Source organism: Nocardioides sp. dk884 (genome assembly GCF_009557055.1).
GTDB lineage: Bacteria > Actinomycetota > Actinomycetes > Propionibacteriales > Nocardioidaceae > Nocardioides.
Map to the genome: position 1 here is coordinate 3,973,920 of NZ_CP045649.1, position 53,992 is coordinate 4,027,911.

General features: G+C 73.5%; 59 protein-coding genes and 1 pseudogene (2 of these 60 only partly in view). 19 read left to right on the forward strand and 41 right to left on the reverse strand.

Annotation, left to right across the window (positions count from 1 at the left end; translation table 11 throughout):
- Both hutI and GFH29_RS18945 read right to left on the reverse strand, forming a co-directional pair.
- Positions 1 to 445: the start of an imidazolonepropionase gene (gene hutI / locus GFH29_RS18940; RefSeq protein WP_153325288.1), read on the reverse strand. It extends 719 nt beyond the left edge of the window; the window shows 445 of its 1,164 coding nt (coding positions 1–445); its start codon is at positions 443 to 445; its stop codon lies off the left edge, out of view.
- Entirely contained in the window at positions 442 to 1,776 is a 1,335-nt protein-coding gene (locus GFH29_RS18945; RefSeq protein ID WP_323368669.1) for a formimidoylglutamate deiminase, read from the reverse strand. The genes hutI and GFH29_RS18945 overlap by 4 nt, the downstream gene beginning before the upstream one ends.
- A 14-nt stretch (positions 1,777 to 1,790) precedes the next feature.
- Between GFH29_RS18945 and GFH29_RS18950 the strand changes: the two genes are divergently transcribed.
- The 7 genes from GFH29_RS18950 to GFH29_RS18980 all read left to right on the forward strand — a co-directional run bounded on the left by GFH29_RS18950 (position 1,791) and on the right by GFH29_RS18980 (position 8,290).
- A complete protein-coding gene (locus tag GFH29_RS18950; protein WP_153325290.1) occupies positions 1,791 to 2,405 on the forward strand; it encodes a nitroreductase family protein in 615 nt (204 codons plus the stop codon).
- Positions 2,406 to 2,574: 169 nt separating this feature from the next.
- Positions 2,575 to 2,832: a DUF6458 family protein gene (locus GFH29_RS18955; protein ID WP_153325291.1), complete on the forward strand. Its 258-nt coding sequence runs from the start codon at positions 2,575 to 2,577 to the stop codon at positions 2,830 to 2,832.
- A gap of 45 nt (positions 2,833 to 2,877) precedes the next feature.
- A complete protein-coding gene (locus tag GFH29_RS18960; protein WP_153325292.1) occupies positions 2,878 to 4,218 on the forward strand; it encodes a M20/M25/M40 family metallo-hydrolase in 1,341 nt (446 codons plus the stop codon).
- An 88-nt stretch (positions 4,219 to 4,306) separates the two neighbouring features.
- Positions 4,307 to 5,692 (forward strand): MFS transporter, encoded by a 1,386-nt coding sequence (locus tag GFH29_RS18965; protein WP_228387621.1) that lies wholly within the window; start codon positions 4,307 to 4,309, stop codon positions 5,690 to 5,692.
- Between the two features lie 22 nt (positions 5,693 to 5,714).
- Positions 5,715 to 6,278: a DUF1992 domain-containing protein gene (locus tag GFH29_RS18970; protein ID WP_153325293.1), complete on the forward strand. Its 564-nt coding sequence runs from the start codon at positions 5,715 to 5,717 to the stop codon at positions 6,276 to 6,278.
- A 49-nt stretch (positions 6,279 to 6,327) separates the two neighbouring features.
- Positions 6,328 to 7,416: an HpcH/HpaI aldolase/citrate lyase family protein gene (locus GFH29_RS18975; RefSeq protein ID WP_153325294.1), complete on the forward strand. Its 1,089-nt coding sequence runs from the start codon at positions 6,328 to 6,330 to the stop codon at positions 7,414 to 7,416.
- A 1-nt stretch (position 7,417) separates the two neighbouring features.
- Positions 7,418 to 8,290 (forward strand): HpcH/HpaI aldolase/citrate lyase family protein, encoded by an 873-nt coding sequence (locus GFH29_RS18980; RefSeq protein ID WP_153325295.1) that lies wholly within the window; start codon positions 7,418 to 7,420, stop codon positions 8,288 to 8,290.
- Positions 8,291 to 8,593: 303 nt separating this feature from the next.
- On the opposite strand, the gene GFH29_RS18985 is transcribed toward GFH29_RS18980, so the two are convergent.
- Positions 8,594 to 9,439, reverse strand: a complete 846-nt coding sequence (locus GFH29_RS18985; RefSeq protein ID WP_153325296.1) for a hypothetical protein — start codon at positions 9,437 to 9,439, stop codon at positions 8,594 to 8,596.
- 118 nt (positions 9,440 to 9,557) lie between these two features.
- A complete protein-coding gene (locus GFH29_RS18990; protein WP_153325297.1) occupies positions 9,558 to 10,139 on the reverse strand; it encodes a dihydrofolate reductase family protein in 582 nt (193 codons plus the stop codon).
- Positions 10,140 to 10,293: 154 nt separating this feature from the next.
- Here GFH29_RS18990 and GFH29_RS18995 point away from each other — a divergent pair, with 154 nt between their 5' ends.
- Together GFH29_RS18995 and GFH29_RS19000 are read left to right on the forward strand one after the other, a co-directional pair.
- Positions 10,294 to 10,503, forward strand: a complete 210-nt coding sequence (locus GFH29_RS18995) for a hypothetical protein (RefSeq protein WP_153325298.1) — start codon at positions 10,294 to 10,296, stop codon at positions 10,501 to 10,503.
- Between the two features lie 55 nt (positions 10,504 to 10,558).
- Positions 10,559 to 11,266, forward strand: a complete 708-nt coding sequence (locus tag GFH29_RS19000) for an alpha/beta fold hydrolase (protein WP_153325299.1) — start codon at positions 10,559 to 10,561, stop codon at positions 11,264 to 11,266.
- On the opposite strand, the gene GFH29_RS19005 is transcribed toward GFH29_RS19000, so the two are convergent.
- Positions 11,254 to 12,258 carry an NAD-dependent epimerase/dehydratase family protein gene (locus GFH29_RS19005; protein WP_153325300.1) on the reverse strand — a complete coding sequence of 335 codons (1,005 nt, stop codon included), beginning with the start codon at positions 12,256 to 12,258 and terminating at the stop codon, positions 11,254 to 11,256. The genes GFH29_RS19000 and GFH29_RS19005 overlap by 13 nt on opposite strands.
- Positions 12,259 to 12,362: 104 nt before the next feature.
- On the opposite strand from GFH29_RS19005, the gene GFH29_RS19010 reads away from it, so the two are divergent.
- Complete coding sequence (locus tag GFH29_RS19010) at positions 12,363 to 12,947, forward strand: TIGR03086 family metal-binding protein (RefSeq protein WP_153325301.1); 585 nt, start codon at positions 12,363 to 12,365, stop codon at positions 12,945 to 12,947.
- Between the two features lie 29 nt (positions 12,948 to 12,976).
- On the opposite strand, the gene GFH29_RS19015 is transcribed toward GFH29_RS19010, so the two are convergent.
- Positions 12,977 to 13,627 (reverse strand): maleylpyruvate isomerase family mycothiol-dependent enzyme, encoded by a 651-nt coding sequence (locus tag GFH29_RS19015; RefSeq protein WP_153325302.1) that lies wholly within the window; start codon positions 13,625 to 13,627, stop codon positions 12,977 to 12,979.
- Positions 13,628 to 13,698: 71 nt separating this feature from the next.
- On the opposite strand from GFH29_RS19015, the gene GFH29_RS19020 reads away from it, so the two are divergent.
- Positions 13,699 to 14,148 carry a MarR family winged helix-turn-helix transcriptional regulator gene (locus GFH29_RS19020; protein WP_153325303.1) on the forward strand — a complete coding sequence of 150 codons (450 nt, stop codon included), beginning with the start codon at positions 13,699 to 13,701 and terminating at the stop codon, positions 14,146 to 14,148.
- 10 nt (positions 14,149 to 14,158) lie between these two features.
- Here the strand turns inward: GFH29_RS19020 and GFH29_RS19025 are convergent, their stop codons facing one another.
- The 3 genes from GFH29_RS19025 to GFH29_RS19035 are packed head-to-tail and all read right to left on the reverse strand — an operon-like array spanning position 14,159 to position 15,644.
- A complete protein-coding gene (locus GFH29_RS19025) occupies positions 14,159 to 14,500 on the reverse strand; it encodes a DUF1801 domain-containing protein (RefSeq protein WP_153325304.1) in 342 nt (113 codons plus the stop codon).
- 32 nt (positions 14,501 to 14,532) lie between these two features.
- Positions 14,533 to 14,931: a rhodanese-like domain-containing protein gene (locus GFH29_RS19030; RefSeq protein WP_153325305.1), complete on the reverse strand. Its 399-nt coding sequence runs from the start codon at positions 14,929 to 14,931 to the stop codon at positions 14,533 to 14,535.
- Between the two features lie 41 nt (positions 14,932 to 14,972).
- Positions 14,973 to 15,644, reverse strand: coding sequence for a class I SAM-dependent methyltransferase (locus GFH29_RS19035; RefSeq protein WP_228387622.1), 672 nt, complete (start codon positions 15,642 to 15,644; stop codon positions 14,973 to 14,975).
- 183 nt (positions 15,645 to 15,827) lie between these two features.
- Between GFH29_RS19035 and GFH29_RS19040 the strand changes: the two genes are divergently transcribed.
- Entirely contained in the window at positions 15,828 to 16,484 is a 657-nt protein-coding gene (locus tag GFH29_RS19040; RefSeq protein WP_153325306.1) for a class I SAM-dependent methyltransferase, read from the forward strand.
- A gap of 23 nt (positions 16,485 to 16,507) precedes the next feature.
- Here GFH29_RS19040 and GFH29_RS19045 read toward each other — a convergent pair whose 3' ends face one another.
- The 3 genes from GFH29_RS19045 to GFH29_RS19055 form a co-directional block, all read right to left on the reverse strand.
- Positions 16,508 to 16,819, reverse strand: a complete 312-nt coding sequence (locus GFH29_RS19045) for a hypothetical protein (protein WP_153325307.1) — start codon at positions 16,817 to 16,819, stop codon at positions 16,508 to 16,510.
- Positions 16,820 to 16,838: 19 nt separating this feature from the next.
- A complete protein-coding gene (locus GFH29_RS19050; protein WP_153325308.1) occupies positions 16,839 to 17,027 on the reverse strand; it encodes a DUF1918 domain-containing protein in 189 nt (62 codons plus the stop codon).
- A gap of 100 nt (positions 17,028 to 17,127) precedes the next feature.
- Complete coding sequence (locus tag GFH29_RS19055; protein WP_153325309.1) at positions 17,128 to 17,940, reverse strand: SMP-30/gluconolactonase/LRE family protein; 813 nt, start codon at positions 17,938 to 17,940, stop codon at positions 17,128 to 17,130.
- Positions 17,941 to 18,054: 114 nt separating this feature from the next.
- Between GFH29_RS19055 and GFH29_RS19060 the strand changes: the two genes are divergently transcribed.
- On the forward strand, positions 18,055 to 18,588 hold the full coding sequence (locus GFH29_RS19060; RefSeq protein ID WP_153325310.1) for a cupin domain-containing protein: 534 nt from the start codon (positions 18,055 to 18,057) through the stop codon (positions 18,586 to 18,588).
- A 3-nt stretch (positions 18,589 to 18,591) separates the two neighbouring features.
- On the opposite strand, the gene GFH29_RS19065 is transcribed toward GFH29_RS19060, so the two are convergent.
- Positions 18,592 to 19,164: a helix-turn-helix domain-containing protein gene (locus tag GFH29_RS19065; RefSeq protein ID WP_228387623.1), complete on the reverse strand. Its 573-nt coding sequence runs from the start codon at positions 19,162 to 19,164 to the stop codon at positions 18,592 to 18,594.
- 65 nt (positions 19,165 to 19,229) lie between these two features.
- Here GFH29_RS19065 and GFH29_RS19070 point away from each other — a divergent pair, with 65 nt between their 5' ends.
- The gene (locus GFH29_RS19070; protein WP_228387624.1) at positions 19,230 to 20,219 is read left to right on the forward strand and encodes an NAD(P)/FAD-dependent oxidoreductase; all 990 of its coding nucleotides are present in this window, start codon (positions 19,230 to 19,232) and stop codon (positions 20,217 to 20,219) included.
- A 62-nt stretch (positions 20,220 to 20,281) separates the two neighbouring features.
- Positions 20,282 to 21,820 (forward strand): hypothetical protein, encoded by a 1,539-nt coding sequence (locus tag GFH29_RS19075; RefSeq protein WP_153325311.1) that lies wholly within the window; start codon positions 20,282 to 20,284, stop codon positions 21,818 to 21,820.
- Between the two features lie 57 nt (positions 21,821 to 21,877).
- On the opposite strand, the gene GFH29_RS19080 is transcribed toward GFH29_RS19075, so the two are convergent.
- The 10 genes from GFH29_RS19080 to GFH29_RS19125 form a co-directional block, all read right to left on the reverse strand.
- Positions 21,878 to 22,174, reverse strand: a complete 297-nt coding sequence (locus GFH29_RS19080; RefSeq protein WP_153325312.1) for a hypothetical protein — start codon at positions 22,172 to 22,174, stop codon at positions 21,878 to 21,880.
- A 40-nt stretch (positions 22,175 to 22,214) separates the two neighbouring features.
- Positions 22,215 to 22,502 carry a DUF1330 domain-containing protein gene (locus GFH29_RS19085; RefSeq protein ID WP_153325313.1) on the reverse strand — a complete coding sequence of 96 codons (288 nt, stop codon included), beginning with the start codon at positions 22,500 to 22,502 and terminating at the stop codon, positions 22,215 to 22,217.
- Between the two features lie 43 nt (positions 22,503 to 22,545).
- On the reverse strand, positions 22,546 to 23,319 hold the full coding sequence (locus tag GFH29_RS19090) for an IclR family transcriptional regulator (protein ID WP_153325314.1): 774 nt from the start codon (positions 23,317 to 23,319) through the stop codon (positions 22,546 to 22,548).
- Positions 23,320 to 23,459: 140 nt separating this feature from the next.
- Positions 23,460 to 24,332, reverse strand: a complete 873-nt coding sequence (locus tag GFH29_RS19095; protein WP_153325315.1) for a VOC family protein — start codon at positions 24,330 to 24,332, stop codon at positions 23,460 to 23,462.
- An 89-nt stretch (positions 24,333 to 24,421) separates the two neighbouring features.
- Complete coding sequence (locus GFH29_RS19100; RefSeq protein WP_153325316.1) at positions 24,422 to 25,648, reverse strand: flavin reductase; 1,227 nt, start codon at positions 25,646 to 25,648, stop codon at positions 24,422 to 24,424.
- Between the two features lie 28 nt (positions 25,649 to 25,676).
- The gene (locus GFH29_RS20530; protein WP_194289065.1) at positions 25,677 to 26,102 is read right to left on the reverse strand and encodes a GlcG/HbpS family heme-binding protein; all 426 of its coding nucleotides are present in this window, start codon (positions 26,100 to 26,102) and stop codon (positions 25,677 to 25,679) included.
- Positions 26,103 to 26,104: 2 nt separating this feature from the next.
- Positions 26,105 to 26,941, reverse strand: coding sequence for an ABC transporter ATP-binding protein (locus GFH29_RS19110; RefSeq protein WP_153325318.1), 837 nt, complete (start codon positions 26,939 to 26,941; stop codon positions 26,105 to 26,107).
- The gene (locus GFH29_RS19115; RefSeq protein WP_153325319.1) at positions 26,941 to 27,717 is read right to left on the reverse strand and encodes an ABC transporter permease; all 777 of its coding nucleotides are present in this window, start codon (positions 27,715 to 27,717) and stop codon (positions 26,941 to 26,943) included. Before GFH29_RS19115 ends, GFH29_RS19110 begins: the two co-directional genes overlap by 1 nt.
- Complete coding sequence (locus GFH29_RS19120; protein WP_228387625.1) at positions 27,714 to 28,577, reverse strand: ABC transporter permease; 864 nt, start codon at positions 28,575 to 28,577, stop codon at positions 27,714 to 27,716. Before GFH29_RS19120 ends, GFH29_RS19115 begins: the two co-directional genes overlap by 4 nt.
- A 13-nt stretch (positions 28,578 to 28,590) precedes the next feature.
- Positions 28,591 to 29,577, reverse strand: coding sequence for an ABC transporter substrate-binding protein (locus GFH29_RS19125; protein WP_194289066.1), 987 nt, complete (start codon positions 29,575 to 29,577; stop codon positions 28,591 to 28,593).
- A gap of 248 nt (positions 29,578 to 29,825) precedes the next feature.
- Here GFH29_RS19125 and GFH29_RS19130 point away from each other — a divergent pair, with 248 nt between their 5' ends.
- Positions 29,826 to 30,659 (forward strand): IclR family transcriptional regulator, encoded by an 834-nt coding sequence (locus tag GFH29_RS19130; protein WP_194289067.1) that lies wholly within the window; start codon positions 29,826 to 29,828, stop codon positions 30,657 to 30,659.
- A 96-nt stretch (positions 30,660 to 30,755) separates the two neighbouring features.
- Here GFH29_RS19130 and GFH29_RS19135 read toward each other — a convergent pair whose 3' ends face one another.
- The 12 genes and pseudogenes from GFH29_RS19135 to GFH29_RS20885 form a co-directional block, all read right to left on the reverse strand.
- Positions 30,756 to 31,928, reverse strand: coding sequence for a hydroxylase (locus tag GFH29_RS19135; RefSeq protein WP_153325322.1), 1,173 nt, complete (start codon positions 31,926 to 31,928; stop codon positions 30,756 to 30,758).
- A 14-nt stretch (positions 31,929 to 31,942) separates the two neighbouring features.
- On the reverse strand, positions 31,943 to 32,797 hold the full coding sequence (locus GFH29_RS19140) for an alpha/beta fold hydrolase (RefSeq protein WP_153325323.1): 855 nt from the start codon (positions 32,795 to 32,797) through the stop codon (positions 31,943 to 31,945).
- 256 nt (positions 32,798 to 33,053) lie between these two features.
- Positions 33,054 to 33,773, reverse strand: a complete 720-nt coding sequence (locus GFH29_RS19145) for an IclR family transcriptional regulator (protein ID WP_153325324.1) — start codon at positions 33,771 to 33,773, stop codon at positions 33,054 to 33,056.
- 61 nt (positions 33,774 to 33,834) lie between these two features.
- Positions 33,835 to 34,602, reverse strand: coding sequence for an IclR family transcriptional regulator (locus tag GFH29_RS19150; protein ID WP_153325325.1), 768 nt, complete (start codon positions 34,600 to 34,602; stop codon positions 33,835 to 33,837).
- A gap of 277 nt (positions 34,603 to 34,879) precedes the next feature.
- Entirely contained in the window at positions 34,880 to 35,659 is a 780-nt protein-coding gene (locus tag GFH29_RS19155) for an enoyl-CoA hydratase/isomerase family protein (protein WP_153325326.1), read from the reverse strand.
- Between the two features lie 52 nt (positions 35,660 to 35,711).
- Positions 35,712 to 37,172 carry an aldehyde dehydrogenase family protein gene (locus tag GFH29_RS19160; protein WP_153325327.1) on the reverse strand — a complete coding sequence of 487 codons (1,461 nt, stop codon included), beginning with the start codon at positions 37,170 to 37,172 and terminating at the stop codon, positions 35,712 to 35,714.
- Complete coding sequence (locus tag GFH29_RS19165; protein ID WP_153325328.1) at positions 37,169 to 38,398, reverse strand: CaiB/BaiF CoA transferase family protein; 1,230 nt, start codon at positions 38,396 to 38,398, stop codon at positions 37,169 to 37,171. The genes GFH29_RS19160 and GFH29_RS19165 overlap by 4 nt, the downstream gene beginning before the upstream one ends.
- An 85-nt stretch (positions 38,399 to 38,483) precedes the next feature.
- Positions 38,484 to 39,632, reverse strand: coding sequence for a citramalate synthase (locus GFH29_RS19170; RefSeq protein WP_228387626.1), 1,149 nt, complete (start codon positions 39,630 to 39,632; stop codon positions 38,484 to 38,486).
- A complete protein-coding gene (locus GFH29_RS19175; protein WP_153325329.1) occupies positions 39,629 to 41,104 on the reverse strand; it encodes an MmgE/PrpD family protein in 1,476 nt (491 codons plus the stop codon). The genes GFH29_RS19170 and GFH29_RS19175 overlap by 4 nt, the downstream gene beginning before the upstream one ends.
- A gap of 3 nt (positions 41,105 to 41,107) precedes the next feature.
- Positions 41,108 to 42,286, reverse strand: a complete 1,179-nt coding sequence (locus GFH29_RS19180) for an acyl-CoA dehydrogenase family protein (protein WP_153325330.1) — start codon at positions 42,284 to 42,286, stop codon at positions 41,108 to 41,110.
- Between the two features lie 81 nt (positions 42,287 to 42,367).
- Positions 42,368 to 43,393: a thiamine pyrophosphate-dependent enzyme gene (locus tag GFH29_RS20760; protein ID WP_228387627.1), complete on the reverse strand. Its 1,026-nt coding sequence runs from the start codon at positions 43,391 to 43,393 to the stop codon at positions 42,368 to 42,370.
- Positions 43,394 to 43,698: 305 nt separating this feature from the next.
- Positions 43,699 to 43,953: pseudogene (locus GFH29_RS20885) on the reverse strand (thiamine pyrophosphate-binding protein); the annotation flags it as partial.
- A gap of 240 nt (positions 43,954 to 44,193) precedes the next feature.
- Between GFH29_RS20885 and GFH29_RS19190 the strand changes: the two are divergent.
- Genes GFH29_RS19190 through GFH29_RS19200 form a run of 3 tightly spaced genes read left to right on the forward strand, consistent with a single transcriptional unit; the run spans position 44,194 to position 47,280 of the window.
- Complete coding sequence (locus GFH29_RS19190) at positions 44,194 to 45,084, forward strand: fumarylacetoacetate hydrolase family protein (RefSeq protein WP_153325331.1); 891 nt, start codon at positions 44,194 to 44,196, stop codon at positions 45,082 to 45,084.
- An 11-nt stretch (positions 45,085 to 45,095) separates the two neighbouring features.
- Positions 45,096 to 46,070 (forward strand): cupin domain-containing protein, encoded by a 975-nt coding sequence (locus tag GFH29_RS19195; RefSeq protein WP_153325332.1) that lies wholly within the window; start codon positions 45,096 to 45,098, stop codon positions 46,068 to 46,070.
- A 22-nt stretch (positions 46,071 to 46,092) separates the two neighbouring features.
- On the forward strand, positions 46,093 to 47,280 hold the full coding sequence (locus GFH29_RS19200) for an FAD-dependent monooxygenase (protein ID WP_153325333.1): 1,188 nt from the start codon (positions 46,093 to 46,095) through the stop codon (positions 47,278 to 47,280).
- 311 nt (positions 47,281 to 47,591) lie between these two features.
- Here the strand turns inward: GFH29_RS19200 and GFH29_RS19205 are convergent, their stop codons facing one another.
- The 6 genes from GFH29_RS19205 to GFH29_RS19230 form a co-directional block, all read right to left on the reverse strand.
- A complete protein-coding gene (locus GFH29_RS19205) occupies positions 47,592 to 48,842 on the reverse strand; it encodes a multidrug effflux MFS transporter (RefSeq protein ID WP_153325334.1) in 1,251 nt (416 codons plus the stop codon).
- Entirely contained in the window at positions 48,839 to 50,260 is a 1,422-nt protein-coding gene (locus GFH29_RS19210) for an MmgE/PrpD family protein (protein ID WP_153325335.1), read from the reverse strand. The genes GFH29_RS19205 and GFH29_RS19210 overlap by 4 nt, the downstream gene beginning before the upstream one ends.
- A 69-nt stretch (positions 50,261 to 50,329) precedes the next feature.
- Positions 50,330 to 51,166: a cyclase family protein gene (locus tag GFH29_RS19215; protein ID WP_153325336.1), complete on the reverse strand. Its 837-nt coding sequence runs from the start codon at positions 51,164 to 51,166 to the stop codon at positions 50,330 to 50,332.
- Entirely contained in the window at positions 51,163 to 52,044 is an 882-nt protein-coding gene (locus GFH29_RS19220; RefSeq protein ID WP_153325337.1) for an HpcH/HpaI aldolase/citrate lyase family protein, read from the reverse strand. Before GFH29_RS19220 ends, GFH29_RS19215 begins: the two co-directional genes overlap by 4 nt.
- Positions 52,045 to 53,244, reverse strand: coding sequence for a CaiB/BaiF CoA transferase family protein (locus GFH29_RS19225; RefSeq protein WP_153325338.1), 1,200 nt, complete (start codon positions 53,242 to 53,244; stop codon positions 52,045 to 52,047). It abuts the gene before it with no gap.
- 136 nt (positions 53,245 to 53,380) lie between these two features.
- Positions 53,381 to 53,992: the 3' portion of a cupin domain-containing protein gene (locus tag GFH29_RS19230; protein WP_153325339.1), read on the reverse strand. Its footprint extends 366 nt past the window's final position; only the last 612 of its 978 coding nucleotides appear in the window; its start codon lies off the right edge, out of view; it ends in the stop codon at positions 53,381 to 53,383.

Here is a 53,992-nt window from a genome sequence, read left to right on the forward strand (position 1 = left end):
CGAGGCTGCGGGCCTCGTCGCGGACGGTGAGGCCGTAGCCGCTCTTGATCTCCACGGTGGTCGTGCCCTGCGCCCGCATCTCCGCCACGTGCCGCGCGACCTGCGCGGTGAGCCGCTCGTCGCTCGCCGCCCGGGTCGCCGCCACGGTGGTGCGGATCCCGCCGGCGGCGTACGGCGTGCCGGTCATCCGGGCGCTGAACTCCGCCGCGCGGTCCCCGGCGAAGACCAGGTGGCTGTGGCTGTCGACGAACCCGGGCAGCACCGCCCGCCCGCCCACGTCGTACGCCGTGTCCGCGGCAGGAGCCTCGGCGACCGGCCCGACCCAGGCGACCGTGCTCCCCTCGACGACCAGCGCCGCACGCTCGATGACGCCGAGCACCCCGTGGCCGAGCGCGGGGTCGCCGGTGACGAGCTCGGCGATCCCGGTGAGCAGGGTGCTGGTCATCGCGCGGCCTCCTCGACCAGGCCCCACACGGCGCCGACGGCGTCGGCGAGCTCGCGGCCGACGTCCTCGCGATCGGCGGCGGTGTGGACGACCCGGCCGTCGGCGACCACGTGGGTGACGTCGGCGGCGGTGGCCGCCCAGACGGCGGTCTGCACGCCCGCGCCGGTGCCGGCGGTGCGAGGGCCGGCGGTGTCGAGGGTGACCAGGTCGGCCCGGGCGCCCACCTCGATCCGGCCCGCGTCGGACACCCCGAGACTGTCGTGACGCAGCCCGGCCGCCAGCAGCTCGGCGGCCGGCCAGTGCCCGCGCCGCTCGGTGGCCAGGCGCTCGTGCAGCTCGAGGCCGCGTATCTCCTCGAAGAGGTCGACCACCGCGTGGCTGTCGCTGCCCACGCTGAGCCGCGCCCCGGCCTCGTGCAGCGCCCGGCCCGGGCCGATGCCGTCACCGAGGTCGCGCTCGGTGGTCGGGCACAGGCAGGCCGTCACCCCGGCGACCCCGAGGGCCCCGACGTCGCCGTCGGTCAGATGGGTGGCGTGCACGACGGTGGTGCCGGCGTGCAGCTGCCCGGCGCCGGCCAGCACCTGCGTCGGGGTGGCGCCGAGGCGGGCCAGGCACTCCTCGTTCTCCACGCGCTGCTCGGAGAGGTGCACGTGGACCAGCGGCCCCGCCCACCGCGCCAGCTGCTCGGGCGGCACCGCGCGCACCGAGTGCAGCGCCGCCCCGACCCGACCGTGCGCGGGCGCGGGCAGCGCCGCGACCCGGGCCGCCCAGGCGTCGATGTCACCGTCGCTGAAGCGCCGCTGCACCCCCTCCGGAGGCGCCCCGAACCCGCTGGAGAGGTAGCAGGCGTCCAGCAGCGTCACCCGCACCCCGGCATCCCGGCCGGCCTCGAGCAGCGCGAGCCCCATCACGTTCGGCTCGTCGTACGCCGTCCCGTCGAGCTGGTGGTGCAGGTAGTGGAACTCCCCCACGCCGGTGATCCCGGCCGCCGCCATCTCCCGGTACGCCGCCCGCGCGAGGCGCCGCAGCGAGTCGGGGTCGAGCACCGCCGCCACGGCGTACATCCGCTCGCGCCAGCTCCAGAAGCTCCCGCCGCCGCGCTGCTCGGGGACCTGGGTGCGCCCGCGCAGCGCCCGGTGGAAGGCGTGGCTGTGGGTGTTCGCCAGGCCGGGCAGGGTCAGCCCGGGCAGCCGCACCGCACCCCCGGTGCGCGCGGCCGGCGCCTGCGGCAGCACCGCGGCGAACCGCCCGTCGGCGACCTCGACCAGCACGTCGTCGCGCGTCGCGCCGTCCACCCAGGCCCGCTCCAGGAGGTACGCCGTGGCGCTCACGCACAATTCCTCTCATGGAGTTCGAGGACGTCGTACGACGCCGCCGCATGGTCCGCCGCTACGACCCGACGCCCGTCGACCCCGCGGTCGTCGACCGCGCGCTGGCCCACGCGACCCGGGCCCCCAGCGCGGGCTTCACCCAGGGCTGGGGCTTCCTGGTGCTGGACACCCCCGCCGACGTGGGCCGGTTCTGGGCCGCCACCGCCGAGGACACCGGCTCCCCGGACACCTGGCTGGCCGGCATGATGACGGCGCCGGTGGTGATCGTGCCGTGCAGCAGCAAGGCGGCCTACCTCGGCCGCTACGCCGAGCCGGACAAGGGCTGGACCGACCGCGAGGAGGCCCGCTGGCCGGTGCCCTACTGGCACATGGACACCGCCATGGCCAGCCTGCTGGTTCTGCTGACCGCTGTCGACGAAGGCCTCGGCGGCTGCTTCTTCGGCATCCCGCCGCACCGGCTGGACCGGCTGCGCGCGGAGTTCGCCATCCCCGACGACCACGACCCGATCGGCGTGGTCACGCTCGGGCACCCCGCGGCCGAGCCCGGCACCGCGGGCTCCCCCGCCCGGCGCCGGCGCCGGCCGCTCGCAGAGGTGGTCCACCGCGGCAGCTGGGGCGCGTCGGGCTGAGGTCACCGCGTCAGTCCAGCGTCCCGGGGGCGTCGAGGTCAACGGCACCGCCCCGTCCCGACAGCGTCCAGCCGCCGTGGCCTGCTCGTTTGCCTGCGCACCCCTTCGGGCACCGAGGGCGCCAGTCGCTCCCGGGAACGCCGGGGAGCCGCGATCGAGAGGCACCACCATGGGTTACGGACTCGGCGTCTTCCTGCTGGCGATCGGGCTGATCCTCGCCTTCGCCGTCACCGACGCCATCAACAACATCGACCTCACGATGGTCGGCTACATCCTCGCCGGCGCCGGCGCGCTGATCATCGTGCTGACCGCGATCCAGCTCAACGCCCGCCGCAGCGCGACCTCCGTGTCGCGCACCACCCACCCCGACGGCCGCCAGAGCGTCAGCGAGCAGCGCCGCGACGTCGACCCGCCGGCCACCATCTGAGCCGGAAGCCGCCACGCAGGCGACCGTGCCCCCTAGCCTGCGGGCATGGTCGCCCCCGAGGACGGCTCGCGCGAGCGCGCGGTCGCCAAGCTGCAGGCACTCGTCCGGATCCCGACGGTCAGCCACCCGGATCCTGCCGACATCGACACCGCGTCCTTCGACGCGTTCCTCGCCGAGCTGGCCGGGCAGTTCCCGCTGGTTCACGATCACCTCGAGCTGACCCGGATCCACACCCACGGGCTGCTCTTCCGCTGGCCGGGGGTCAGCGACGACCGGCCCCTCGTGCTGATGGCCCACCTCGACGTGGTGCCGGTCGAGGGCGAGTGGACCCACCCGCCGTTCTCCGGCGCCGTGGTCGACGGCCAGATCTGGGGCCGCGGCACCCTCGACGACAAGGGCTCGCTGGTCGCGATCTGCGAGGCCGTCGAGACCCTGCTCGAGCGCGGCCACGTCCCGGCGCAGGACGTCTGGCTCAGCTTCGGGTGCGACGAGGAGGTCTTCGGCGTCGCCGCCCCGCTGGCCGTCGAGGAGCTGCGCCGCCGCGGCGTACGCCCCTGGATGGTGCTCGACGAGGGCGGCGCGGTCGCCAGCGAGGCCTTTCCCGGCGTCGGCGCGCCGGTGGGCGTCGTCGGGGTCGCGGAGAAGGGGGTGACCTCCTTCGCGCTGCGCGTCGAGGGCCCCGGCGGCCACGCGTCCACCCCCTCCCGGCTCGGGCCGACCGCCCGGCTGGCCCGCGCCATCACCCGCCTCGAGCGCTCGCCGATGCCGGCCCGGGTCCCGGAGCCGACCATCGAGCTGTTCCGCCGTCTCGCCGCCCACGCGCCCGGCCCGCTGCGGCCGGTGATGGCCAACGCGGCCAAGGTGCGCCCGGTGCTCGCCCGGGTGCTGCTCGCCGCTGGGCCCGAGCCCGCCGCCCTCGCGCGCACCACGTTCGCGGTGACCACGCTGTCGGCCAGCCCGGCGATCAACGTGCTGGCCGCGACCGCGAAGGCCGGGGTCAACGTCCGGATCGCGATCGGCGACTCGGTCGCCGGCGTGCTCGAGCACGTGCGCCGCGCGGTGCGCGACGACCAGGTCCACCTCGACCTGCTCGAGGCCGGCGAGCCGACCCCGGTCTCCCCCACCGACGACCCGGCGTTCGCGCTGCTCGAGCAGACGATCACCGCGGTGTTCCCCGACGCCGTCCCCGCGCCGTACGTGCTCATGGCGGCCACCGACTCACGCCACTTCGCCGCGATCTGCGAGCGCGTCTACCGCTTCGCGCCGTTCCGGATGACCAAGGCGCAGCGCCAGTCGATCCACACGGTCGATGAGCACCTCGGCGTCGAGGCGTTCCTCGACGGCGTCGACTGGTACCGACTGCTGATCGAGAGGCTCCCCGCGTGAGCACCCCCGCACCGTCGCGCCCGCTCACCCCGGTGCACGGCCTCGCGGCTGTGGTCGGCTTCCTCGTCTGCGTGGAGGTGGCAGCGGGGTGCTGCAGGGCTTCTACACGCCGATCTATCCGCAGATCGCCGAGCACCTCTCGATCACCGAGGGCGACATCAACTGGTTCGAGGCCGCGCAGCTGATCGTCTCCGCGCTCTGCATGCCGCTGCTCGCGCGCCTCGGCGACCTGGTCGGGCACAAGAAGGTGCTGCTGCTCTCGACAGTCGTCACCGCGCTGGGGTCGTGGGGCCTCGCGCTGGCCCCCGGCTTCTCCACGTTCCTCATCGCCTGGGCGCTGCAGGGCGCGTACGTCGTGTGGCTGCCGATCGAGGTCGCGATCATCTACCGGCGTACGGCGGGGACCGGGCGCCAGGCACTGCTGACCCGCCGCGCCGCCGCGATCCTGGTGGGCGCCCTGGAGGTGTCGGTGATCGTGGCCGCGCTGAGCTCGGGCCTGCTGGTCGAGAGGCTCTCGATGACCACCCTGCTGATGCTGCCCGCGATCGCGGTCACCGGCTGCCTGGCGCTGATCTGGTGGGGCGTCGAGGACACCCCGGGGCTGGCGTCGGGCGGCATCGACTGGCACGGCCTGGGCCTGATCACCCTGGCGATCGGCCTGATGATGGGCGGGCTGGTGCTGGTGCGCCTCGACGGCGTCGGCAGCGTCCCCGCCTGGCTGCTGGTGCTCGCCGGCCTGGCGATGCTGGTGCCGTTCGCGCGCCTGGAGAACCGCCTGGCCGAGCCGCTGGTCGACGTACGCCTGCTGGCCTCGCCCGGCCAGTGGCCCGTGCAGCTCACCGCGTTCCTCTTCGGCATGTCGGTGCTCGGCGCCCAGATCCCGCTGTCCACCTTCGCCCAGAGCGACCCCGACGTCGCCGGCTACGGGCTCGGCGCGTCCTCGGCGTTCGTCTCCACGCTGATCGGGGTCTACGTGCTGTGCATGGCGGCCGGCGCGCTCGGGCTGCCGCTGACCGTCCGGCTGTGCGGACCCCGTGGTGCGCTGGTGCTCTCGGCGCTGCTGGTCGCGCTCGGCTACGCGATGTGGCTGGTCCTGCACGACACCACCGCCCAGGGCCTGACGAACATGGCGATCATCGGCATCGGCTCGGGCGGTCTGGTGGCCGCCCTGCCCGCGACGGCCGCCGCGGCGGCCCCGCCGGAACGCACCGGCTTCGCGACCGGGATGACCAACGCGACCAAGACCATGGGCGGCGCGATCGCCTCGGCGGTCTTCGCGATCGCGCTCACCGCGACCGGCTCCCTGGAGGGCCCCGACGAGGGCAAGGCGCCGTTCTCGGGCTACCTGACCGTCTGGGCGGTCTGCGCCGGCGCCGCCCTGGTCGCCGCGGTGGTGCTGCTCGCGCTGCCGCGCCAGGTCGCGGCCGACGCGGGTGAGTCCCGCGTGCTGCCCGAGACCCCCGCCGGGGTCTGACCCGCGACCTAGGATCGGTGCCATGACCGGGACCGACCCCGAGCATGACGACGCCACCCCCGACCGCCCCGCCCCGGAGCAGCGGCCGCTGTCACGCGCGGAGGAGCAGGCGGCCGCGCGCGCCCGCGCCACCCAGCAGCAGACCTGGGTGGACCTGCAGGTACGCCGCGCGATGGACCGCGGCGACTTCGACGACCTCCCCGGCGCCGGGCGCCCGATCGAGGGGCTCGGCGCCGAGCACGACCCGGACTGGTGGATCAAGGGACTCATCGAGCGCGAGCGGGTGGTCGTGCTGCCGCCCAGCGTCGAGCTGCGCAAGGAGGACGCCGGGCTCGACGACCACCTCGACACGCTCACCACCGAGGGCCAGGTCCGCGAGCACCTCGAGGACTTCAACTCCCGGGTGATCGCCGCGCGCTACCGGCTCCCGGAGGGCCCGCCGCTGATCACGATGCCGCGCGACGTGGAGGCTGAGATCGTGGCCTGGCACGAGCGGCGGGCGGTGCGACGCCTCGACCAGCGCGCGAGGCTCGACCGACGCGACGACCAGCCGGCACGCAGGCGCCGTTGGTGGCGGCGACGCTGAGAGACATGCCTCATACCGGGCCGTCGCCACCCGCTGCTACCTTCCCGCCATGTCGAGCACCCAGAGTCCCAAGGACTTCTTCCGACCCCTGGCCGTCGGTGCCCCCGAGCCGCTGCGCGAGGTGCCGGCGCGGCCGAGCCGGGCCATCCACTTCTTCGACCCGAGCAACCCCAAGATGGCCGCGAAGGTGCCGGACATGGTCGGCACCGTCGACGTGCTGCTGGGCAACCTCGAGGACGCCGTCAAGGCCGACAACAAGGTCGCCGCGCGCGAGGGCCTGGTCGAGATCGCCCGGAACACTGCCAATCTCGGTGGGCAGAGCGGCCCGACGCAGCTGTGGACCCGGATCAACTCCCTCGACAGCCCCTGGGCGCTCGACGACCTGACCACGCTGGTGCCGGCGATCGGCGACAAGCTCGACGTGATCATGGTGCCCAAGGTGCAGGGCGCCGAGGACATCCACTACGTCGACCGGCTGCTCGCCCAGCTCGAGGCGAAGGCCGGCCTGACCCGTCCGATCCTCATCCACGCGATTCTCGAGACCGCCCGCGGCGTCGCCAACGTCGAGGAGATCTGCGGCGCCAGCCCGCGCATGCAGGGCCTCTCCCTCGGCCCCGCCGACCTGGCGGCCGACCGCCGCATGAAGACCACCCGCGTCGGCGGCGGGCACCCGGGCTACCTGGTGCGCCAGGACCCGGTCGACGGCGAGATCAACGGCCCGCGCACGACGTACCAGCAGGACCTGTGGCACTACACGATCGCGCGGATGGTCGACGCGTGCGCGACGCACGGGATCTACCCCTACTACGGCCCGTTCGGCGACATCACCGACGTGGTGGCCTGCGAGGACCAGTTCCGCAACGCCTTCCTGCTCGGCTGCGTCGGCACCTGGAGCCTGCACCCCAAGCAGATCGCGATCGCCAACCGGGTCTTCTCCCCGAGCGTGGAGGACGTCAGGCACGCCCGTCGGGTCGCCAAGGCGATGGGCGACGGCACCGGTGCGGTGATGCTCGACGGGAAGATGGAGGACGACGCCTCGCTCAAGCAGTGCCTGGTGATGGTGGAGCTGGCCGAGCAGCTGGCCGCGGTCGACCCCGAGCTCAAGAAGGCCTATGACGCGATCGAGCTGGAGGACTGAGATGAGCGAGACCGTCTACACCCCGCTGCGCTCGGTGCTCTACATGCCGAGCTCCAACGCGCGGGCCCTGGAGAAGGCCACGTCGATCGCGTGCGACGCGCTGATCCTCGACCTCGAGGACGCCGTCGCCCCCGACGCCAAGGACGCCGCCCGCGAAGCCGCCTGCGCCGCCGTCGCCTCCGGCGCGTACGGCCGGCGCGCGGTCACCATCCGCGTCAACGGCCTCGGCACCGAGTGGCACCAGGCCGACCTCGCGGCCGCAGCGCAGGCGGGCCCGGCGGCGATCGTCGTACCGAAGGTCAACAGCGCCGCCGAGGTCAAGCAGCTGGTCGCCGCGATGGAGCACGCCGGGGCGCCGGAGCACACCAAGCTCTGGGCGATGATCGAGACGCCGGTGGCGATCCTCGACGTGCTCGCGATCGCCCGCGCCTCCGAGCGGCTCACCGCGTTCGTGATCGGCACCAACGACCTGGTCAAGGAGCTGTACGCCGAGCACGTGCCCGGTCGCGCGCCGATCCTGCCCTCGCTGCACACCGCCCTGCTGGCCGCCCGCGCGGCCGGGATCGCGATCCTGGACGGCGTCTACAACGACGTGAAGGACACCGACGGGTTCCTCGCCGAGTGCCGCCAGGGCCGGGAGATGGGCTTCGACGGCAAGACCCTCATCCACCCCGGGCAGGTGGCCGGCGCCAACGAGGCGTTCGCGCCCTCCGCGCAGGCCGTCGAGGACGCCCGCGGGCTGATCCAGGCCTGGGAGGACGGCCAGGGCGCCGGAGTGGTGACCTACCGGGGCCGGATGGTGGAGAACCTGCACGTGGAGTCCGCGCGGCGCACGCTGAGCATCCACGAGGCGATCCTGGCCCTGGGCGACTGACGCCGAAGATCCTCTCGCAAGCCCGACGTTTGCAGATGTGAACGTCCGGTTAACGGGTGGTCATCACCTAAGAGAGGGAGTACGACATGGTTGTCCTCGGACTTATCCTGCTGATCATCGGTCTCGTGACGTCGATGAGCATCCTGACCACGATCGGCGCGATCCTGCTCGTTGTCGGACTGATCCTCAACTTCGTGCCCGTGGGCGGCACGCGCCGCAGGGTCTTCTGACCTCGCACGCAGCCCAGTGAGGAGCCCCGGACCGTGATGGTCCGGGGCTCCTCGCTGTCTTGCGGGCACCGCCCTACTCGGGGGCGGTCGTCGGGGGGCCCTCGTCGGACCCGGCATCAACGCCGGGGCGGTAGACGAGCGGGCCACGCTCGCTGGCGGGAGGCAGGCCGACGTCCGGCGCCTCGCCATAGCTGAAGGTCGCGGCGTACGGCCCCGGCTGCGGGTCGATGCCGCTGAACTCGGCACGCACCAGCCGCAGGTCGCGGTCGACCCACAGGTCATAGGTGGTGGGGACGTCCAGGCCGTCGCCGCCGGCCTCGGAGCCCTGCACCTGCAGGCGGCGTGTCGTCACGCCGTCGGGACCGGTCTCGACACCCAGGTCGGTCAGGATCGGCGAGCCCGGGAGCGAGGCGAACCGGGTCACCGGGTCGAGGACCAGCAGGCCCTGGATCACCAGATCACCGACGGAGCTGTCCTTGTCCGTGCAGCTGTAGGGCCGTGGACTGGGCTGGATCCAGCCCGTCGCATCGTCGCCCCAGGCCTCGACCGCGAGCCCGGTCGCGCGGTTCACGCACACGCGCCCGTCCGCCAGCTGCAGCTGCACGTGCTCCGCGCCCTCCGCCTCCCACGCGAACCGCCGCGCGGCCCGGAAGGGAGAGGCGGACGACGGCGCGAGGTGGACGGTCGTCGCGTACTGACCGCCGGTCACCACCACCCGTACGCCGCCGGCCCGCACCATCTCGCCGAGCAGCGCATCCCGCACGGTGTCCGCGTCGGCATCGAGGGGGCCGGCGCCCAGCACGTTGGCCAGGGTCGCCGGCCCCGAGTCGCCGCCGTCCGGCGCGGAGCCGTCGGCGGTGCACCCGGTTGCGAGCGCGGCGACGAGCACGATCCCGAAGATGCCCGCGCGCCGCCTCACGCCGGCACGGTAGACCGCGATGCCCTCCCCCGGCGTCCCCAAAATTCGTCTCTAGATCCGCCTCGCGACACGACGCTCGACGTTCGGCAGCCGCCGGGGTCCTGCGAGCTGGCGAGACTCAGTGCGGCGTGGGGCGATAGATCAGCTCCTGGGTGCGCCCGTCGAGCGTGCGGCTCTCCAGCAGCTCGAGGTCCGAGTCGCCGGCGCCGCCGAAGACCGGGAGCGTGCCGGTGGTGCCAGTGAGGACCGGAAACACCGTCACCTGCACCCGGTCGACCAGGCCGGCGGCCATCAGCGCCCAGTTCAGCGAGAGGCTGCCGTGCGAGCGCAGCGGCGCGTCGGACTCCTCCTTGAGCCGGGCGACGACGTCGACGGCGTCGCCGCTCGCGAGGGTGGCGTCCGGCCAGTCGAGGGGCCCCTCGAGCGTGGAGGACACCACGGTGGTGGGCAGGTTCGTCATCTCGGTGACCCAGGAGTCACGCACCTCGGAGTCCTCGGAGCCGGTGGACAGCATGCGCACGAAGTCCCGGAACGTCGTGGCGCCGAGGACCAGCCGCTGGTCGCCGGCGTACTGCGAGCGACGGCGCTCGAGCAGCTCGGGACCCTGCTTGCCCCAGTAGCCGCCCCAGTCGCCGCCCGGGCCGTAGGAGCCGTAGCCGTCGAGGCTGGCGAAGACGTCGAAGGTGTAGGTCGCGCTCATGCGTGCTCCTGTCGCTGGGTTGCGGGTCTGCGGCTATCCGACCAGGGACTGCCGCCGAAATCATCGGCATCGCGGACCCGCCGACGACGACCGACCAGCACCCGGAAGGCCCCCGGGCGACACCCCCTCGACCCGATCCGGGGAGGATGGCGGCATGGACGAGCAGAAGCGCGGCACGGACGAGCTGCAGATCCGGATCGCGCTGGGCGCCGCCGTGGGCATCACCGCCGGGGTCGTCCTCTTCCTGATCTCGAACAGCTGGGCCATGGTCGCCGTCGGCGTGGTGCTGGGCCTCATCACCGCGGCCGTGCCCTCCGGCCGCAGCCGGCCCGAGGAGAACGGTCCCCCAGCGGACCCGCGCTGACCGTCTGCCACCGGCACGGCGATGAGTCCGGGCGCCGCCGGTTGTCTCCACTGAGATGACGACCTTCGCGCTCGTGCACGGCTCGGGCGACGGCGGCTGGGCCTGGCACCTCGTGCAGCAGGCCCTGCGCAGCCGCGGGCACGACGCCGTCGCACCCGACCTCCCGACCGACCGGGACGACGCCACCTGGGCCGACTGCGTCGACGCGGTCGCCACGGCTGTCGAGACGACGGCCGGCGCGGGCGACGACGTGGTCGTGGTCGGGCACTCCTCCGGCGCCTTCGTGGCGGCGCTGGCCGCGGCTCGTCTGGACGCGCCGCAGGTCTTCGTCGCCGGGATGGTGCCGCGGCCCGGGGAGAGCGCGCTGGAGTGGTTCGGGGCGGTGGGCTGGGATGCGGCAGTCGCGGCCGGTGCCCGGGAGGACGGCGGGCGCACCGGCAGCCCGGACCCGATGGTCGCCTTCTTCCACGACGTCGCGCCCGGGCTCGCCCGGGAGGCCGTCGCCCACGAGCGCCCGACCAGCGACGCGCTCGGCGAGGTCCCGTGGCCCGGCCCCGGACCCGCGGTCCCGGCGCGGTACGTCGTGACCGCGCAGGACCGTTTCCTCCCGCCGGTGCTCCAGCGCCAGGTCGCCCGCACCCGCCTCGGGATCCGCGAACCCGACGAGATCGCCGCCGGCCACTGTGTGCACCTCAGCCGCCCCGACGAGCTCGCCGCCGTCCTCACCGGCGCGGCCGGGCGGCCCCGGGCTCAGCGGGCGTAGCGCCCCGGCACCCGCCCGGAGCCGACCAGCCCGTCGACCGTGTCGCCGATCGTGCTCACCAGCGGAGTCGGCTCGACGCCCAGCTCGGTGCGGGCCGGCGTGTCGTCCACCCGGGTGTCGCGCAGCACGATCTCCACCCCCTCCCGGTCGCCCGGGAGGTGCCAGCGCGCCGGCAGCCGGCGCTGGACCGCGTCGAGCAGCCGGGACTGCGGACCGATCAACCGGCCCGGCACCAGCACGTGCGGGAAGCGGCGCCCGGTCGCCTGCGCGAACGCGGCGTACAGCTCGTCGCCGTCGACGTGGTGCCCGGGGACGACGTAGCGCCGCGGTCCCCGGTCGGGCTCGAGCACCGCCGCCGTCACCGCCGCCACGTCACGTACGTCGGTGACGTGCAGGCCGCCCTGCGGCCAGAACGGGAACCGGCCGGTGAGGATCCAGCGAAGCCGCTCGCCCTGGTCGCCCCGGTAGGGGTCGTCCGGGCCGTAGACGGCACCGGGATAGACGGTGACCACCGGCGCGCCGGCCTCCTGCAGACGCCGGGCGACGAGCTCGGAGGCGATCTTGGACTGCGCGTAGGGCAGGTCGATGTCGCCCAGCGGCAGGTCCGGCCCGCTCCCGGCGTACCGCGTGAGCGCGACGGTCGTCGACACGTGCACCACCGGGTCCAGGCCCGAGGCGACCGCCCGGCCGAGGACCACCTCGGCGGCCCGCAGGTTGGTACGCCGGACCTCCGCGCCGCGGCGCGGGTCGAGGGAGTACACCGCCGCCGCGTGCACCACTGCCTCGCAGCCGGCGACGGCCTCGGCCACCACCGACTCGTCGAGCACGTCGCCGACGACGACGTCGGTGACCTCGACACCTCGAGGGCCGAGCGAGACCGGCACCTGGTCCGGGCGTCGGACCAGCAGGCGCAGGTCGTGGCCGGCGGCGGCGATCGCCGCCGCCGTGTGGCACCCGACGAAGCCCGTACCGCCGGTCAGCAGCACCCTCATCTCTCGATGGTGCCGCAGTCCGCAATCGAGCGGAACCACCACAACCGCCGCCCCTTTCACAGCAGCCCCTTCCCAGCGCCCGGCACGGGGGTCAGACTGCTGGGATGACCGCGCAGATCGATCTGGAGGCAGCCGGGGACGCGCTGCTGGCGACGCTCGCCGGGGTCACCGACGCCGACCTCGAGCTCACCACCCCCTGCTCCGGGACCACGGTCGCCGAGCTGCTCCAGCACCTCGTCGGGCTGACGCTCGCCTTGCGGGCGACGGCCGAGAAGGAGCTCGGCGTGCTGACTGACACCAGTCCCGACGCCGACGGCTGGCCCGCCCTGGAGCCCGGCTGGCGCCCCGCCCTCGAGCGCCAGGTGCCGGCCCTGGCGCAGGCATGGCGCGAGGACGATGCCTGGCAGGGGATGACCCGGGCCGGCGGGGTGGAGCTGCCAGGAGCGGTCGCGGGGCTGGTCGCCCTCGACGAGCTGGTCCTGCACGGGTGGGACCTCGCCCGCGCCACCGGCCAGGACTACCGCCCGGACAAGGCGACGGCGGCCGCGTGCATGGCGTTCGTGGAGGGCTTCGACGCCGGCGGGACTCCGGGTCTGTTCGGCCCCGCCGTACCCGTCGACGACGGCGCCCCGCTCCTCGACCGGCTGGTCGCGCGCGCCGGGCGCGACCCGGGCTGGTCGGCAGGCTGACCCACCCGCCGACCCGGCCGGCTGCCGGCTCAGGCGTGCGCCAGCCGCGCCTCCAGCCGCGCCACGCCGGGCCCCTGCAGCATCGACAGCGCCGCCGTGGTCCGCTGGGTCATCAGCAGCGCGAGCGCCCCGGCCGAGCCGGAGACCTCCGGTCCCTCCCCCGCCGTCCAGTTCGTGCCGTCCGCACAGCACAGGCGTACGCCGGCCAGCCGGCGCCGGGCGTGGAAGGGAAAGCCCATCGACCACAGCCGCGACAGCGCCACCCCGGCCACAGCCGCGGGGACCTGGCGATGCAGCCCCAGCGGTACCGCGATGTCCTGCCCGTGCACGACCACGTCGGGCAGGATGTTGGCGTCGACGACGAACACCGGTCTGCGGCGCGAGCCGGCGCTCTCCTCCACCGCCCGCACCAGCTCCCCGGGCGACTGCCTCGCCGCCGCCCTCCGTGTGAGGTCGCGGCTCGCGTGCCAGACGTTGCCGCGAGCACGCGCCGTCGCCGCGGCCATGACCGAGAGGCTCGGCTCACCCGCTGGCGTCATCACCAGGTGCGCGACCACGTCGCGCACCGTCCACTCCGTGCACAGCGTCCGCGTCGCCCATTGGGCGTCGCTCAGCGTCGTGAGGGTTCGGGCCAGGCTCAGGCGTTCGTCGCGGAGCAGGTCCCAGGCATCGTCGTCCATGAGAGACTCCAACTAGTCAAGGTCTTTGACTACTCTGCGCCTTCGCGCCGCCCGCTGACAAGGGGTCTCGCATGTCCCTCCACCCGCCCGCCGAGTCCGCCCCGAGCACCGGCGTCCTGCTCCTCCTGCCCTACCGGCACCTGGAGGACCGGGTGCTGCGCGCGGTGGCCGCCGCCGGTCACGAGATCAGCCTCGCCCAGGCGCGCGTCTTCCAGCGCGTGAGCCCGGACGGTTCGCGGCTCACCGACCTCGCGGCCGCCGCCCAGACGAGCAAGCAGGCGGCCGGCTTCTTGGTCGACGAGCTCGAGCGGGGCGGGTACGTCGTACGCGTCCCCGATCCGCGCGACGGCCGGGCCCGGCTGATCCGGATCACCGATCGCGGCCGCGCGGTGATCGCCGTGGCGCGGGTCGAGCAGGACCGCGTCGAGGCGGAGTGGGAGGCGCACGTCGGACCACGCCGGATGCGGGAGCTCCGCTCGACCCTCGCGCTGCTGCGCGAGATCACCGACCCGTGGCAGTAGGCCGGCGCGCTCAGGCGCGGTTGCGCGCGACGGCCTCGCGGACCAGCTCCACGAACGCCGCCTCGTCGAGCAGGTCGCCCTCGCGCAGGTCGATCGCCCGGCGGGTGCCGGCGTCCAGGCTGGCGTTGAACAGGCTGGAGGGGTCGTCGAGGGAGGCGCCCCGGGCGAAGGTCAGCTTGACCTTGTCGCGGTAGGTCTCCGCCGTGCAGATCAGGCCGTCGCAGGAGAAGGTCGGGACCCCCGCGGGATTGGTGGGCTTGACCCACTTGGCCTCCTCGACCACGGCCGGCTCGGCGGCCATGATCAGCGACCGCACGGTGTCGATGGTCTCGCTGCGCCAGTCCTCGCTCATCCTCGGGACGATACGCCGGTCCGGGCCCCGCGTCAGTGGCTGAATCGGCGGGCGTCGGGGGTCTCCGCCCAGGCCTGGAACCCGCCGATGAGGTCGGTGGCGCGCGACAGGCCGAGCTGTTGGAGGGTGTGCGCCGCCAGGCTCGAGCTGTAGCCCTGGTCGCAGACCAGCACGATGCGCCGGTCGGGGTCGTCGGCGCCCGGCAGCCGGTGCGGGCTGGTCGGGTCCAGGCGCCACTCGAGCACGTTGCGCCCGATCACCACCGCGCCGGGCAGCTCGCCGTCGCGGTCGCGCAGCTCGAGCGGACGGATGTCGACGATCAGGGCGCCCCCGGCGCGCACGGCGGGCAGGTCCTCGGCCGCGACCCGGTCGAGCCCGCGGCGGCTCTGCTCGAGCAGGCGGTCGATCGCCGAGGCGTCAGGGGTGGTCATGTCCTGACGATACGAAAGACGCACCCCGCAGCGCGAGGCCCTCACGAGGCCGGCCGCTGCGCCAGCACGGACGCCTGGTCGTCGGGCTCGCCGTCCTGCGCGCGGCGTACCAGCCGGGCGACCTCGCGCAGCCCCGCCGCCGCGAGCCAGCCACTCATCTGGTCGGCGGTGACGAGGTGGCGCTCGAGCTCGATCTCGTGGCCGAAGGTGCGGTACGCCGGCGCGACGTCGCGCGTGCCGGTGCCGGACTGGAACCCGACCAGCAGGTGACCCCCGGGCCGCAGCACCCGCGCGGCCTCCGCGAGCAGCCGCGGCTGGTCCGCGGGCGGTGCGTGGATGGTCGAGTACCAGAGCAGGACGCCGTCGAACCGGGCGTCGGCGTACGGCAGCGCGGCCAGCGAGCCCACGACCACCGGCAGGTCGGGGCGGGCGCGGCGGGCCTGGGCGACCATGCCCGGCGAGAGGTCGACGCCCACGACCCGGCTGCCCCGCGCGTGCAGGTAACGGCCGATCCGACCGGTGCCGCACCCGGCGTCGAGCACCAGCGGCCGGCCCGCATCGTCCCCCGGCCCCCTCACCGCTCCGGCGAACGCGTCGAGCATCGCCCGGTCCAACGCCGACTCGGCCCGGAGGTCCGGGAGGTGCGCGGCGTAGTCGGCGGCCACGGTGTCGTAGGCCCGCCGCACGCCGCGCTGGGGGTCACCTGGGGTCACGGGCGACAGGCTCGCACACGTCGACCGGGCAGTGGCCCCGCCGGGATAGTCCGCCACACCAGTGTCGTCCACGGGCCAGAACGCGACCCCTGTGTGGCGGACTACCCCGACACGACACCGAACCTGTTTGCCGATCCAGCAAGGATCGTTGCCCGTACGCCGCTCGGAAGGCACGCTGGTCCTATGAGCGAGCACCAGCACGACGAGACCTCCGAGACCGACTTCTTCGAACCGCAGGGCTGGGAGGAGCGCTACTCCTCCGAGGAGCAGGTCTGGAGCGGCGACCCCAACCCGCAGCTGGTCGCCGAGGCCTCTCGGCTGACGCCCGGGACCGCGCTCGACGTCGGCTGCGGCGAGGGCGGCGACGTGATCTGGCTGGCCCGGCAGGGCTGGCGGGTCACCGGCGCCGATTTCTCCGCCAACGGCCTGGCCCGCGCCGCACGGCACGCCGAGCAGGCCGGGGTCGCCGACCGCACCGACTGGTGGCAGGTCGACGCCCGCACCTTCGAGCCGGCCGGGCGCACCTTCGACCTGGTCACCACGCACTTCCTGCACCCGCCGGAGGGCAGGATGGTGGAGGTGACGCGTCGCCTCGCGGAGGCGGTCGCTCCCGGCGGGCACCTGCTGGTGGTCGGGCACGCACCGTCGGAGACCTCCGCCGAGCTGAACCCCGCCCAGCACCGGGCGATGTTCCTCGCCACGGACCTGCTGCCGGCACTCCCCGACGACTTCGAGATCGTGCTCGCCGAGCAGCGCCCGCGCACCGTGACCCGCGACGGCGTCACCCTCGACATCGCCGACTCCACCCTGCTCGCCCGGCGGGCCGACAGCCCCGCCTGACGTCGACCGAAGGCCCGGAGCCGTTACCTGGCGCCGTAGCGCACGTGGAGCGCGCCCGGGAGGAACCCCACGTCGAGCGAGCGGGAGAACACCACCGTGGGTGCCGCGTTGACCGTCGCCGCGATCGGCTCCTCGGACCTGGGCCAGTAGCGCGCGAACGCTTCACAGGTCCGACGCCCCAGCACCGCCGCCTCGACGCCAGCGAGGAGGCGGTGGTTCCAGCGCTGGCTCGCGGCGTCGGCCTCCGGCGACAGCACCGCGAAGATCGCGTCCACGCCGTCGGGTCCCTGCGGCGCACCCGTCACGGAGACCCACTCCTGGGCCACCATCCGCACCGCGCGACGCCTCCGGCGCCTAGAGCCCGCGGGGCCGCACGCGCGCGTCGGGCCCGGGGAAGCACAGGCCCTCGTGCCCGTCGCCCCAGCGCACCATGAACGGCGGACCGCCGTCCGCGCCCTGCACGCCGATGATCTCGCCCTCGCGGCGGTGGGTCTCCGCCGAGTTGCTCTCCACGACCAGCTGGTCGCCGACGTTCGCCTTCATGGCTCCTCCTGTGCCCGGGATTACCACGATGCGCCTCGATGCCGCGGCGGGCAACAGGTCCAGGACCTCTGCTTCGGCAAGGAGACCCGATCATCCGCGCTCAGGGGCGGCCGGCGTGCGGAGCGGGGGCCCGGACGGTGAGCACCTCCCCGGTCCGCTCGCCCCCGCCGTGCTGCCAGTCCAGCCGCTCCCAGTCGGTGGCGACGATGTGGAGCGTGCGCCCGTCGGGGCCGCCGAGCATGCAGGCGAAGCAGCCCCGGTCCACCTCGACGGTGTCCAGGACCCGCCCACCCTCGGCGACCCGACGGCAGTGCCGGTGCGGGACGTCGGCGTACCAGATTGCACCCTCGGCATCGAGGCAGATCCCATCGGGAGCCCCCTCCCCCAGCTCGGCCCACACCCGGCGGCCGGTGAGCGAGCCGTCCGCGGTGATGGTGAAGGCGGTCAGCCGCGCGGCGTGCGACTCCGCCACCACCAGCGAGCCGTCAGGGGTCAGCGCCATGCCGTTGGGGAACCACAGGTCGTCCGCCACCTCCCGGGTCGTCCCGTCCGGCTCGATCATGGCGAGGATGCCGGGCCGCGGGTCCTCCCCCGGCGCCGACCCGGGCATGTCCACGAAGACCCGGCCCCACGGGTCGACGACGATCTCGTTCCACGGCCGGCCGGTGCCGCCGTACGCCGCGAGGTCGGGACCGACCACGACGCCGCGCGGGGTCGTGCAGACCTCGCGCCCGTCGGGCAGCCAGTCGATCGAGACCGGCAGCCCCTCGATCCGATGCACCACCTCGCGACGCCCGGCGCGGTCGATCGTGAGCACCTCCCCGGCCAGCCAGTCACACAGCCAGAGCCGCCCGTCGTGCCACCGCGGCGACTCGCCCATCGCGAGCCCGGTGGCCAGCACCCGCGTCCTCATGCCTGCTCAGACCGCGCCCCGGCCGAGACTCATCGCCGCACCGGGCCCGGCCCCGGCAGGCGTAGCGTGGACAGACCCGCCCGGAACGGTCCGGGCCGATCATCGGTGGCAGCCATGGCAGCGGGACGCAAGCAGACCCACCAGCCGAGAAGCTCGCGCCGCGTCGTGGTGGCCACGGCCCCGGGAGCCGGGCGCGGCACCTGGGCGATGGGCTCGATCTTCGAGCACCTCGTCGGCCCCGGGCAGAGCGAGGGCGCCCTCGGCGCTGCGCTGGTGACCCAGCCGCCGGGCATCGCCACCCCGCTGCACCGCCACTCCCGCGAGGCCGAGGCGCTCTACCTGCTCGAGGGCGAGATGAGCTACCGCGCGGGCGACACGACGTACGAGCTCACCGCAGGCTGGTTCCTCTTCCTCCCACGCGGGCTGCCGCACGCCTTCCGGATCCGCGGCGCGCAGCCGGCGCGCTTCCTCAGCCTGACCGTGCCCGGCGGGCTGCTCGACCTGTACGACGAGGTGGGGGTGCCGGCGACCGCGATGCGGATCCCGGGCGAGGGCGAGGGGCGGACCGCGGAGGAGGAGATCGGGCGCTGGAACGAGGTCGCGCCGCGCTACGGCCTGGAGGTGCTCGGCCCGCCGATCCCGGAGTGAGCTTCAGGAACGCACGTGCATCCGCTCGCCCTGGGGGCCGTAGACGGCCAGCGCCTCGGCCGGGGCCGGGCCGGGGTTGCTGAGCCAGTGCGGGGTGCGGGTGTCGAACTCGACGACCTCCCCCGGCGCCAGCAGCAGGTCGCGGGTGCCAAGCACCAGCCGCAGCCGCCCGGACAGCACGTAGAGCCACTCGTAGCCCTCGTGGGTGCGCGGGTCCGGCACCGCGTCGGGGCGCGCCGGCAGCACCTGCTTGTAGGCCTGGAGCCCGCCCGGGCGACGGGTCAGCGGCAGGAACGTCATCCCGTGGCGCTGCACCGGCCGCGACCGCACCCGCGGGTCGCCGGTCTCCGGGGCGTCGACCAGGTCGTCGAGGGAGACCCGGTGCGCCTTCGCCAGCGCGAGCAGCAGCTCCAGGGTGGGCTTGCGCCCGCCGGACTCCAGCCGCGACAGCGTGCTCACCGAGATCCCGGTCTCGGCCGAGAGGTCGGCCAGGGTCGCCTCGCGCTCCAGGCGCAGCTGGCGCAGCCGCGGGCCGACCTGCTGGAGCGCGGCGGCCATGTCGTCGTCGGTGACCATCCACGCAGTTTGCCGCTATGGCAAGGATGTTTGTCAACCGCGCTGGTCGCTCGCAGACTCGAGGGATGAACCCGACATCCGATCCCCTCCTGCCTGTGGAGCACGACGTGGTGGTCGTCGGCGGTGGCGCGGCCGCCCTCAGCGGCGCCCTCGCCCTGGGCCGCTCGTGCCGTTCCGTGCTGGTCCTCGACGCCGGCGAGCCCCGCAACGCCCCGGCCGCCCACGCGCACAACTACCTCGGCAGCGAAGGCGTGCCGCCCCGCGAGCTGCTCGCGATCGGCCGCGAGGAGGTCGCGCAGTACGGCGTACAGGTCCTCGAGGCGCGGGTCGCGGGCGTACGCACGCGGGACGGGGACGACCTCGCCTTCACCGTCACCACCGAGGCCGGGCGCGAGCACACCGCCCGGCGGGTGCTGGTCGCCACCGGCCTGGTCGACGTGCTCCCCGACGTCCCCGGGCTGGCCGAGCGCTGGGGGCGCGACGTGCTGCACTGCCCTTACTGCCACGGCTGGGAGGTGCGCGGGCAGCGGGTGGTGGTGCTGGCCACCGGCCCGATGGCGACCCACCAGGCACTGCTCTTCCGCCAGCTCACCGAGCACGTCGTGGTCGTGGTCGCGGACCCCGCGGCGCACCCGGGCGCGGACGACCTCGAGCGGCTCGCCGCCCGCGGCATCGCGGTGCTCGACGACCCGCCCCTGGAGGTGCTGAGCACCGACGACGCGCTGAGCGGCCTGCGGCTGACCTCCGGGGAGGTGCTGGCCTGCGACGCCGTGGTGGTCTCGCCGCGGTTCGAGGCCTGCACCGACTTCCTCGCACCCCTGGGCCTCACCGCCGAACCCTTCGAGGCGGGCGGGGCCATGCTCGGCACCGCGGTCCCCGCGGACCCCACCGGAGCAACCACCGTGCCCGGGGTGTGGGTCGCCGGCAACGTCACCGACCCGATGGCCCAGGTGATCGCCGCCGCGGCCGCGGGCCTGCGCGCCGGCGCGATGATCAACGCCGATCTGGTCGAGGAGGAGACCCGGGCCGCCGTCGCCGCCCGCCGGGCCGGCTGAGCCCTCCGGGTGTCACCGGACGTCGCCGGGAACCGTCCCCGGGGCCCGGGCGTCCGACCCGCATGCCCCACGCCGTACGCCTCCTGGCCGCCGCCGCTTCGGCCACGCTGCTCCTGTCCGTCACGGCCTGCGGCGTAGCGGCCGGCCCCACCGAGCAGGAGCCCGCCGGCACCTGGACGGCCCAGGAGCTGAGCGCCGAGATCGGGGCCGACCAGGCGCCGGTGCTGGCGACCTCCGGGGACGACGCCCTGGTGCTCGCCGTCGCCGAGGACGGCACGGTGCGCTCCCACGTCTCCGTCGGCGGCGCCGGCTTCGAGGCCGGCGAGCCGCTCGCCACGGGTGCCACCTACCTCCAGGTCGAGGCGGCGGTGGTCCTCCCGGACGGCGACTGGTTCGTGCTCGGGTCCGGGGGGCGCGGGTCGGGCAACGACGAGCGGCTGGTCTTCGAGCCGGTGGGACTGCGCAGCAGCGACGGGCTCCGCTGGGAGCGGGTCGACGTCGACGGGTTCGCCCACCCGGTCGAGGTCAGCGACCTCCAGGTCGTCGGCGACACGCTCGTCGCGGCAGGCACCTATCGCACCGCGGCGGACCCGGCGATGGGCGGCTTCGAGGCCCGGATCTGGACCAGCACGGACGCCGAGTCGTTCACCGAGACGACCCCGCCCGAGGTGCGGCCGGCACAGGGCTCCCGCCACGAGTCCTGGGCCGGGCACCTCGCCGTCAGCGGCGAGCGGGTGCTCGCCGCCGGCGGGATCGACGGGGACGCGGCGCTGTGGGTCTCCGACGACGACGCCCGCAGCTGGCAGCGCGTGGCGGACCCCGCCCTGGCCGTTGCCGGGTCCGTCAGCGGTCTCGAGGTGGTCGGCGGGACCGTCGCCCTCACCGGCAGCGAAGGTTCGCCGCCGGCCCTGCGCTCGACCGATCACGGCACCACCTGGACGGCCGTGGCGGGCCTTCCGCCCGCCGAGGAGGTCGGATGGGCGCCGCTGTGGAGCGACCACGACCGGTTCTGGACCCTCACCGGCATCGACGACATGAGCTGGAGCGAGCCGGAGGTCTGCTACGCCGACCTCGCGCAGTGCGGACGCGACCCCGAGCCGCGGGTGGTCACCAGCACCGACGGCACCGACTGGGCCGCGGTCGATCTCGTCGACGTCGCCGACGGGCCCGACGCGGTCGCCGGCACCGCGGATGGGCGCGTCCTCGTGCTCACCGTCGCCGCCCACGGACCGGTCGTGCACACCCTGCCGGCAGGAACGACTCCTCCGGTCGCCGCCGCGCCCCTGGAGCCCGAGACCGTCGAGCTGGTCACCGTCCCGCACGGGGAGCCGCCGCAGGTCGGGGTCCGCTACCACGCGCCGATGTACGTGCACTGCGGCATGGAGTGGTTCGGGTTCGCCGACGCCACCTGGCGGCGTACCGACGACGGGGCGGACGCCAACTCCGGCACCGGAGGCGAGGCGCCTCAGGGGTGGCCGATGGTCGGCGAGATGCTGTACGGCTACGCGACGCTCACCGACGCCGAGCACCTCGAGTACGCCACGGACGACGGCGTGATCGCGACCTATCGCCGCGCCGACGGGGCTCCGGGCTGCGCCTGAGCGGTGTCCTGCAGTCACCTGCAGACCGCAGGACACCGGCATCTGGTCCGGCGGGGCTCAGCCCCGGCGCTCGTGCAGCCGCTGCTGGGCAGCGGGCAGGTAGGCCAGGCAGGGCGCCTCGGCGCCCGGGTGCTTCTCGTGCAGGTGGAAGATCCAGCGGTCCATCGCGGCCATGTAGCCGTTGTCCGCACCCGCGCGGTGCGTCGACCACGGGCCCCGGCCCTTCACCGTGCACTCGGTGCAGGTGAACTTGTAGAGGAACTGCTTGTCCTGGCCGACGTCGATCTTCACCTTCGCCAGCGGACCCGCCTCCGCAGCGGCCTTGCGCTCGCGCGCCGAACGGCTCGCTGTCATGTCACACCCCTTGTCCTCGACCCCGCAGCCTACGCGGCGCCTAGACCCCCGGGACGACCCGGATCTCGCGCACCGCGCCGCCGTCGAGGGCGGCGAGCGCCTCCTGGTACGCCGGCCCGTCGTGGGCGGCGCGGGCGGCCTCGACGGAGTCGAAGCGGATGACGACCGTGCGGGTCGACTCGCCGGCCTCCCAGGTCTGCTCGGGCAGGCCGCGGGCGACGAAGGTGCCGCCGGCGGCCTCGAGGGCCGGCCCGGCGAGCTCGGCGTACGCCGCCAGCTTGGCCTCGTCGAGGACCTCACGGTAGATGCTGATCCAGTAAGCGCTCATGGGCTCATCCTCGCGGACGCCCGGGCACCGCGCGGTCAGGGCCTCAGCGGAGCTCCGCGCGGGAGAGGCGCTCGCTGACCCGGCGCGACGCGGCGAGCACCAGCTCGCCGGCCCGCTCCCAGCCGACGCCGAGCGCCGCGCCGCCCAGTGAGATCGCCGCCACGCAGGTGCCGTGTGCGAAGACCGGTGCCGCGACCGCCACCGCGCCGATCGCCATCTCCTCGTACTCGTGCGCCAGCCCGGTCTCACGCACCGCCGCCAGCTCGCGCAGCAGCCGCCCCGGCTCGGTCACCGAGTACGGCGTGCGCCGCGGCAGTGCCTCGCCGAGCACCTCGCCGAGCAGCTCCGGGGAGACGTGCGCGAGCAGCGCCTTGCCCAGCGCCGAGCAGGTCGCGGGATGCCGGAGGCCGGGACCGGTCACGACCGGGGGCAGCCGCGGGGTGCGCCGGTGGTGGACCTTCTCGAGGTAGACGATGTCGCCGCCCTCGAGCACGGCCAGGTGAGCGGCGAGGCCGGTGGCGACGTGCAGCTGGCTGAGCTCGCCGATCGCGACGTCGCGCAGCCCGCCGGGGCGGTAGGCGCCGACGCGCACCCCCAGCTCGAAGAGCTGGATCCCGAGGCGGTAGCCGGTCCCCTCGCGCTCGACGAAGCCGATCGCCTCCAGCTCGGCGAGCAGCCGGTGCGCGGTCGACTTCCACAGCCCCGAGCGCCGGGCCAGCTCGCTGACGCCGAGCACCCGCTCCGGGCCGCGGAAGGCCTCCAGGAGCTGACCGGCCTTGGCGACCGAGCTCTGCGGCTCCGCTGTCTTCTCCGGCACAGCACCACCCTGCGGGAGCGCCGAGGCGCGGCGTACCGCGATTCCGGCTGGTGAGTGTGCGGCAGCGAATCACCCCGGACGCACCGCGGCCCCACCCCCGGGGGACGGGGGTGGGGCCGCGGCGTGGTGGAGCGTGAGGCTCAGACGCCCTCGGGGCGCTTGTGGCCCCAGTAGTGCGCGGAGTCGTAGCGGACCGGCAGCCAGGTCTCGTCGTCGATCAGGATGCCGCCGACGCCGAACTCGATGCCGAAGCCGGAGGGGCTGCGGACGTAGAAGGAGATCATCTCGTCGTTGGTGTGCTTGCCCAGCGTGGACAGGATCGTCACGCCGGCGTCCTGCACGGCGTCCCAGGCGCGACCGAGGGTGTCGAGGTCGTCGATCTCGAACATCAGGTGGCCGATGCCCTGCTTGCGGTGCGGCGCGTTGGCGTAGGCCAGCGAGTGGTGCCGCGGGTTGCAGTGCAGGAACGTGCCCACGTCGCCCGGCATGTCGATGTGGTCGGAGAGACGGAAGCCGAGGATGTCGCGGAACAGCTCGTCGTACTTCTCCTGGCCGTGGTGCAGCGCCTGGAAGGCGTGACCGAAGCCCATCTCGCCGGCCACGAAGTTCGCGCCGATCGGGGAGACGAACTTCTGGGTGCTGCTGCGCAGGCCCCAGAACAGCTCGTGGGTGATGATGTCCTCGGCGTCACGGAAACGCACCAGGTCCATGACCTTGCGCTCCTCGAGCAGCTCGGGGCTGCCCTGCTCGACGGTGTAGCCGGCCGCCGCGACCTTCCCGGCCAGCTCGGCGAGCGCCTCACGGCTGCCCACGTCCCAGCCGAGCGCGGTCGCACCGGGCTCGCCGCGACGCACGTCGATGCGGTAGGCGTAGTGGTCCATGCGGAGCAACAGCCGGTCCTCGTCGCGGTAGGCGACCTGCAGCCCGAGCAGGTTGGAGCCGAACTCCACCCAGTCGTCCAGGTTCTCCGTGCTGATGACGGCGTACCCGAGGGCCTTGACCTTGGCGCTCATGTGGTTCTCCTCTGTTGAAAGTCCTGGCCCGATCCTGCGCCTCGGCGCAGCTCGCTCCCAGGGGTCGTGGCACGGAGCGGAAAAGCTCCTCAGCCGAGTCGTACGCCGTCGCGCGCGGCACGCCGGCGCAGCCGCTCGGCGCCCTCGTGGGCCACGGCGGTGAGCGCGGCGATCCACGCCTCGACCTGCTCGACGCTGGCACCGCGGGGCAGCCCGGACAGGCGCAGCGCCAGGCGGGTGTGTCCCTCGTCGGTCGGCATCGGCACGATCACGGAGTGCAGGTCGTGGGTCTGCTCGGGGTCGAGCACCGGCTCGTAGAGCGAGGCGCTCTCGGAGATCATCTGGCGCATCCGGCGCTCGTGCACCGGCAGCACGTCGACACCGGAGTAGTCGCTCATCAGCGCGACCCGGTCGGCCGGGCTCTGCGGGACCAGCGAGAGCGAGTAGCCGTTGCGGCGCACCGCGGCGAGGTTGTCGCGGAAGCTGGCCAGGTCCTCCTCGGAGGCCTTGGCGCGGGCCAGCCAGCGCTCGACCTCCTCGTCGGGGGCCTGGGCGCAGAAGACGGTGCCGACCGGCGGGATCAGCGGGATCCGGTGGCCGACGGCCAGGCTCCCCGGCTCGTGGCCGCCGCTCTTGGTGGCGGCCACGAAGACCGCCTCGTCACCGACGCGCGCCATCACGCTGCAGTCGGCGCCCAGCTCGTGGGCCAGCGCCTCGAGCGGCTCGCGGACGGCCTCGGCCATCTGCGCGCCCTCGATCAGCTCGGGGTCGGAGGCGGCCACCGGCGAGGGCAGCGCGAAGCGGCCGTAGCCGCCCTGGAAGAACAGCAGCGGCAGGGTCGGACGCTGCACGGCCAGGTCGAGGACCCGGCCGAGCACGATCACGTGGTCCCCGCCGTCGAGCTCCTCGGTGACCTCGCACTCGATCCAGCCGACTGCGCCGGGCAGCACCGGCGAGCCGTGGGCCGCCGGAGCCCAGTCGACGCCGGCGAACTTGTCCTCGGCGCGCGAGGCGAAGCGACCGCACAGCTCCTGCTGGTCGGCGGCGAGCACGTTGACGCAGAAGTGCCGGCTGGTGCGCAGCCGCGCGTAGCTGCCCGAGGTGCGGGTCGGCAGGTAGGCGACCAGCGGCGGGTCCAGCGAGACGGAGGTGAAGGAGCCGACGACCATGCCGACGGGCGCGCCGGTGTCGTCGATCGCGGTCACCACCACGACACCCGTCGGGTAGTGCCCGAGGGTCTCGCGGAACAGCGCCGCGTCGAAGGGCGCGGGGGCCGCGGTCGTGGCCGGGCCAGTGGGGCCCTGGGAAGTGTCCATGCTCATTCTCCTGTCCGGGTCCGTGGGGTCACGGACCGACGAGGGCGGCCGCAGCCGCCCGGGCGCATGCCAGATCCTGCTCGGGCAGCGCGCCGCTCACACCGACCGCGCCCACGATCTCGCCGCCGGGACCGCCGCGCCGCAGCGGTACGCCGCCGGGGAGCGTCACCGGGTCGCGGCCGCTGTCGGCGGCGACCACGTCGAGCAGCTCGGGCCACTTCTCGCGGAGCACCGCGAGCTCGTCGCTCGGCCGCTCGAAGAGCGCCGCCGTGCGTGCCTTGGCCCGCGCGACGCCCGAGGTGAACCAGGTGGCGCCGTCCGAGCGCGCCACCAGCACGTCGGCGCCGCGCAGGTCGACGACGGCGACCGAGACGCAGACGCCGAGGGCGCCGGCGTGCTCGAGGGCGACCTCGAGCACGCGCGACGCCTCGGCGTAGGTGGGTGCGGCGGCCACGCTCAGGCCGACGGGGCGGTGGCCGACTCGGCGGGCGGCACCGGTGCCTTGATCAGGCGGTAGACCTCGGTGCGCAGCTCGGCGAACTTCGGCAGCGCCTTGGTGGCCAGCTGCTCGCGGGGCACGGGCAGGTCGACGTCGATCAGCGCGGTGACCGTGGCCGGGCGGCCCGACAGCACGAGCACCGTGTCGGCCAGGTAGACGGCCTCGTCGATGTCGTGGGTCACCAGCATCACGGTGATGCCGAGGTGGTCGCGCACCCGCAGGACCAGGTCCTCCAGGTCCGAGCGGGTCTGGGCATCGACCGAGGCGAACGGCTCGTCCATCACGATCGCGCGCGGCTGGGAGGCCAGGGCACGGGCGATCGCGACGCGCTGCTGCATGCCGCCGGAGAGCTGCCACGGGTACGCCGCGGTGAAGTCCTTGAGGCCGACCTCGGTCAGCGCCTCGGTGGCCAGGCGGAGCCGCTCGGCCTTCTTCATCCCGGCCGAGCGCAGCGGCAGCGCCACGTTGTCGAGGACCGAGAGCCACGGCATCAGCGAGCGGCTGTAGTCCTGGAACACGATGGCCAGGCCCTCCGGCGGCGCCTTCACGGTCTTGCCCTCGAAGACGACCGAGCCGTGGCTGGGCTGGAGGAGACCGGTGAGGCTCTGCAGCAGCGTGGTCTTGCCGACGCCCGAGGGCCCCACGATGCAGACGAACTCGCCCTGCGCCACGGAGAACTCGAGGTTCTCGAAGATCTGGCGCTCGCCGTACGCGTGGCCCAGGCCCTTGGCCTGGATCACCGGCGTGCCCGAGGCACCCTTGACGCCCTCGGCGTTCGCGGTGGCGGTGGTCATCACTTTCCTCCGTTGTTGTGCGCGGTCATGCCCCGGTGCCAGGCAAGTGCCCAGGACTCGACGAGGGCGAAGAGGCGGTTGATCAGGTAGCCGAGGATGCCGAGGGCGATGATGCCCGCCCACATCGCGGTGGTGTTGAAGCTGCGCTGGGCGTCCAGGACGAAGTAGCCGATGCCGCCGGGGGTGCCCACCATCTCCGAGATCACCATCGCCACGAAGGAGATGGCCAGCGCGGTGCGGGCGCCCGCGAAGATCTGCGGCGCGGCGTTGGGCAGCACCAGGAAGCGGACCCGGTCCAGCCGGCTGAGCCGGTAGGAGCGGGAGACCTGGCGCAGCACGGGCTCGACCGAGCGGACGCCGTCGATGGTGTTGAGCAGGATCGGCCAGGTCGCGACCAGCGCGATCATGGCGACCTTCATCGAGGAGCCGAGGCCGACGAGCAGCATCATCACCGGGAGGATCGCGACGCCCGGCGTGGCGCGCATGAACTCGACCAGCGGACGGACCGCGGCGTCGAGCCAGCTCACCATGCCGAGCACCATGCCCAGGGTCACGCCGCACAGGCAGGCGAGGCCGAAGCCCAGCGCGAGGCGCTGGATGCTGGGCCAGATCTCGGTCTTGATGCCCTCGAAGAACCAGATGTCGACGAACTCGTCGAGGATCTGCGACAGCGGCGGGAAGTAGATGTTCGTGCTCTCGGCGCTGGCGAACCACCAGAGCGCCACGAGCACCACGGGGAGCCAGAACTCCCAGAGCAGACGACGCACGATGCTCATCGGTTGTTCTCCCTCTGCGACGGGTGCCACCACAGGACGCGGCGCTGTGCGGCCCCGAGCAGCACGTTGAGCAGCACCCCGAGGAGTGCGGCCGTGACCACCCAGACGAACATCCGGTCGTTGTCGTTGATGCTCAGCGTGTTGAACAGGCGCTGGCCGATGCCGGTCGCGCCACCGAGGAACTCCGAGGAGATCGTGATCAGCAGGCTGATCGTGGCGGCGATGCGCAGGCCGGTCATGATGAACGGCATCGCGGACGGCACGTAGATGAAGCGGACGCGGGTGCGGAAGTCCAAGCGGTAGGACTTCGCGACCTGGCGCACCTGCGGCGAGAGCTGCTGGGCGGCGTACATCGACTGCACCAGGATCGGCCACAGGGCGCTGAACATCACCAGGATGAGCACCATCGTGCGGGTCGAGCCGTAGAGCAGGAGCACGACCGGGAGGATCGCGACGCCGGGGATGGTGCGACCGAAGTCGATCACGAAGGTGGTCGAGCGCTCCAGCGGCTTGAACGTGCCGATCAGCAGGCCGAGCGGCACCCCGATCAGCACCGAGAGCCCGAAGCCGATCACCGCGGACAGCAGCGTGCTGCCGACCGCCTCCCAGTACGACGAGGTCGCCATCAGGTCGGCGGCCGTCTCGACGAGACGGGCCGGCGTGGGTACGCCGGCGGCGCGGCCCCGGTTCAGGGCGAACCAGTGCCACAGGAGGAGCGCAGCGGCGATCGCTGCGATCTTGAGTCCGACGGCTCCCAGCAGCTCACGCTGCCGGGAGCTGCGAGACGAGCGCGCCCGACGCCGAGACGGCGCCGCGCCTGCCGGCGCGGGGGTCCCCGCGCCGGCAGGCGAAGTGGTCACGGACGCAGACACGTCACTTGTCCGCGAGCAGGGACTCGACGCTCGGGGCGTCGTCCTCGTCGATCAGGTCGTAGCGCAGCACGCGGGCGATGCCGGCCTCGACGGTCTCGGCGTCGATCGGCTCCTCGCCGAACTTCTGGAAGCGCGACTTGGCGAGCAGCTCGGCCGGGGCGTCGATGTAGGTCTCCGCGATCTTGGCGGGCAGGCCCTCGGTGGTGTTGAGCAGCTTGTTCGCCTCGAGGATCGCCTGGGCGAACTTCTCCACCGTCTCCGGGTTCGACCCCGCGAAGGAGTCGGAGGTGACGTAGGTGTAGGCGAGCTCGCCCTCGCCGCCGGCGACGTAGCCCGAGAGCAGCTTGATGTCGGAGTCGGCCAGCGCCGCGGTGCCGCTGGGCTCCGCGGTGGTGACGACGTCGACCGAACCGCCCTTGAGCGCGGCGATGGTGTTGGGGACCTCGACGAACTTGATCTTCGAGGAGTCCCCGCCGGCCTCGTCGACGACGGTGCGCACGTCGACCCAGATCTGGCTCTTGGTCTGCGGGACGCCGAAGGTGGCGTTCTCGATGTCCTTGATGGACTTGATCTTGCTGTCCTTGGCGACCCAGAAGTTGCCCACGCCCATGCCGTCCTCGCCCACGGCGGTGCCGGTGGCACCCGGGGCGACCATGACGACCGGCACGTTCTCGCTGCGCGCGATGACGGGGGTGGTCACGTCCATCAGCGCGAAGTCGACCTTGCCGCCGAGCAGCTGCGGGGTGGCCTCGGCCGGGGTGGCGACGGTGATGAACTCGACGTCGAGACCCTGATCCTCGAACGTGCCCTCGAGATCGGCGGTGTGGGCGCCGAGAGCGTTGAAGCTGGGGAAGACCGCGACCTTGACGGTGCCGTCCTTGCTGTCGGACGCGCTGTCGTCGCCGCCGCCGCAGGCGCTGAGCGCGAGTGCGGCCGCGGCCGCCACTGCCAGCGCCTTGACGGGCAGGCGGTTCTTGAAGCTGTTCATGATGCTCCTAGGCACGAGGGGTGGGTCCGTTCCGGCCTGGTGTGGTCGAGTCCCCCGAGGCATCTTCCTCCACCGGTTCCGTGGACCGGAACAACCGCAATCTGCCAACCAGCCCGGTATGGCCGAAAGCACAATTCCGCCCAGTGAGGGCAGTCACAGGATCTGTTCGCGCCGCCGCCTACGGTTCAAGGCAGCGGGCCTCTCAGCGCGGCTCGCGGTGGCTCGTTCGACCCATCCGGAGGCTTCCCGTGACAGTTCCCACCCTCGACGTCCCGGTCGGGGTTCCCGGCGAGTCGAGCGGCGAGTCGAGCGGCGAGTGCCGCCCCCGGCCGGCCACCTCGGTGTCGAAGGCGCTCCAGCTGCTCTCGGCGTTCCGCCGGGCGCGCACGGACCTGTCGCTCACCGAGCTCGCCCAGCGCGCGGACATCCCGAAGTCGACGGCGTTCCGTCTGCTCGGCGAGCTGGAGCAGGCGGGGTTCGTGGCCCGCAACGGCACCAAGTACCGCCTCGGCGTGGCGCTCTTCGAGCTCGGCAGCCGGGTCAGCCTGTGCCGCCCGCAGGGCCTGCGCGACACCGCGGTGCACTTCTTGAGCCAGCTGCACGCCGCCACCGGTGGGCTGACCGCGCACCTGGCGGTCCTGGAGGGTCCCGAGATCCTCTACCTGGAGAAGATCCACGGTCCCCGCACGCCGCGGGTGCGCACGATGCCCGGCCAGCGCTACCCGGCGTCGACGACGGCGCTGGGCAAGGCGATGGTCGCGCTCGGCGACGCCGAGGACCTCGCCGCCGTGCTCGCCCACGGCCTGCCGCGGATGACCCGGTCCTCGATCGTGGACCCGGACCGGTTCGTCGAGGAGCTGCGCGGCGTACGCCGGAGCGGGGTCGCCCGTGACCGCGAGGAGGCGGTCGCCGGGCTGGTCTGCGTGGCCGCCCCGATCGTGGTGCACGGCGTCGTCGAGGGCGCGGTGTCGGTCTCCGGCCCGAGCGCGGGCTTCGCCTGGGACCGGATGGAGTCCCTGGTCCGCTCCGCCGCCGCCGGCATCGCCCAGAAGCGCGCCATCGGCGTCGGCTGGGCCTCCTGACCCTGATCGACTGGGCCCGATCGACCGGGCCGGATCGACCGGGCCGGATCGACCTGGCCCGTCCACACCGGAGGTGTCGACGGGCCAGGTCCGGTGTCACATGCGGACGTTCTTGGGCGCCTCGCCGGTGAAGACCACGGTGCCGTAGGCCTCATAGACCGTCTCGGCCACGTTGGCGCCGTGACCCAGCGCGATGTGGACGTCGCGCCAGAAGCGCTGGATCGGGTTGTCCAGGCGCATGGAGGAGCCACCGGCGTGCGCGACCAGGCGGTCGACGGCCTCGCCGGCACGGCGCGAGACGCGGACCTGGTTGCGGCGCACCTCGGCGCGCAGCTCCATCGAGGGACGACCGCCGGCCTCGCACACGTCGAAGAGCCGGTCGATGTCGCCGAGGAACTGCATCCGGCAGGCCTGCAGGTCGGAGGCGGCCTCACCGAGCGCGTGCAGCTGACGCGGGTCGGTCGCGGCGACCACGCCACGGGCGGAGACCCGGCCGCGGGTGTAGCTGAGCCACGACGCGAGCGCGCCCTCGGCGGCGGCCAGCGTGCCGGCGGTGATCGCACCGGAGAACATCGAGTGGAACGGCATCCGGTAGAGCGCGACGTCGCCGCGACCGGCCTGCTCGGCCGCCGCACCGGAGCCGAGCTCCTCGGGGTCGATGATGCGGTGGTCGGGGATGAAGGCGTCCTTGATCAGGATGTCCTTCGAGCCGGTGCCCTTGAGGCCCACGACGTTCCAGGAGTCCTGGAGGATCGTGTAGTCGCTGCGCGGCAGGATGAAGTGGCGCAGGCCGTCGGGGCGGACGTTGCCGTCCTTGTCGCACAGCATGCCGCCGAGCACGATCCAGTCGCACAGGTCGGTGCCCGAGGAGAAGGGCCACTTGCCGCTGAAGATCCAGCCGCCCTCGGTGGGGATGGCGCGGCCGATCGGGGCGTACGGCGAGGCGACCCAGGTGTCGGGGTCCTCCCCCCAGATCTCCTCCTGCACCTGGCGGGTGCCCTGGGCGATCTCGAAGGAGTGCACGCCGACGACCGAGGAGACCCAGCCGGTGGAGCCGTGACGGCCGCCGAGCTCCAGGATGCCCTCGAAGAAGTCGCGGGGGTGCAGCTCGTCGCCGCCGAAGTCCTTCGGCTGCAGGGCCCGGACGATGCCGGCCTCGCGCAGCGCCTTGTGGGTGACGTCGGTCAGGTGACCCTGGGCGTCGGAGGCCTCCGCCTGCTCGGCCACCAGGTCCGCGATCGCCTCGATGCGGTCCAGCAGTTCGCTCACTGTCTCTCTCCTGCTCAGTTGCCGGCGCTGCCGGGAGTGTTCGTGATGAAGTCGCGCACCAGGCGGTTGAACTCGTCGGCGTGCTCGAGCTGGGCCCAGTGGCCGCAGCGGTTGAGCAGGACCAGGCGAGAGTTCGCGATGGTGGACACCAGGCGCAGGCCGGCCTCGAAGTGCACGACCCGGTCGTCGCGGCCGTGGATGATCATGGCCGGCTGCTTGATCGAGGCGATGTCCTCGAGGGTGGCCTCACCGCGGCGGGGACGCCCGAAGCCGGCCGCGAAGTTGGTGACGTGGACGGGGTTCTCGGCGAGCACGCGGTAGCGCTGCTCGGCGAGCTCGTCGGTCGCGAAGGCCGGGTCGTACGCCATGATCTCGCACAGCGCCTTCATGGTCTCGACGCTCGGCTCGCGGTAGCCGCGGTGCAGCACCTTGAGGCCCTCGGTGGGGCCGCCGCCGGGGCTGTTCACCCGCGGACCGGGCGCACCGGAGCCCATCGTGACCACGTGGGTGACGCGGTCGGGGTGCCGGGCGGCGACCTTCAGCGTGGTCGCGCCGCCCATCGAGTTGCCGACGAACGCGGCCTTCTCGATGCCGAGGGCGTCGAGGAAGTCCACGGCGGCCTTCACGTGGTCGCGCTCCTCATAGGTCACCGGGTCCGACTTGCCCCAGCCGGGCATGTCGGGGGCGATCACGCGGAAGCTCTCGGAGAGGACCGACATGTTCGGGTTGAAGTTGCTCCACCCGGTGGCGCCGGGTCCGCTGCCGTGCAGCATGACCACGGGGGTGCCCTCGCCGGCAGCGTGGTAGTGGATCTTGCCGCTCGGCGTGTCGACGAACGCGCTGGTCTCGGACTCGGACAGCGATGCCATCTCGCATCTCTCCTTCGGTGTCGCGCCACGGGGGCGCAGTCGGTCTGGTCAAAGAATTCATCGGTCGAAGCGGCCCGGACAGGGCTGCTTGCCGACATGTGGAACAGATCAAGAAGTCGTGCCGCGAGTCCGGTGCCGGCAGGCCACGGCACGCCGCGCGCGGCCGGTCGCGCCGCCGTCGCGGACGACGGATGCCGGAGGTGCGCCGGACGGGGTACGGCGCCGGCCGGGTCGCGTCTCGGGGTGGACCGGGACCTCAGCCCCCGAGCGCGGTCGCGATCTCGGCGGCGGCCTCGACCAGCAGCTCGCGGATCTCCTCGTAGCGGGCCTCGGGCATCCGCGCGGTCGTGCTCGCGATCGCCAGCGCACCGGACACGCCACCGGGGGTGATGATCGGGGTGGCCACGGCCGAGAGACCGTCCTCCATCTCGCTCACCGATGCCGCGAACCGGCGCTCGCGGATGGCGGCCCGCTCGGCGGCGTCGGGCAGCAGGTGGCCGCGGTGCTCGGGCAGGCTCGCGGCGACGCGGCGCTGCACGGACTCATCCGCGTAGGCGTAGAGCAGCTTGCCCGCCGCGCCGAAGCCGAGCGGCATCGGCCGGCCGAGGACCGCGACCGGGCGCAGCGTGTGCGGGCCCTCGGCGGAGAGGACGCACACCCGGTGGTCCTCCTCGGTGACGTAGAGGTGCACGCTCTCGCGCACCTCATCGCGCAGCCGGGTCATCACCGGCTCGGCGATGTGGCGTATCCCGACCGAGCGGTCGGCGAGGTGGCCCCACTGCACCAGGCGGTAGCCGAGCGCGTACTCCCCGTCGCCGGCACGACGTACGAGTCCGTGCGCGGTCAGCTCGGAGAGCAGCCGGTGGGCCGACGACTTCGGCGCCGACATCGCCTCCGCGATCGCCCCGAGCCGGACCGGTCCGGAGGCGCGCCCGAGCAGGTCGATGACCTGCACGGCCTTCTCGAGAACAGACATGCGCTTCCTTGGCTACGTACAGAAGAGAGGTGCGGCGGACGCCGGCGCTGACCGTACCGGCTCAGCTGGCGGTGGGGATCGCGACCGACAGGCCGCGGCTGACCGCGCGGGCGGTCTCGCCGACCGCACGCGAGAGGGCGACGACGTTCTGCTGCGGGCCGGGGACCGCGACGCAGATCGTGGAGCGGACCTCGCGGGAGTGGTCGAAGACGGGGGCTGCGATCCAGGTCAGCGAGCCGGGGGTGGTGCCGCGGACGACCGAGACCCCGGTACGGCGGATCTCGCCGAGACGCTGCCAGAACTCGAAGTCGTGGGTGCGGTCGACGCCGCCGTCGCGGGCGACCAGCTCGGCGGCCTCCTCGCGGGGCATGTTGGCCAGGAACACCCAACCGGACGCCGAGCGGACGATCGGCAGCTGGCGCGGCAGCCGCTGACGGCGGACCGCGGCGTTGCCGGCGATGATGTCGGCGAGCACGATCTGGTCCCCGTCGCGGGAGCCGAGGGCGGTCACCGCGTCGGTGGCCGCGTGCAGGTCGACGAGGTAGGGACGCGCGATGTCCTTGAGCCGACGCACGGTCGGCACTCCCCAGCCCAGGCGCCACAGGCGGACCCCGAGGCGGTAGCGACCGCGCGAGGCGCGCTCGACGGCACCCCACTCGGCGAGGTTGGCCAGCATCCGGTGCACAGTGGCGGGCGGCAGGTCGGTCTTCGCGCACAGCGAGCCGATCGTCTGCTCGGGCTCACCATCGGTGAAGCACTCGAGGATGTCGAAGGCGCGCCCCAGGACCGATCGTCGGCTCTCGCCGTGCTCCGTCGTCACCTGGCTCATCAGACATACCTCCCACATTTCGGAACGTCGTTCAGTTATTCGGAACGACGTGGCCGACTCTAGTGGTGGGCGTCACCGAATGCAACGACCTCGCGTCAAGTAATTTCACCGACGTTTCGTTGTGCGACATCGGTGTTGCCGCACCGACGACAAACGCCCGGCCCGCACGTGGTGTGCGGGGCCGGGCGTGGTGTCGTGGCGGCGTGCCGGGCGCGGAAGGAGCGCGGGCCGCCTCGACGGCTCGGAGACCGTGCGGCGGGTGCCGACCTGCGTGGGGTCAGCGACCCTGCCAGACGGGCTCGCGCTTCTCGAGGAAGGAGCGCGCCCCCTCCTTCTGGTCCTCCGAGGAGTACACGTCCGGACCGATGTCGAGGCGGATCGCGGCGTGCGGGTCCATCCCCTCGGTGCGGCGGTAGGTCAGCTTGAGCCGCTGCAGCGACAGCGGCGCGGAGGAGGTGAACTGGGCCATGAACTCGTCGGCCACCTGCGCCAGGTCCTCCAGCGGGGCGGTGCGGTTGACCAGGCCCCACCGCTCGGCCTCGGCCAGCTCGATCTTGCGGCCCGAGTAGAGCCACTCCATCGCGATGCCCTGCGGCACCATCCGCGGCAGCGCCACCGAGGCGTAGTGCGCGCCGCGGCCGCGCCGCGACTCCGGCACCGCGAAGAACGCGTGGTCGGCGACGACGCGCATGTCGCACGACAGCGCCAGCTCGAAGCCGCCAGCGACCGCCGGGCCGTTGACGACGGCGATGGTCGGCTTGCGGCTGTCGATCATCACCTCGAAGAGGCTGCGGAAGCGGTTGTGCAGCGGGCCGAACCAGGCCTCGCCGCGATCGGCGCGCACCTTGGCGTCGCCGAGGTCGGCGCCCGAGCAGAACGCCTTGCCCGCACCCGAGATCGCGATCGCGTAGACCTCGGGGTCGTGGTCGGCCTCCATGACCGCGTCGACCAGCGCGTCGTTGAGCTCGCGGTTGAGGGCGTTGCGGACGTCGGGGCGGTTGAGGGTGAGGTGGCGGACTCGGCCGCGGGTCTCCGTCAGGAGGACGGGCTCGCTCATCGGGGCTCCTGGGATGGTCGGGACGGGAGGACGGGTACGACGGCGGGCGCCGTCACCAGCGGTAGTCCGGGACCGTGCCGCGCACGGTGACCCACTGCTGCTCGGTGAAGGCCTCCAGGTTGGCGGCGTGGCCGCCGTGGCGCGCACCGTTGCCGGAGTGGCCGACGCCGCCGAACGGCGCGACCGGCTCGTCGTTGATGGTCTGGTCGTTGATGTGCACCAGGCCGGCCGGGATCCGCTCGGCGAGCGCGAGGCCGCGCATCACGTCGGTGGTGAAGATGCCCAGCGCGAGGCCGTAGGAGGAGTCCGCGGCCAGCGCGGCGGCCTCGTCGTCGTCGGCGAAGGTCACCACGGGGGCGACCGGCCCGAAGACCTCGTCACGGTACGCCGGGGCGCTGGGCGGCACGTCGGCGAGCACGGTCGGGCGGTAGAACGGGCCCTGGGCCTCGCCGCCGGTGACCAGGCGGGCGCCGGCCGCGATCGTGTCGGTGACCATCTGGTGCACCCGGTCGCGCTGGGTCGCATCGATCACCGGGCCGACGTCGGCGTCGGTGCGCGCCGGGTCGCCGAGGCGCAGCGCGGCGGCGGCCTCGGCGAGGCGCGCGACGTACTGCTCGGCGACCGCCTCGTGGACCAGGTGCCGGCCGGTGGCCATGCAGATCTGGCCGGCGTGGCGGAAGCTGCCCCAGGCCCCGGCCGCGGCGGCCCGCTCCACGTCCGCGTCGTCGAGGACGATCGTCGCGGAGTTGCCGCCGAGCTCGAGGTGGGTGCGCTTGAGGTGCTTCGCGGCCGCTGCGGCGATCGCCTTGCCGGCACCCGTGGAGCCGGTGAACGCGATGACCGGGACGTCGGGGTCGGCCACGATCGCCTCACCCACGTCGGCGCCACCGGGCAGCACGTGCAGCAGCCCGGCGGGCAGGCCGGCCTCCTCGAAGACGCGGGCCAGCAGGACCCCGCCGACGACGGCGGTGCGCGGGTCCGGCTTGAGCACGACCGCGTTGCCGACCGCGAGGGCCGGGGCGATCGCGCGCAGCGCGAGCAGGATCGGGGAGTTGAACGGCGCGATCACGCCGACCACCCCGACCGGCACCCGGCGGGTGAGCGACAGGCGTGGCTGCATGCTGCGCAGCACCTCACCGGCCGGCATCGAGGCCAGGCTGGCGGCCTCGTAGCACTCCTCGGCCGCGATCAGCCCCTGCGGGCCGGAGACGCGCTGCGGCGCCCCGGCCTCGCGGGCGAACAGGTCGGCGATCTCCGCGGCGTGGTCGGTGAAGATCCGTGCGGCGGCACGCAGCACCCGGGCGCGCACGTCGTACCCGGCGGCGGCCCAGGCGCGCTGCGCCTGCATCGCAAGGTCCACGGCGCGGTCGACGTCGGCGGGGGCGGCCAGGCCGACGGTGCCGACGTCGGTGCCGGTCGCCGGCTCCGTGGTGGTCAGGGTCCGGTCGGCCGGGCGCCAGGTCCCGTCGAAGGTGCGCCCCTCCCAGACCGCGGCGTCGAGCAGCGTGCTCACGCCTGACCGCCCTCGGACGCGGCCTCGGCGACGACGCCGTCGCGGCGCAGCTCGGCGATGGAGTCGTTCGAGAGCCCGAGGCTCGCGAGCACCCGGTCGGTGTCGGCGCCGAGCGCCGGCGGCGGGCACTGGTGCTCGGGGTACTCCCCGCCGAAGGTGATCGGCAGGTTGACGACCTCGAAGTCGGAGACCTGGTGGTGGTCCATCTTCTCGAGCAGCCCGAGGGCCTTGACCTGCGGGTCGTCGACCATGTCCGGCACGCTGTTGACCGCCGAGCAGGGCACGCCCGCCTCGTGGAGCAGCGCGATGAGCGGCGCCGTCTCGAAGCCGCGGGTGACCTCCGAGACCGCGGCCTCGACCTCGGCACGGTTGGCCGAGCGCTCGGGGTTGGACCCGAAGCCCTCGCGCTCCATCAGCGCGGTGGCGCCGGTCGCGGTGCAGAAACGGGTCCACAGCGCCTGGTTGCCGGCGGAGATGAAGGCCCAGCCGTCCTGGGTCGGGAACGCGCCGTACGGCACCACGCCGGCGTGGCCGGAGCCGAGGTTCTTGGGCTTGCCGTTGCCGGCCAGGGCCCCCATCACGTTGGCGTGGGTCCAGGTCACGGCCGTCTCCAGCAGCGAGACCCCGACGTGGACGCCCTTGCCGGTGCGCTCCACGGTGCGCAGCGCGTCGAGCACGCCGATCGCCGCCCACATGGCGGTGCCCTTGTCGAGCACCGAGAGCGGGATGCGCGCGGGCGGGCCGTCGCCGGTGCCCATCATGTCGATGATGCCGGTGTAGGCCTGCAGCAGCGGGTCGTACGCCGGCTCGGCGGCCTTCGGGCCGGTGCGACCGAAGCCGGTCATGTCGCAGTACACGAGGCGCGGGTTGATCTCCTGCAGCTGCTCCCAGGAGAAGCCGGCCTTGGCCAGCGCGCCGGGGCGCAGGTTCTGCACCAGCACGTCGGCGGAGGCGATCAGCTCGCGCAGCACCTGCTGGCCGCGGGGGTCCTTGTAGTCCAGCTCGAGGCTGAGCTTGTTGCGGTTGAGGTGGAGGAACGCGATCGACTCGCCGTCCCAGGCCGGCGGCGCCCAGGCACGGGTGTCGTCGCCGGCTCCGACGCGCTCGACCTTGATCACCTCGGCGCCGAGGTCACCGAGGATCTGACCGGCCAGCGGGCCGGCGACCGAGGTGCTGATCTCGATGACGCGAAGCCCGGCGAGCGAGCCGCGGGTGCCTTCAGCCATGGGGGATTTCCTCCTGTGTCGTGGGTGGCGCCCGCGGACGGGGCGCCGGTGTGCCGCCGTACGGCGGGCGATGCTGGGGGGGTGCTCAGTCCTGCTCGGGCAGCAGCAGGCGGACCGGCTGGCCGGCCTCGGCGGCGTCGCGGGCCGGGGAGGTGACGGGTGCCTTCCACGGCGAGAGGCAGCCCTCGTAGGTCTGCGCGCCGAGGCGGAAGTGCTGGGCCTCCTCGATCGTCTCCACGAACGGCATGTCCATCGCGTAGAGCTGCTCCCCGCGCGGGCGGGGGCCGACCTTGCTGACGTGGCCGTAGAGCTCGTGGCCCACGACCTCCTCGGCGACGTGCGCGGCCTCGATCAGCAGGCCGAGGTCGATGCCGGTCTCGATGCCCTCCTCGTGCAGGAGGTCGACGAGGTCCTCGGTCGGGATCATCTTGGTGGCGCGGCCGTTGCCGCAGTACGGGCACCCGCCCATGCCGCCGATGGTCGTGTCCAGGCCGAGGGTGTGGCGCGAGTCCAGCGCACGCAGCGCGACGTACGCCGAGGTCAGCGCGCTCCCGCGGCCGTTGTGCAGGTGCAGGTGGTAGGTCGTGACCTCGGGGAACCGCTCGACGCAGGCGCGGATGGTCTCCTCGACCGCGCGCGGGGTGTTCCAGCTCATCGGATCGCCGATCCAGATGGTCCGCGGCTCGACCCCGGCGGCACGCCAGGCGGCGAACTGCAGGTCCAGGACCTCCAGGCGCTGCTCGAGGCTGAACGGGCCGACCCAGTTGGACCCCCAGGCCGCGTTGATCGCGACCACGGCGTCGGTGACGCCGCGGGCGACCGCGCGCTCGATGGTGGCGGGCAGCGCCGCGATCTCGTCGGTCTGCGACTTGGCGGTGTTGCGCTGCACGAACACGTCGCACAGGTGCACGGTGGTGCGCTGGGACTTCGCCGGCGGGCTCAGCGGCGGGGTGTGCTCGGCGCGGCGCTCGACGCCGCGGGCGTTGAGCGCGAGCGCGGAGTAGTCGACGCCCTCGACGGGGGTGAAGCCGGCGATGACCTCCTCGACGCGGGCCATCTGCGGCACCCACTTCGGGCTCACGAACGAGCCGACCACGATGTGCTTGAGCCCGGTCGCGGAGAGCGCGTCGAGCAGGCGGATCTTGGCCTCGACGGGGATGTCGGCGCTCTCGATCTGCATGCCCTCGCGCATGCCCTCCTCGACGATGACGACCTGGGGGTGGTTGCCGGTCACGGGTGCTCTCCTGCGGGGCTGGTGTTCTCGGGGCTGGACTTCTCGGGGCTGGACTTCTCGGGCTCGTACGCCGGCTCGCCCAGGGCGCTCAGGGCCGCACCGAGGGCGGCGTGCTCGCCGGTCAGGGCGGTGCGCAGCGTGGTGAGCAGGTGCCGGGCGGCCTCGGGGCGCCACCCGCCGGCGGTCACGGCGAGGAGGAACTTCTCGTCCACCTCGGCGTCGCTCAGCGGGTTGCGGGCGTCGCCCCTGGTCAGCAGCACCAGGCGCTCGGCGCTGCGACCGTCGCGCAGGGTGGCGCGCACCAGGGCGAAGCGCTCGTCGGCCAGGTCGGGGCGACCGGGCGGATCCGGCTGGGACACGACCTCGACCCGACCGGCCAGCGCGACCGTCTCCGGCGCCGCGACGGCCTCGTCGGTGAACGCCTCCAGGCCGAGGCGGCCGGTCAGCAGCGCGGTCGCGACCGTGTGCGGGAGGCTGAACTTGCCCTCCAGCCCGGTGCGCGGCGCGTGGGTGATCAGCGGGCGCAGCGAGCCGGGGTGGCTCAGCACCTCGACGCGGGTGTACTCCTCCGCGGCGGGTGCGCCGAGCTCGGCGCGCACCTCCAGCGCGGCGTCGACCGCGCGGTGGGTGCCGTAGCAGGAGGGGTAGCGCTTCAGCGACCAGTCCTGCGACCACGCGGCGTACCAGTGCTGGAGGCGATCGCCGACCCGCGCCACGGCGGCCGGGTCTGGCTCGCCGAAGGCGGCCAGGAAGCCGAGGCGGTGCTCGAGCTGGGCGGGGTTGGCGTCCAGCCCGCAGCGCACCAGCGCCACCGCGCTCACCGCGTCGCGGGCCGCGAGGCCGGCGTGCAGCGGCTTGGCGCCGGTGCCGAAGTTCGCGATGCTGCCGCCCGCCATCGACGCCACCAGGCCCAGGGCCTGGCGGGTCTGCTCGACGTCGAGGTCGTGCAGGCGGGCCAGCGCGGCCACCGCCGCGAGCCGCCCGACGGTCGCGGTGCTGTGCCAGCCGCGGCCGTAGTGCACGTCCATCGGCAGCGCCTCGCCGAGCGCGCGGTTGACCGCGTTGCCGACGTGCACCGCCTCGATGAGCCGGGCGCCGTCGGTCAGCACGTCGGCGTCGGCGAGCAGCGCCGGCCACAGCACCGTGCTCGGGTGCAGCGGCATCGAGGGGCAGGCGTCGTCGAAGTCGAGCGCGTGCCCGGCGACGCCGTTGAGCAGCGCCGCCTGGGACGGGGCGCGGCGGGCGCCCTCGCCCCAGACGACGGCGCCGCCCTGGGCGGGCTCGGTGCCCACCCAGCGGCGTACGGCCTGCACGGCCTCGGCCGTGCGTCCGGCCACGGCGACCCCGACGGTGTCGACCAGGCTGCTGAGCACCGCTGCGGTGTCCGCCTCGGCACGGGCGGGGGCGCACGCGAACGCCGCCACCACCTCGGTCAGCCCCCGGTCGGGCATCGTCGGAGTCACCTCACCCATGGCTCAGTACGACCGCGGCATGCCCAGGTCGCGCTGGGCGATGCCGGCCAGGATCAGGTTGGTGCTGATCGGGGCGATGAGCGGGCCACGGGCGGCGCGGAACTTCTGCTCCACGCCGTACTCCGAGGCCAGGCCGTAGCCGCCGAAGGTGTCCATGGCGGCGTTCGCGGCCTCCCACTGCGCCTCCGCGGCGAGCAGCTTGGCGATGTTGGCCTCGGTGCCCGAGCGGCTGCCGGCCTCGAACTTCTCCGCCGCCTGCCAGCGCAGCGCGCTGGCCGCGCGCAGGTGCGCGAACGCCTTGGCGATCGGGAACTGGATGCCCTGGTTCATGCCGATGGGGCGGCCGAAGACCACGCGCTCCTTGGCGTACTCGGTGGCGCGGTCGATGAACCACAGGCCGGAGCCGACGTACTGCGAGGCGGCCAGGATGCGCTCGGCGTTCATGCCCGAGAGCGTGACCTTGAAGCCCTTGTGCTCCTCACCGATCAGGTTCTCGGCCGGCACCACCATGTCGGTGAAGGTGAGCTGGTTGGTGTGGTGACCGCTCATCACCTTGATCGGGTCGATGGTCAGCGTGCCCGCGGCCAGCGCGTCACGCATGTCGACCAGGAACACCGAGACGCCGTCGGTCTTCTTCTCGACGTCCTCGTACTTCTTGGTGCGCGCGATCAGCAGCAGCAGGTCGGACTGCTTGGCGCGCGAGGTGAAGATCTTGCCGCCGTTGATGACGTAGTTGTCGCCCTCGCGGCGCGCGAAGGTGCGGATCCGGGTGGTGTCGGTGCCCGCGTCGGGCTCGGTGACACCGAAGGACTGCAGGCGCAGGCCGTCGGCGATCTGCGGCAGCCACTTCTGCTTCTGCTCCTCCGAGCCGTGCCGCAGGATCGCGCCCATCGTGTACATCTGGGCGTGGATCAGGGTGCCCGGGGCGCCCCAGCGGTTCATCGTCTCGAGGAAGAGCGCGGCGTCCGGGATCGAGGCGCCGCCGCCGCCGTACTCGGTCGGGATGAGCATCGAGAGCCAGCCACCCTGCTGGAGGTCGTCGACGAAGTCCTGGGGGTACTCCCCGGACTCGTCGACCTGGATCCAGTACTCGCGGTCGTACTTGGACAAGATGTCCGAGACGACGTCGCGCAGCTCCTCGCGCTCCTCGGGCAGGTCCTCGGCGAGCCAGTCGTGTGCCATCAGGCGAAACCTTTCTTGTCGGTCGGTGCCCGGGCAGCCGGGCGGACGGCGCGGCCGGAGGCCACGCGAGGGTCAGAGGTGTCAGGCGGTGGTGACGGCGACGTCGAGCACCAGCGGCTCGGTGCGCTCGCCGAGGGTCGGGACCACCTCGTCGAGCACGGCCAGCAGCTCCTCGACGGTCTCGATGCGCTTCGCCGGGCAGCCGAAGCCGGCGGCCAGCGTGGAGAGGCTGATCTCGCCGAAGCCGGGCCACGGCGGGGTCGCGCCGGCGTTGTGCGCGAGGCGGTCCATCACGGCGTAGCCGCCGTTGGACATGACCACGAACAGCACGCCGACGCCGTACTTCTGCGCGCTCCAGAGGGCCTGGACGTTGTAGAGCGAGGCGCCGTCGCCGACGATCGCGACCACCGGGCGCTCGGGGCGGGCCATCTTGACGCCGATCGCGCCGGGGACGGCGAACCCGAGGCCGCCCATCGCCGCGGTGAGGAAGCCGAACGGCGCGCGCACCGGCAGCGCGGCGAGCAGCGGACGGCGGGTGGAGGGGCTCTCCTCGAAGTACGTCGACTCGGCGGGCAGCCGCTCGGCGAGGGCCTGGAACACGTCGCCGGGACGGATCTCGGCGCCGGGCTCGGCGACCAGCGGGGCGGGGACCGGGCGCGGGGCGCGCGCGGCGGGCGCACGCACCGGGAGGTCCTGGGCCAGGGCGCCGGCGACCGCGTCGATCGGGGCGATCACGGCCAGCTCGGCGTCGCTGTGGACGGCCTCGTCGGCGTCCTCGGTGACCACCAGCACGCGGGTGTCGCCGCCGACGAAGTCGCCGTCCTCGAAGAGGTACTGACGGAACGCGTGGGCACCGAGGACCAGCACGACGTCGTGCTCGCCGAGCGCGTCGCGCAGGCCGGCACGGCCGGGCGGCAGGTGGCCGGCGAACAGCGGGGAGGTCTGGTCGAAGCCCATCCGGTAGGAGTAGGCGGCCTGCCAGACCGGGGCGTCCAGGGCGGTGGCCAGCTCGGCGACCGCGGACCAGGTGCCCGGGTCGTCGGCGAGCGAGCCGAGGACCAGCGCGGGGCGCTCGGCGTCGCGCAGCACCCCGGCGATCTCGGCCACGGCGTCCGGGTCGGCGGAGGTGCCGACGACCAGGCGGCGCGCGGGGGGGCGCGGACCCCGTCGGCCGGCTCTGCCCAGTCGCTCATCGGGATGATCACCACGGCGGGGCCGCGGTGGACGGTCGCGTCGTGCAGCGCCCGGGCGATCGCGCCGGGCACGTCGCCGGCGCGGGCCGGCTCCTCGACGCTGACCGGGTAGTTGCCGGCCAGGGTGGCCAGGTCGCCGACCAGGAACGGCGCCGCGGCGAGGTGGCGGCGGTCCTGCTGGCCGACCAGCAGCACGACCGGGGCGCGGTTGGCGCGGGCGGTGGCCAGGCCGCCGACGGCGTTGCCGTAGCCGGCGGTGGTGTGCAGCAGGGCGAGGGCCGGCTTGTTGGCGGCGATCGCGTGGCCGGTGGCCATGCCGAGCACCGAGCCCTCGTGCAGGGCGAGGACGAAGTCGAGGTGGTCGGGGAGGTCGGTGAGCAGGTCCACCTCGGTGGAGCCGGGGTTCGCGAAGATGCGGTCCACCCCGTGGTTCCTCAGCACCTCGAACACGGCATCGCGGACGGTGGTGGGCACTCGCAGCTCCTCGGCGTACAGGGGTCGGCAGACAGATCGCTCGATGATTCGAGATCGAGTCTCACCGGCACCGACGGGCGCCGAGAATGCGTAATCGCATCCACCGGAAGACGCCTTTCCGCACCCCTCTGAGCGGACCTAGCGTCCGTCTCATCAGCCCGCAGGAACCCCGCCCGCCCGGCACGCCGGTCGAGAGCGGCGAGGACGCGGCAACACGCTCAGACATCGAGGAGTGCACGGATGAAGATCGCCCGGTTCGGCAAGGGTCAGGTCGGCGTCGTCGACGGTGAGTACGTCGTCGACGTCACCGAGGCGGCGGGTGTCGACGTCGCCGAGTGGCCGCCGGTCGGCCCGAACCGCCTGATCGCCGAGTGGGACCAGCGCCGTGCGGCGATCGAGGCAGCGGTCGCGACCGGTGCGCGCACCCCGCTCGCCGAGGCGGGCCTGCTCACCCCGGTCCCGTGGCCGAACAAGGTCATCGCCTACCCGGTGAACTACCACGACCACGGCCGCGAGATGCAGGCCGGCTACCGCGCCGACGTACAGGGCTTCTTCCTCAAGCCGCCGTCGTCGCTCTCGGGTCCCGAGGACTTCGTCGAGCTGCCCGCCCTCCCCGGCCGCGAGGTCCACCACGAGTCCGAGCTCGGCATCGTGATCGGCAAGGGCGGCCGCGACATCGCCCGCGAGGACTGGAAGGACCACGTCTTCGGCTACGCCTGCCTGCTCGACATGGTCGTGCGCGGCCGCGAGGAGCGCGTCTTCCGCAAGGCCTACGACACCTTCTGCCCGGTCGGCCCCTGGATCACCACCGCCGACGAGGTCGACGACCCGACCCAGCTCAGCATGAAGCTCTGGGTCGGCGACGAGCTGCGCCAGGACGCCAACACCCGCGACCTGGTGCTCGACATCCCCGGGATGATCGCGATGGCCTCCACCGTGATGACCCTGCACCCCGGCGACATCATCGCCACCGGCACGCCGGCCGGCGTCGGCCCCGTCGTCGACGGCGACGTCATCCGCATCGTGATCGAGCAGGTCGGCGAGATGAACGTGCCCGTGCGCCAGGGCACGCGTGGCAACACCGAGGTGTTCGCCAACGCCTACACCCCCGACATCATCAAGCAGAAGTGAAGGAGCGCGCCATGTCCGACGCCGTCGTCCCCACCTCCGCCGACATCGAGAGCCTCGAGCAGCTCTACGGGATCTTCGACGACCTGAGCATGGAGGGTGGCTGGCACCGCCGCTTCCCCGCGCTCTGGGCCGAGCCCCGCAAGAACCTGGTCCCCTACCGCTGGAAGTACGCCGACATCCAGTCGGTCCTCGACGCCGCCGGCCGCCTCGTCGACCACTCGATGGCCGACCGCCGCAACGTCACCATGCGCAACCCCGTCGAGGGCAACGAGTACGCCACCGTGCGCACCCTCGTCGCGGCGTACCAGCTGATCCGTCCGGGCGAGACCGCCGACTGCCACCGCCACACCCCGGCGGCGCTGCGGATCATCCTCGACGGCAAGGGCACCTACACGGTCGTCAACGGCCACCGCGTCGAGATGCGCCCCGGCGACGTGCTGCTGACGCCGTCGACGTTCTGGCACAGCCACTCCCACGAGTCCGACGCGGACGGCGACGACTGCTACTGGGTCGACATCCTCGACGTGCCGCTGATCCACCTGCTCGAGCCGATGTTCTTCAAGCAGCACCCGGACCGCCTCGAGGCGGACCCGGTCGACGTGGACTCCTCGCCGCTGGCCTTCCGCTGGGAGGACTCCCTCTCGCGCCTGGACGCCGCCGAGGCGCCCGCCGACGGGCTGGCGTCGAAGGTGATCGAGCTGGGCGAGCCGGCGATGCCGACGATCTCCATCCACGTGCTGCGCCTGGACGCCGGCTTCACCTCGCAGGTCCACCAGACCACGGCGAACTCGATCTTCACCGTCGTCGAGGGCTCCGGCTCGCTCGACATCGACGGGGAGACCATCACCTGGCAGCGCGGCGACGTCATCGCCGTCCCCTCGTGGCGCCCGTACTCCTTCCGTGCCGACACCGACGCGCACCTGGTGCGCTGCAGCGACGAGGCCGTCCTCAAGGCCCTCGGCCTGCTCCGTACCGAAGCTCTCTGAGCCGACCAGAAAGGCAACCCCCATGCGCGTGGTTATCGCGGGCGGTGGCATCGGCGGCATGACCGCCGCCCTCGCCCTGCTGAAGAAGGGCTTCGAGGTCGAGCTCTACGAGCAGGCCCAGGAGATCAAGGAGGTCGGCGCCGGCATCCAGATCAGCCCGAACGGCAACCGGGTCCTCGACGCCCTGGGCGTCTTCGACACGCTGAAGCAGCTGTCGTGCGACCCGGAGCGCAAGGAGCTGCGCCTGTGGAACTCCGGCGAGCCGTGGCCGCTGTTCGACCTCGGCTCGCTGGCGATCGAGCGGTACGGCTACCCGTACCTCACCGTCTACCGCCCCGACCTGCTGGACACCCTGCGCCAGGCGGTCCTCGCGGAGGACCCGCACGCGATCCGGCTGAAGTCGCGCGTCGTGGGGGTCTCCCAGGACGACACGTCCGCCTCGATCACCCTCGAGGACGGCACCGTCGTCACCGGTGACGTCGTCATCGGCGCCGACGGCTGGCGCTCGGGGATCCGCGACGAGCTGTGGGGCCCGTGCGCCCCGGAGTTCTCGGGCATGGTCGCCTGGCGGGGCCTGATCCCGATGGAGAACCTGCCCGAGGAGCTGCGCTCCTGGGTCGGCACCACCTGGATCGGCCCCCGTGCCCACGCCGTGCACTACCCGCTGCACGGCGGCAAGCTGATGAACTTCGTGGCCACCATCGAGGGCAAGGAGTGGACCGCCCAGGGCGGCAACGTGCACGGCACCGTCGAGGAGTGCCTCGAGGACTTCGCCGGCTGGCACGAGAACATCCAGACGCTGATCAAGCTCTCGCCCTCGCTGATGAAGTGGGCGCTGGTGCGCGGCGAGCCCATCCCGCACTGGACCAAGGGTCGGGTCACGCTGATGGGCGACGCCTGCCACGCCACCCTGCCGTTCCTGGCCCAGGGCGCCGTCCACTCGATCGAGGACGGTCTGGTCCTGGCCCGCGCGCTCGAGGCGTACGGCTCGAACCCGGAGAAGGCGCTGCTGCGCTACGAGCACGCCCGCATCGACCGCACCTCCAAGATGGTCCGTGGCGCCACCGCGAACACCGACCGCTTCCACTCCCCCGAGCTGGCCACGCCCGAGAGCGCGAAGGCCTACCTCGAGCGCGAGTGGAGCGTGGACCCGATCGCCGACCGCTACGACTGGCTCTACTCCTACGACGCCACCACCGTCGAGATCTGAGCCCGGCGGGCGTCGCGGCCACCCGTACCGCCCGCCCACCACCCCAGAGGAGGCACGTCCCACCGGACGTGCCTCCTCTGGCTATTTCGGGTCGAGTCGAGACTTGTGACGGTTGAGTCGAAGGGTGGTGGCGGGTCGAGTCGAGGGTTGTGGCGGGTCGGCGTCGCGGCGTACGTCGTGTTGCGGGCGCGGGGTTGCGCATTCCCGCGCAATTGCTGGGAAAAGCACCTGCGCGGCGCCGGGGCCGGTGCTTTTCCCAGCATTTGCGCCGAAGACACCCTCCCCCGGGCCGCCACGCCCCGACCCGCAGGTCAGGAGGCGCCGGCCGGCTCCTGGGCGCGCGAGGCGGAGCGGACGAGGGCGACACCGAGGAAGGTGAAGGCCACGCTGAGGGCCATCAGCGACACCATGGGTACGGCGGTGTGCTCGCCGGCGATCCCGACGAGCGGGGCGACCACCGCGGCCAGGCCGAACTGGGCGCCGCCCATGAGCGCCGAGCCGGTGCCCGTGCGGGGCTTGGCGCGCAGCAGGCCGATCGCGTTGCAGTTGCCGGTGAGCAGGCCCTGGGAGCCCTGCACGGCCAGGAAGCCCACGATCATCGCGGGCAGCGGGAGGTCGAGGAACACGACGCAGACGAGCAGCACCGCCACGCCGAACGCCTGGCCGAGCGCGCCGAAGACGATCAGCCGCTCGGGGGCCACGAACAGCACGAGACGACGGTTGACCATGATCATCGCGACCAGCGCGGCGGCGGTGCAGGCGAAGACCGCCGAGTAGGCGTACTCCGAGAGCCCCAGGATCGTCTGGAGCACGAACGGGCTGGCCGAGATGTAGGCGAACATCGTCGCGAAGCTCGCCGCCACGGTGACGACCGCGCCGAGGTAGCCGCGGTCGGCCAGCAGGTGGCGTCCGTCGACGACGATGCGCCGCAGCCCGCTGCCGCCGCGGTGCTCCGCGGGCAGCGTCTCCGGGATCATCGCCACGATCGCCACCGCCATCGCCACGGTCATCGCGAACAGCATCCAGAACGCCGCCCGCCAGCCGAACGGCCCGATCAGCAGCCCGCCCAGCACCGGCGCCGCGATCGGCGCCACCGACTGCACCGCGGCCAGGGCCGAGAACGCCCGGGCCGCGGTGGCACCGGTCGACAGGTCAGCGACCACCGCCCGCGCGACCACCATCACCGCCCCGGTGCCGATCCCCTGGAGGGCCCGCGCGGCGAGCAGCAGCCAGATCGACTCGGCCAGCGCGCAGGTCAGGCTGGCCGCGACCCCGAGCGCGATGCCGCCGATCAGCACCGGCCGGCGTCCGACCTGGTCCGACAGGGTGCCGCAGACGATCTGTCCCACCGCCGTCGCCAGCAGGAACGCGGTGAGCGTCAGCTGGACCTGGGCCGCGGTGGTGTCCAGGTCGTCGGCGATCTGCGGGAAGCCCGGCAGATAGGTGTCGATCGCGAACGGCGGGAACCCGCTGCACGCCGCGAGGACCAGCAGCAGCGGCACCGAGAGGCCGCCGCCCGGCCGGACGGTGGCGCGGGCGGCGGGGCGGTGGCTGGTGCTCAACCCGCAGTGGTCCCCTCGAGCAGCCGGCTCACGTCGTCGTACGACGCGACATCGGCGATGCGCCGGCCGATCTCGTCGGCGCCGCCGGGCAGCCCGGCGGCGTTGAGGCGGAACTTGAGCATGATCTCCTCGTCGCTGAGCGGCCGCTCCGAGGTGCCCCGCGTGGTGAGCACCTCCTCGACCAGCTCGGTGCCGTCCTTGAGCTTCACCCGCACGATCGAGGGGAAGTGGCTGGGGAAGATCTCGTCGCAGCGGGGGTCGCCGACGTGGGTGATCCGGGCGGCCAGGTCGAGCAGCACCGGGTCGGCCACCTGGGCGTCGGTGAAGTCGTCGAGGTAGACGCCGAGCCCGCCCCCGCCGCCGAGCGCGATCGCGAAGGTGAACGGGCCGGAGAACTGCGCGTGGTAGCCCGACTCCGGGCGGATCTTGGCTTCACGCGGCTGCGCGATGGTGCGCAGCACCGGGGAGGGGACGCCGATCTCGACCGACTCGATCTGCTCGGGCTTCAGGCCCTTGGCCCGCAGCGCGAGCGCGGCGTCGATGCCGGAGTGGGTGAAGACGTTGGTGGGGTAGGGCTTCACGAAGCAGTCGCCCGTGGCCCACACCTCGCCGAGCCCGTCGAGCAGCGCCGCCTCGTCGTAGGTCTCCCCGCAGTAGGCGTGGAAGAACCCGAAGCGGCCCTCGAGCACGGTCGGCGGGCCGGTGAGACCGGCAGCCGCGGACTGGGCGGCGACGACGCCGGAGTGCGCGGCCCAGCCGCAGTGCATGCGCTTGACCGAGCCGCCGGCGCGGTTGGCCTCCAGCAGGCCGGCGCCCATCGAGGCCGCGATGCCCATCGCGTGGGCGATCTGGTCCTCGGGCAGGCCCATCACGGTGGCCGCGGCTGCGGCCGAGCCGAGCGCGCCGCAGATCGAGGTGGCGTGCAGGCCGCGCTCGAAGAAGACGGAGTTGTTGATCGCCGGGTCGTAGCCGGCGTTGCCCAGCCGGATGCAGATCTCGTTGCCGACGGCGATCGCGGCGAGCAGCTCGCGGCCGCTGGCGCCGCACGCCTCGGCGGCGGCCAGCGCGGCCGGAACCACGGAGGCCGAGGGGTGCAGGATCGAGGGCACGTGGGTGTCATCGAAGTCCAGGGCGTGGCCCAGGGTGCCGTTGACCAGCGCGGCGGTCGGCGCCGGGACCTTCTCGGCGAGGCCGAGGGCGGTGGACTGCTCATGCCCGCCCCAGGCCCGGGCCAGGTTGTGCACGATCTGGGCCGGACCGGTGGCCAGCGCCGGCACCGAGATGCCGATGGTGTCCAGCAGCCGCTGGCGGGCGTCGTCCAGCGGGGCCTGGGCGGGGTCCGCGCGGAAGGCGGCGGCGAAGGCGGCCAGACGGGCGACAGCAGTCGCCCCTTCGGTGCTCGGGGCGACTGCGGTCACGGAACTGGGCTCCTCGTGGTGGATCCGGTTGAAGGGGGCGGGTGGTGCGGCGAGACGTCGTACGACGCCTCAGGTGACGACGAGCGCGAGCGGGCGCAGCGGCGAGCCGGTGGCGCCGACGATCGGCAGCGGCGCGGCGATGACGCTGAACTGCGCGGGCGCGAGGGCAGCGAGGCGCTCGAGCTGGAGCATCTCCATGATCGGTACGCCGGCCTCGACGAGCAGCACCCGGTGGCCGGGCAGGCGCGCGTGCCCCTCACCGGCCGGGATGTGCTCGAAGGCGGTGGTGTCGGAGCCGACCAGGCGCGGCGACCGGGCGGCGAGCCACTGGCAGGCGCCCTCGTCGGGGCCGGGCACGCCGCCGTCGTGGCTGAGGAACGCCTGCGGGTCGTCCCACAGCTGCGCCCAGCCGGTGCGGACCATGATCACGCTGCCGGGCTCGATCTCCCGGTCGCCGGCGGCCGCGGCCAGGTCGTCGGCGGTGATCGCCTGACCGGGCGCGAGCCGCTCGACGCCGAGGTGGGCCGGCAGGTCCAGGAGCACGCCGGGGGCCACCACCGGGGCGATCGTGTGCACGCCGTGCTCGACGAAGCGTCCGCCCTCCTGGGCCGCGCGGGCGTCGGTGCCGCCGTGCAGCAGCCCGTCGTGGCTGATGTGCGCCAGCGCGTCGACGTGGGTGGCGGTGTGGGTGCCGAGGACCAGCATGTCGTTGGCACCGGAGGTGCCGTCGACGCGGACGGCGTCGCCGTGGCGGCGCTGCAGGGAGTGCCGGAAACCGGGGTGGCTCGGGGACACCGGCACGCCGGGGTGCAGCGGCTGGGCGAGGTCGACGACCGTGACGTCGGCGCCGGCCAGGCGGCCCGCCCCGACACCCTCGGGCAGGATGCCCGGGGCCGCGGCACTCATCGGGCGGCCTCCGCCCGGGCGGCGATCCGCTCGGCCTGGCGCACGATGGCGGGGTCGACGAACGAGCCGTCGGCGAGCACGGAGGCGGCGCTGTCCGCGCCGTCCTGGGTGCCGGCCTCGGCCAGCACCGAGCGGGCCCAGGTCAGGTCGGCCTCGGCGGGCGCGAACGCCTCGCGGACGACCGCCGCCTGCTTCGGGTGGATGCAGGAGCGGCCCAGGAAGCCCAGCGCGGCCAGCCGGGCGCTGGTCTCGCGCAGCCCGTCGAGGTCGCGGACGTCGGTGAACGCGCTGCCGACCGGGGACGGCAGCCCCGCGGCCCGGGAGGCGAGCACGCAGGTCTGGCGGGCGAGCAGCAGTCCGGGGTCGCCGGCGGCGCCGCGGGGCAGGCGCAGGTCGGCGCGCAGGTCGGCCTCGCCGAGCATGATCGAGTGCACGCCGTCGGCGGCCGCGATCTCGTGGGCGCGGGCGACCGCGCCGGCCGACTCGAGCTGGCAGATCAGCCGGGGCTCGGGGCCCCAGGCGGCGGTGGCGGCGCGGGCGGTGGCCACCTCGGCGGCCGACTCCACCTTCGCGACGCGGACCGCGGCGACGTGGCCGGCCTGCACCAGCGGGGTCAGCGCGGCGATGTCGGCGGCGAAGTCCTCGGTGGAGACCGGGTTGACGCGGACGACGACGACCGCCGCCGCGTCGTACGCCGGCAGCGCCTCGGCGAGGTGCTCACGCGCGGCGGGCCGCTGGCGCGGGTGCACGGCGTCCTCGAGGTCGACCACGATGCCGTCGGCGGCCTTCGCGGCCTTGGCCAGCAGCTCCCCGGCACGGGGGGCGGGGACGTAGAGCCAGGCGAGGGTGTCCTCGACCGGGCGGCGCTGGGTGCTCACTCAGACCACCCCGTCCGCGCGGAGCTTCTCCAGCTCCTCGGTCTCGAGGCCGAGCTCGCGCAGGACCTCGTCGGTGTCGGCGCCGTGGCCGCGGCCGGTGTGGCGGATCCGGCCGGGCTGCTCGGAGAGGCGGAACATCACGTTCGGCATCCGGATCGGGCCCAGGTCGTCGTCCTCGACGGTGGCGATCGCACCGATCGCGTTGTACTGCTCATCGACGATCACGCGGCTCATGTCGTTGACGACGGCGAGCGCTGCCTCGGCCCTGGCGAACTCCTCGACCACGACGGCGGTCGGGCGCGCGAGGATCCAGGAGCCGACGGCCTCGTCGAGGATGTCGGCGTGCTGGGCGCGCTGGTGGCCGTCGCCGAACCACGGCTCCTTGGTCAGGTCGTCGCGACCGACCAGGCGCATCACCCGCTCGGCGATGGTGTGGGCGCTGGTGGAGATCGCCACCCAGTCGCCGTCGGCGGTCTTGTAGGTGTTGCGCGGGGCGTTGTTCTCCGAGCGGTTGCCGGCACGCTGGGTGATCACGCCGAGCTGGTCGAAGACCGTGAGCTGGGAGCCCAGCATCGCCAGGATCGGCTCGATGATCGCGAGGTCGACGACCTGGCCCTTGCCGGTGGTGTCGCGCCCGCGCAGCGCCATCAGGGTGGCGATGGTGGCGGCCAGGCCGGAGATGTTGTCGGCCAGCGCCAGCGGCGGGAGGGTCGGCGGGCCGTCGGGCTGGCCGGTGGAGTGCGCGAAGCCCGACATCGCCTCGGCGATGGTGCCGAACGCCGGCTCCTTCGAGCGCGGGCCGAACTGGCCGAAGCCGGTGACCCGGGTCAGCACCAGGCCGGGGTTGACCTCGCTGAGGCGGTCGTAGGAGAGGTTCCAGCGCTCCAGGGTGCCGGGGCGGAAGTTCTCGATGACCACGTCGGCCTGCTCGACCAGGCGCAGGAAGACCTCCTGGCCGGCGGGCTGGGAGAGGTCGAGGGTGATCGTGCGCTTGTTGCGGCCGAGCACCTTCCACCACAGGCCGTGACCGTCCTTGGAGTGCCCGTGCGTGCGGGCCGGGTCGGGCTTGCGGGGGTGCTCGACCTTGATCACCTCGGCGCCGAAGTCACCCATCAGGGTCGCGGCGGACGGCCCGGCGAACAGGGTCGCCACGTCGAGGACCTTGAGGCCGGTCAGGGGCGGCAGGACGGTGTCGGTCATGGCAGGGCGGCTCCTCAGGCAGGCGTCGCGGGCAGCGGTACTCCGCGGACCCCCCGACGCTAGGCAGCCGTCCCGGCCCCCGCCATGCCTCCCGTCATCCAGTGGAAGATCGCTTCGACCCCGTCGTACGACGTCCTCAGCCGAGGCGTTCTTCGCGCCAGAAGCCGAGCTTGTCCAGCACCGGGCGGTCGGTGACGGTGAAGAGCACCGCGTCGCTGTCCGCGACGTGCTCGTACGCCGTCCAGCTCGGCACCGCGAGGACGTCGCCGCGCGACCAGGCGATCTCCCGGTCGCCGATGCGGCTGACCCCGCTGCCGGCGTAGCAGGTGACGATCTGGCTGGCGGTGGTCCGCAGCGCCGGGCGGGTCGTCCCGGCGGCGAGCCGCTCCATGAACAGCGCCGTCGTGGGCATCGCGGGATCGCCGAGCTGCACGCGGACCCGGCCGTGCTCGTCGGGCTCGGCCGCGTCGAGACGTGCGGCCGTGCTCGCCCAGGGGAAGACGAACTCGGAGTCGCGGGTGGCGCTCGTCGGCTCCTGGAAGCCGTCGGGGTGCCACTCGAGGAACATCGGCTCCAGCAGGTGCACGAGCGGCACGTCGAGGTAGTCGATCCAGTAGCCGGGCTCGGCGCCGTCGTTGCCGTGCCCGTGCCAGCACCAGCCCGGGGTGAGCAGGACGTCGCCCGGCTCCATGTCGATGCGGACGCCGTCGACGACGGTGTAGGTCCCGGGCGCCACGTCCATCACCAG

Excerpts from the sequence above, each read along its gene's own strand:
- GFH29_RS18950 (WP_153325290.1), top strand. The coding sequence starts at position 1,791 with ATGGAGTTCGAGGACGTCGTACGACGCCGCCGCATGGTCCGCCGCTAC.
- GFH29_RS18955 (WP_153325291.1), top strand. The coding sequence starts at position 2,575 with ATGGGTTACGGACTCGGCGTCTTCCTGCTGGCGATCGGGCTGATCCTC.
- GFH29_RS18960 (WP_153325292.1), top strand. The coding sequence starts at position 2,878 with ATGGTCGCCCCCGAGGACGGCTCGCGCGAGCGCGCGGTCGCCAAGCTG.
- GFH29_RS18970 (WP_153325293.1), top strand. The coding sequence starts at position 5,715 with ATGACCGGGACCGACCCCGAGCATGACGACGCCACCCCCGACCGCCCC.
- GFH29_RS18975 (WP_153325294.1), top strand. The coding sequence starts at position 6,328 with ATGTCGAGCACCCAGAGTCCCAAGGACTTCTTCCGACCCCTGGCCGTC.
- GFH29_RS18980 (WP_153325295.1), top strand. The coding sequence starts at position 7,418 with ATGAGCGAGACCGTCTACACCCCGCTGCGCTCGGTGCTCTACATGCCG.
- GFH29_RS18990 (WP_153325297.1), bottom strand. The coding sequence starts at position 10,139 with ATGAGCGCGACCTACACCTTCGACGTCTTCGCCAGCCTCGACGGCTAC.
- GFH29_RS18995 (WP_153325298.1), top strand. The coding sequence starts at position 10,294 with ATGGACGAGCAGAAGCGCGGCACGGACGAGCTGCAGATCCGGATCGCG.
- GFH29_RS19000 (WP_153325299.1), top strand. The coding sequence starts at position 10,559 with ATGACGACCTTCGCGCTCGTGCACGGCTCGGGCGACGGCGGCTGGGCC.
- GFH29_RS19005 (WP_153325300.1), bottom strand. The coding sequence starts at position 12,258 with ATGAGGGTGCTGCTGACCGGCGGTACGGGCTTCGTCGGGTGCCACACG.
- GFH29_RS19010 (WP_153325301.1), top strand. The coding sequence starts at position 12,363 with ATGACCGCGCAGATCGATCTGGAGGCAGCCGGGGACGCGCTGCTGGCG.
- GFH29_RS19015 (WP_153325302.1), bottom strand. The coding sequence starts at position 13,627 with ATGGACGACGATGCCTGGGACCTGCTCCGCGACGAACGCCTGAGCCTG.
- GFH29_RS19020 (WP_153325303.1), top strand. The coding sequence starts at position 13,699 with ATGTCCCTCCACCCGCCCGCCGAGTCCGCCCCGAGCACCGGCGTCCTG.
- GFH29_RS19025 (WP_153325304.1), bottom strand. The coding sequence starts at position 14,500 with ATGAGCGAGGACTGGCGCAGCGAGACCATCGACACCGTGCGGTCGCTG.
- GFH29_RS19030 (WP_153325305.1), bottom strand. The coding sequence starts at position 14,931 with ATGACCACCCCTGACGCCTCGGCGATCGACCGCCTGCTCGAGCAGAGC.
- GFH29_RS19040 (WP_153325306.1), top strand. The coding sequence starts at position 15,828 with ATGAGCGAGCACCAGCACGACGAGACCTCCGAGACCGACTTCTTCGAA.
- GFH29_RS19050 (WP_153325308.1), bottom strand. The coding sequence starts at position 17,027 with ATGAAGGCGAACGTCGGCGACCAGCTGGTCGTGGAGAGCAACTCGGCG.
- GFH29_RS19055 (WP_153325309.1), bottom strand. The coding sequence starts at position 17,940 with ATGAGGACGCGGGTGCTGGCCACCGGGCTCGCGATGGGCGAGTCGCCG.
- GFH29_RS19060 (WP_153325310.1), top strand. The coding sequence starts at position 18,055 with ATGGCAGCGGGACGCAAGCAGACCCACCAGCCGAGAAGCTCGCGCCGC.
- GFH29_RS19065 (WP_228387623.1), bottom strand. The coding sequence starts at position 19,164 with ATGGTCACCGACGACGACATGGCCGCCGCGCTCCAGCAGGTCGGCCCG.
- GFH29_RS19070 (WP_228387624.1), top strand. The coding sequence starts at position 19,230 with ATGAACCCGACATCCGATCCCCTCCTGCCTGTGGAGCACGACGTGGTG.
- GFH29_RS19075 (WP_153325311.1), top strand. The coding sequence starts at position 20,282 with ATGCCCCACGCCGTACGCCTCCTGGCCGCCGCCGCTTCGGCCACGCTG.
- GFH29_RS19080 (WP_153325312.1), bottom strand. The coding sequence starts at position 22,174 with ATGACAGCGAGCCGTTCGGCGCGCGAGCGCAAGGCCGCTGCGGAGGCG.
- GFH29_RS19085 (WP_153325313.1), bottom strand. The coding sequence starts at position 22,502 with ATGAGCGCTTACTGGATCAGCATCTACCGTGAGGTCCTCGACGAGGCC.
- GFH29_RS19095 (WP_153325315.1), bottom strand. The coding sequence starts at position 24,332 with ATGAGCGCCAAGGTCAAGGCCCTCGGGTACGCCGTCATCAGCACGGAG.
- GFH29_RS19100 (WP_153325316.1), bottom strand. The coding sequence starts at position 25,648 with ATGGACACTTCCCAGGGCCCCACTGGCCCGGCCACGACCGCGGCCCCC.
- GFH29_RS19110 (WP_153325318.1), bottom strand. The coding sequence starts at position 26,941 with ATGACCACCGCCACCGCGAACGCCGAGGGCGTCAAGGGTGCCTCGGGC.
- GFH29_RS19115 (WP_153325319.1), bottom strand. The coding sequence starts at position 27,717 with ATGAGCATCGTGCGTCGTCTGCTCTGGGAGTTCTGGCTCCCCGTGGTG.
- GFH29_RS19125 (WP_194289066.1), bottom strand. The coding sequence starts at position 29,577 with ATGAACAGCTTCAAGAACCGCCTGCCCGTCAAGGCGCTGGCAGTGGCG.
- GFH29_RS19140 (WP_153325323.1), bottom strand. The coding sequence starts at position 32,797 with ATGGCATCGCTGTCCGAGTCCGAGACCAGCGCGTTCGTCGACACGCCG.
- GFH29_RS19145 (WP_153325324.1), bottom strand. The coding sequence starts at position 33,773 with ATGTCTGTTCTCGAGAAGGCCGTGCAGGTCATCGACCTGCTCGGGCGC.
- GFH29_RS19150 (WP_153325325.1), bottom strand. The coding sequence starts at position 34,602 with ATGAGCCAGGTGACGACGGAGCACGGCGAGAGCCGACGATCGGTCCTG.
- GFH29_RS19155 (WP_153325326.1), bottom strand. The coding sequence starts at position 35,659 with ATGAGCGAGCCCGTCCTCCTGACGGAGACCCGCGGCCGAGTCCGCCAC.
- GFH29_RS19165 (WP_153325328.1), bottom strand. The coding sequence starts at position 38,398 with ATGGCTGAAGGCACCCGCGGCTCGCTCGCCGGGCTTCGCGTCATCGAG.
- GFH29_RS19175 (WP_153325329.1), bottom strand. The coding sequence starts at position 41,104 with ATGGGTGAGGTGACTCCGACGATGCCCGACCGGGGGCTGACCGAGGTG.
- GFH29_RS19180 (WP_153325330.1), bottom strand. The coding sequence starts at position 42,286 with ATGGCACACGACTGGCTCGCCGAGGACCTGCCCGAGGAGCGCGAGGAG.
- GFH29_RS19190 (WP_153325331.1), top strand. The coding sequence starts at position 44,194 with ATGAAGATCGCCCGGTTCGGCAAGGGTCAGGTCGGCGTCGTCGACGGT.
- GFH29_RS19195 (WP_153325332.1), top strand. The coding sequence starts at position 45,096 with ATGTCCGACGCCGTCGTCCCCACCTCCGCCGACATCGAGAGCCTCGAG.
- GFH29_RS19200 (WP_153325333.1), top strand. The coding sequence starts at position 46,093 with ATGCGCGTGGTTATCGCGGGCGGTGGCATCGGCGGCATGACCGCCGCC.
- GFH29_RS19215 (WP_153325336.1), bottom strand. The coding sequence starts at position 51,166 with ATGAGTGCCGCGGCCCCGGGCATCCTGCCCGAGGGTGTCGGGGCGGGC.
- GFH29_RS19225 (WP_153325338.1), bottom strand. The coding sequence starts at position 53,244 with ATGACCGACACCGTCCTGCCGCCCCTGACCGGCCTCAAGGTCCTCGAC.